The organism is Kitasatospora sp. NPDC091276 (assembly GCF_040684355.1).
In the GTDB taxonomy this organism is placed as follows: domain Bacteria; phylum Actinomycetota; class Actinomycetes; order Streptomycetales; family Streptomycetaceae; genus Kitasatospora.
Map to the genome: position 1 here is coordinate 358,245 of NZ_JBFBFU010000003.1, position 56,694 is coordinate 414,938.

The 56,694-nt window shown below is 73.2% G+C and carries 52 protein-coding genes (2 of these 52 running past the window's edge); 43 read left to right on the forward strand and 9 right to left on the reverse strand.

Features of this window, described 5'->3' with window-relative positions; translation table 11 throughout:
- The 14 genes from AB0O19_RS05675 to glmM form a co-directional block, all read left to right on the forward strand.
- Positions 1-374: the 3' portion of an adenylate kinase gene (locus AB0O19_RS05675; RefSeq protein ID WP_363617991.1), read on the forward strand. The gene continues 280 nt to the left of window position 1, outside the view; 374 of the gene's 654 nt are visible here — the last part of the coding sequence; the start codon falls outside the window, past its left edge; its stop codon occupies positions 372-374.
- Between the two features lie 108 nt (positions 375-482).
- The gene (map, locus tag AB0O19_RS05680; RefSeq protein WP_363580117.1) at positions 483-1,322 is read left to right on the forward strand and encodes a type I methionyl aminopeptidase; all 840 of its coding nucleotides are present in this window, start codon (positions 483-485) and stop codon (positions 1,320-1,322) included.
- A gap of 152 nt (positions 1,323-1,474) precedes the next feature.
- A complete protein-coding gene (gene mscL, locus AB0O19_RS05685) occupies positions 1,475-1,900 on the forward strand; it encodes a large conductance mechanosensitive channel protein MscL (RefSeq protein ID WP_363580119.1) in 426 nt (141 codons plus the stop codon).
- A gap of 195 nt (positions 1,901-2,095) precedes the next feature.
- Entirely contained in the window at positions 2,096-2,317 is a 222-nt protein-coding gene (infA, locus tag AB0O19_RS05690) for a translation initiation factor IF-1 (RefSeq protein WP_014047798.1), read from the forward strand.
- Between the two features lie 32 nt (positions 2,318-2,349).
- Positions 2,350-2,463, forward strand: coding sequence for a 50S ribosomal protein L36 (rpmJ, locus tag AB0O19_RS05695; protein WP_003956441.1), 114 nt, complete (start codon positions 2,350-2,352; stop codon positions 2,461-2,463).
- Between the two features lie 178 nt (positions 2,464-2,641).
- Positions 2,642-3,022, forward strand: a complete 381-nt coding sequence (rpsM, locus tag AB0O19_RS05700) for a 30S ribosomal protein S13 (RefSeq protein ID WP_030232510.1) — start codon at positions 2,642-2,644, stop codon at positions 3,020-3,022.
- Positions 3,023-3,094: 72 nt separating this feature from the next.
- The gene (gene rpsK / locus AB0O19_RS05705) at positions 3,095-3,502 is read left to right on the forward strand and encodes a 30S ribosomal protein S11 (RefSeq protein ID WP_030232513.1); all 408 of its coding nucleotides are present in this window, start codon (positions 3,095-3,097) and stop codon (positions 3,500-3,502) included.
- 146 nt (positions 3,503-3,648) lie between these two features.
- Positions 3,649-4,671, forward strand: coding sequence for a DNA-directed RNA polymerase subunit alpha (locus AB0O19_RS05710; RefSeq protein ID WP_030232516.1), 1,023 nt, complete (start codon positions 3,649-3,651; stop codon positions 4,669-4,671).
- 127 nt (positions 4,672-4,798) lie between these two features.
- Positions 4,799-5,284, forward strand: coding sequence for a 50S ribosomal protein L17 (rplQ, locus tag AB0O19_RS05715; RefSeq protein ID WP_350877122.1), 486 nt, complete (start codon positions 4,799-4,801; stop codon positions 5,282-5,284).
- Positions 5,285-5,360: 76 nt separating this feature from the next.
- Positions 5,361-6,272, forward strand: a complete 912-nt coding sequence (gene truA / locus AB0O19_RS05720; protein WP_363617993.1) for a tRNA pseudouridine(38-40) synthase TruA — start codon at positions 5,361-5,363, stop codon at positions 6,270-6,272.
- A 41-nt stretch (positions 6,273-6,313) separates the two neighbouring features.
- Positions 6,314-7,972 (forward strand): ATP-binding cassette domain-containing protein, encoded by a 1,659-nt coding sequence (locus tag AB0O19_RS05725; RefSeq protein WP_363617995.1) that lies wholly within the window; start codon positions 6,314-6,316, stop codon positions 7,970-7,972.
- 235 nt (positions 7,973-8,207) lie between these two features.
- Positions 8,208-8,651, forward strand: coding sequence for a 50S ribosomal protein L13 (gene rplM / locus AB0O19_RS05730; protein ID WP_030055846.1), 444 nt, complete (start codon positions 8,208-8,210; stop codon positions 8,649-8,651).
- A gap of 45 nt (positions 8,652-8,696) precedes the next feature.
- On the forward strand, positions 8,697-9,206 hold the full coding sequence (gene rpsI, locus AB0O19_RS05735) for a 30S ribosomal protein S9 (protein WP_363580124.1): 510 nt from the start codon (positions 8,697-8,699) through the stop codon (positions 9,204-9,206).
- A gap of 165 nt (positions 9,207-9,371) precedes the next feature.
- The gene (gene glmM / locus AB0O19_RS05740) at positions 9,372-10,736 is read left to right on the forward strand and encodes a phosphoglucosamine mutase (protein ID WP_363580126.1); all 1,365 of its coding nucleotides are present in this window, start codon (positions 9,372-9,374) and stop codon (positions 10,734-10,736) included.
- Positions 10,737-10,797: 61 nt separating this feature from the next.
- Here glmM and coaA read toward each other — a convergent pair whose 3' ends face one another.
- Positions 10,798-11,793 carry a type I pantothenate kinase gene (gene coaA, locus AB0O19_RS05745; RefSeq protein ID WP_063348983.1) on the reverse strand — a complete coding sequence of 332 codons (996 nt, stop codon included), beginning with the start codon at positions 11,791-11,793 and terminating at the stop codon, positions 10,798-10,800.
- Between the two features lie 99 nt (positions 11,794-11,892).
- Here coaA and glmS point away from each other — a divergent pair, with 99 nt between their 5' ends.
- Positions 11,893-13,749 (forward strand): glutamine--fructose-6-phosphate transaminase (isomerizing), encoded by a 1,857-nt coding sequence (glmS, locus tag AB0O19_RS05750; RefSeq protein ID WP_363580128.1) that lies wholly within the window; start codon positions 11,893-11,895, stop codon positions 13,747-13,749.
- Between the two features lie 33 nt (positions 13,750-13,782).
- Here the strand turns inward: glmS and AB0O19_RS05755 are convergent, their stop codons facing one another.
- Positions 13,783-14,340, reverse strand: coding sequence for a Uma2 family endonuclease (locus tag AB0O19_RS05755; RefSeq protein WP_363617997.1), 558 nt, complete (start codon positions 14,338-14,340; stop codon positions 13,783-13,785).
- Between the two features lie 171 nt (positions 14,341-14,511).
- Here AB0O19_RS05755 and AB0O19_RS05760 point away from each other — a divergent pair, with 171 nt between their 5' ends.
- From AB0O19_RS05760 to AB0O19_RS05780, 5 genes are all read left to right on the forward strand, one after another.
- Entirely contained in the window at positions 14,512-15,987 is a 1,476-nt protein-coding gene (locus tag AB0O19_RS05760) for an NAD(P)H-hydrate dehydratase (RefSeq protein WP_363617999.1), read from the forward strand.
- Positions 15,988-16,204: 217 nt separating this feature from the next.
- On the forward strand, positions 16,205-17,404 hold the full coding sequence (gene alr, locus AB0O19_RS05765; protein WP_363369294.1) for an alanine racemase: 1,200 nt from the start codon (positions 16,205-16,207) through the stop codon (positions 17,402-17,404).
- The gene (locus AB0O19_RS05770) at positions 17,401-18,600 is read left to right on the forward strand and encodes an alpha/beta hydrolase (RefSeq protein WP_363618001.1); all 1,200 of its coding nucleotides are present in this window, start codon (positions 17,401-17,403) and stop codon (positions 18,598-18,600) included. Before alr ends, AB0O19_RS05770 begins: the two co-directional genes overlap by 4 nt.
- Positions 18,601-18,696: 96 nt before the next feature.
- Positions 18,697-19,194, forward strand: a complete 498-nt coding sequence (tsaE, locus tag AB0O19_RS05775; RefSeq protein WP_363618003.1) for a tRNA (adenosine(37)-N6)-threonylcarbamoyltransferase complex ATPase subunit type 1 TsaE — start codon at positions 18,697-18,699, stop codon at positions 19,192-19,194.
- 117 nt (positions 19,195-19,311) lie between these two features.
- On the forward strand, positions 19,312-19,506 hold the full coding sequence (locus tag AB0O19_RS05780; RefSeq protein WP_063348989.1) for a hypothetical protein: 195 nt from the start codon (positions 19,312-19,314) through the stop codon (positions 19,504-19,506).
- Positions 19,507-19,522: 16 nt separating this feature from the next.
- Here the strand turns inward: AB0O19_RS05780 and AB0O19_RS05785 are convergent, their stop codons facing one another.
- Positions 19,523-20,092 carry a hypothetical protein gene (locus tag AB0O19_RS05785; protein WP_363618055.1) on the reverse strand — a complete coding sequence of 190 codons (570 nt, stop codon included), beginning with the start codon at positions 20,090-20,092 and terminating at the stop codon, positions 19,523-19,525.
- Positions 20,093-20,245: 153 nt separating this feature from the next.
- Here AB0O19_RS05785 and tsaB point away from each other — a divergent pair, with 153 nt between their 5' ends.
- The 5 genes from tsaB to AB0O19_RS05810 all read left to right on the forward strand — a co-directional run bounded on the left by tsaB (position 20,246) and on the right by AB0O19_RS05810 (position 23,774).
- Complete coding sequence (gene tsaB / locus AB0O19_RS05790) at positions 20,246-20,920, forward strand: tRNA (adenosine(37)-N6)-threonylcarbamoyltransferase complex dimerization subunit type 1 TsaB (protein ID WP_363618005.1); 675 nt, start codon at positions 20,246-20,248, stop codon at positions 20,918-20,920.
- A gap of 23 nt (positions 20,921-20,943) precedes the next feature.
- Positions 20,944-21,423 carry a ribosomal protein S18-alanine N-acetyltransferase gene (gene rimI, locus AB0O19_RS05795; RefSeq protein ID WP_363618057.1) on the forward strand — a complete coding sequence of 160 codons (480 nt, stop codon included), beginning with the start codon at positions 20,944-20,946 and terminating at the stop codon, positions 21,421-21,423.
- Positions 21,416-22,522 carry a tRNA (adenosine(37)-N6)-threonylcarbamoyltransferase complex transferase subunit TsaD gene (tsaD, locus tag AB0O19_RS05800; protein ID WP_350877149.1) on the forward strand — a complete coding sequence of 369 codons (1,107 nt, stop codon included), beginning with the start codon at positions 21,416-21,418 and terminating at the stop codon, positions 22,520-22,522. Before rimI ends, tsaD begins: the two co-directional genes overlap by 8 nt.
- 11 nt (positions 22,523-22,533) lie before the next feature.
- Positions 22,534-22,779, forward strand: a complete 246-nt coding sequence (locus tag AB0O19_RS05805) for a hypothetical protein (protein ID WP_363618007.1) — start codon at positions 22,534-22,536, stop codon at positions 22,777-22,779.
- Between the two features lie 80 nt (positions 22,780-22,859).
- A complete protein-coding gene (locus tag AB0O19_RS05810) occupies positions 22,860-23,774 on the forward strand; it encodes a polysaccharide deacetylase family protein (RefSeq protein WP_363618009.1) in 915 nt (304 codons plus the stop codon).
- A 25-nt stretch (positions 23,775-23,799) separates the two neighbouring features.
- Here the strand turns inward: AB0O19_RS05810 and AB0O19_RS05815 are convergent, their stop codons facing one another.
- A complete protein-coding gene (locus tag AB0O19_RS05815) occupies positions 23,800-24,996 on the reverse strand; it encodes a class I SAM-dependent methyltransferase (protein ID WP_363618011.1) in 1,197 nt (398 codons plus the stop codon).
- Positions 24,997-25,284: 288 nt separating this feature from the next.
- Here AB0O19_RS05815 and groES point away from each other — a divergent pair, with 288 nt between their 5' ends.
- From groES to AB0O19_RS05830, 3 genes are all read left to right on the forward strand, one after another.
- Entirely contained in the window at positions 25,285-25,590 is a 306-nt protein-coding gene (gene groES / locus AB0O19_RS05820; protein ID WP_014136232.1) for a co-chaperone GroES, read from the forward strand.
- A gap of 116 nt (positions 25,591-25,706) precedes the next feature.
- Entirely contained in the window at positions 25,707-27,332 is a 1,626-nt protein-coding gene (gene groL / locus AB0O19_RS05825) for a chaperonin GroEL (protein ID WP_063348995.1), read from the forward strand.
- A 131-nt stretch (positions 27,333-27,463) separates the two neighbouring features.
- Complete coding sequence (locus AB0O19_RS05830) at positions 27,464-28,459, forward strand: LysR family transcriptional regulator (protein ID WP_363580148.1); 996 nt, start codon at positions 27,464-27,466, stop codon at positions 28,457-28,459.
- A gap of 89 nt (positions 28,460-28,548) precedes the next feature.
- Here the strand turns inward: AB0O19_RS05830 and AB0O19_RS05835 are convergent, their stop codons facing one another.
- A complete protein-coding gene (locus tag AB0O19_RS05835; protein WP_063348997.1) occupies positions 28,549-28,875 on the reverse strand; it encodes a WhiB family transcriptional regulator in 327 nt (108 codons plus the stop codon).
- Between the two features lie 560 nt (positions 28,876-29,435).
- Between AB0O19_RS05835 and AB0O19_RS05840 the strand changes: the two genes are divergently transcribed.
- From AB0O19_RS05840 to AB0O19_RS05855, 4 genes are all read left to right on the forward strand, one after another.
- The gene (locus tag AB0O19_RS05840) at positions 29,436-30,047 is read left to right on the forward strand and encodes a response regulator transcription factor (RefSeq protein WP_014136228.1); all 612 of its coding nucleotides are present in this window, start codon (positions 29,436-29,438) and stop codon (positions 30,045-30,047) included.
- 338 nt (positions 30,048-30,385) lie between these two features.
- Positions 30,386-31,102, forward strand: a complete 717-nt coding sequence (shbA, locus tag AB0O19_RS05845) for an RNA polymerase sigma factor ShbA (RefSeq protein ID WP_079135824.1) — start codon at positions 30,386-30,388, stop codon at positions 31,100-31,102.
- A gap of 251 nt (positions 31,103-31,353) precedes the next feature.
- Positions 31,354-32,856: an IMP dehydrogenase gene (gene guaB, locus AB0O19_RS05850; protein ID WP_363618013.1), complete on the forward strand. Its 1,503-nt coding sequence runs from the start codon at positions 31,354-31,356 to the stop codon at positions 32,854-32,856.
- Positions 32,857-33,045: 189 nt separating this feature from the next.
- On the forward strand, positions 33,046-34,173 hold the full coding sequence (locus AB0O19_RS05855; protein ID WP_063348999.1) for a GuaB3 family IMP dehydrogenase-related protein: 1,128 nt from the start codon (positions 33,046-33,048) through the stop codon (positions 34,171-34,173).
- Positions 34,174-34,239: 66 nt separating this feature from the next.
- Here AB0O19_RS05855 and AB0O19_RS05860 read toward each other — a convergent pair whose 3' ends face one another.
- Positions 34,240-34,803, reverse strand: a complete 564-nt coding sequence (locus AB0O19_RS05860) for a hypothetical protein (RefSeq protein ID WP_363618015.1) — start codon at positions 34,801-34,803, stop codon at positions 34,240-34,242.
- 254 nt (positions 34,804-35,057) lie between these two features.
- On the opposite strand from AB0O19_RS05860, the gene AB0O19_RS05865 reads away from it, so the two are divergent.
- Positions 35,058-37,025 carry a protein kinase gene (locus tag AB0O19_RS05865; RefSeq protein WP_363618017.1) on the forward strand — a complete coding sequence of 656 codons (1,968 nt, stop codon included), beginning with the start codon at positions 35,058-35,060 and terminating at the stop codon, positions 37,023-37,025.
- Between the two features lie 24 nt (positions 37,026-37,049).
- Here AB0O19_RS05865 and AB0O19_RS05870 read toward each other — a convergent pair whose 3' ends face one another.
- Entirely contained in the window at positions 37,050-37,592 is a 543-nt protein-coding gene (locus AB0O19_RS05870) for an SHOCT domain-containing protein (protein WP_363618019.1), read from the reverse strand.
- A 78-nt stretch (positions 37,593-37,670) separates the two neighbouring features.
- Between AB0O19_RS05870 and AB0O19_RS05875 the strand changes: the two genes are divergently transcribed.
- The 7 genes from AB0O19_RS05875 (at position 37,671) to AB0O19_RS05905 (ending at position 50,272) form a co-directional block, all read left to right on the forward strand.
- Complete coding sequence (locus AB0O19_RS05875; protein WP_363618021.1) at positions 37,671-38,762, forward strand: protein kinase; 1,092 nt, start codon at positions 37,671-37,673, stop codon at positions 38,760-38,762.
- A gap of 160 nt (positions 38,763-38,922) precedes the next feature.
- Entirely contained in the window at positions 38,923-40,671 is a 1,749-nt protein-coding gene (locus tag AB0O19_RS05880; protein ID WP_363618023.1) for a serine/threonine-protein kinase, read from the forward strand.
- Between the two features lie 87 nt (positions 40,672-40,758).
- Positions 40,759-42,390, forward strand: a complete 1,632-nt coding sequence (locus tag AB0O19_RS05885; RefSeq protein ID WP_363618025.1) for a succinic semialdehyde dehydrogenase — start codon at positions 40,759-40,761, stop codon at positions 42,388-42,390.
- A gap of 224 nt (positions 42,391-42,614) precedes the next feature.
- Positions 42,615-44,420, forward strand: coding sequence for a GMC family oxidoreductase (locus AB0O19_RS05890; protein WP_363580162.1), 1,806 nt, complete (start codon positions 42,615-42,617; stop codon positions 44,418-44,420).
- Positions 44,421-44,638: 218 nt separating this feature from the next.
- Positions 44,639-46,351 (forward strand): hypothetical protein, encoded by a 1,713-nt coding sequence (locus AB0O19_RS05895; RefSeq protein WP_363618027.1) that lies wholly within the window; start codon positions 44,639-44,641, stop codon positions 46,349-46,351.
- A 1,094-nt stretch (positions 46,352-47,445) separates the two neighbouring features.
- Positions 47,446-49,041 (forward strand): glutamine-hydrolyzing GMP synthase, encoded by a 1,596-nt coding sequence (gene guaA / locus AB0O19_RS05900; protein ID WP_350877181.1) that lies wholly within the window; start codon positions 47,446-47,448, stop codon positions 49,039-49,041.
- Positions 49,042-49,234: 193 nt separating this feature from the next.
- Positions 49,235-50,272: a Rieske 2Fe-2S domain-containing protein gene (locus AB0O19_RS05905; protein WP_363618029.1), complete on the forward strand. Its 1,038-nt coding sequence runs from the start codon at positions 49,235-49,237 to the stop codon at positions 50,270-50,272.
- Between the two features lie 16 nt (positions 50,273-50,288).
- Here AB0O19_RS05905 and AB0O19_RS05910 read toward each other — a convergent pair whose 3' ends face one another.
- Both AB0O19_RS05910 and AB0O19_RS05915 read right to left on the reverse strand, forming a co-directional pair.
- The gene (locus AB0O19_RS05910) at positions 50,289-50,498 is read right to left on the reverse strand and encodes a hypothetical protein (protein WP_363580170.1); all 210 of its coding nucleotides are present in this window, start codon (positions 50,496-50,498) and stop codon (positions 50,289-50,291) included.
- Positions 50,495-51,931 carry a PspC domain-containing protein gene (locus AB0O19_RS05915; protein WP_363618031.1) on the reverse strand — a complete coding sequence of 479 codons (1,437 nt, stop codon included), beginning with the start codon at positions 51,929-51,931 and terminating at the stop codon, positions 50,495-50,497. The genes AB0O19_RS05910 and AB0O19_RS05915 overlap by 4 nt, the downstream gene beginning before the upstream one ends.
- 179 nt (positions 51,932-52,110) lie before the next feature.
- On the opposite strand from AB0O19_RS05915, the gene AB0O19_RS05920 reads away from it, so the two are divergent.
- From AB0O19_RS05920 to pcrA, 3 genes are all read left to right on the forward strand, one after another.
- A complete protein-coding gene (locus AB0O19_RS05920; protein ID WP_363618059.1) occupies positions 52,111-53,523 on the forward strand; it encodes a PspC domain-containing protein in 1,413 nt (470 codons plus the stop codon).
- Positions 53,516-54,193, forward strand: coding sequence for a response regulator transcription factor (locus AB0O19_RS05925; protein ID WP_350877187.1), 678 nt, complete (start codon positions 53,516-53,518; stop codon positions 54,191-54,193). Before AB0O19_RS05920 ends, AB0O19_RS05925 begins: the two co-directional genes overlap by 8 nt.
- 149 nt (positions 54,194-54,342) lie before the next feature.
- Positions 54,343-56,694 carry the 5' portion of a DNA helicase PcrA gene (gene pcrA / locus AB0O19_RS05930; protein WP_363618033.1) on the forward strand. It continues 285 nt past the right edge of the window, so only the first 2,352 of its 2,637 coding nucleotides appear in the window; the start codon lies at positions 54,343-54,345; its stop codon lies off the right edge, out of view.

A 56,694-nucleotide genomic window follows, 5' to 3' on the forward strand; every position in this document is an offset into this window, starting at 1 on the left:
AGGCGCTCGACGACTTCCTCGCCGAGCAGGGGATCAAGCTGGACGGCGTGCTGGACCTGGAGGTCCCCGAGGACGAGGTGGTCCGCCGGATCGCCGGCCGCCGCCTGTGCCGCAACGACGGGGGCCACGTCTTCCACGTGGACTACAACCCGCCGAAGGTCGAGGGCGTCTGCGACGAGTGCGGCGGCGAGCTGTACCAGCGCTCGGACGACACCGAGGACAAGGTGCGCACCCGGCTGGAGGTCTACCACACCGAGACCGAGCCGATCATCGACTACTACGCCCAGCAGGGCCTGGTGGCGACCATCTCGGCCCTCGGCAAGGTGGACGAGGTCACCCGCCGCGCGATCGAGGCACTGAAGCAGGACAACTGAGTTTCCCGGCGACGCCGTACGGCCGCGCTCCCCGATCCCGGGCGGCGCGGCCGTACGGCGTCGTACGGTGGTAGGCAGTGGCAAACAGAACGTGGAAGGCGTGACCAGATGGTGGAGATCAAGACCCCCGAGCAGATCGCGAAGATGCGAGCGGCCGGGCTGGTCGTCGCCGAGGCGCTGAAGGCCTGCCGGGAGGCGGTCGCCCCGGGGGTGACCACCCAGGAGCTCAACGACATCGCGGACAAGGTCATCACCGACCACGGTGCGACCTCCAACTTCCGCGCCGACCACGGCGGTCTGTGGTTCCCCGGCGTGATCTGCGCCTCGGTGAACAACGAGGTCGTGCACGGCATCCCCGGTGACCGGGTGCTCCAGGAGGGCGACGTCATCTCGATCGACTGCGGCGCCATCCTGGACGGCTGGCACGGCGACTCGGCGATCACCGTGGCGGTCGGCGAGGTCCGCCCCGAGGTCGAGATGCTGAGCCGGGTGACCGAGGGCTCGATGTGGGCCGGCATCGCCCAGATGAAGAAGAACAACCGCCTGGTCGACGTCTCCAAGGCGATCGAGGGCTTCATCCGCCGCCAGCCGCTGCCCCCCAAGGGCAAGTGGGGCATCACCGAGGGCTACGGCGGCCACGGCATCGGCACCGCGATGCACATGGAGCCGCACGTGCTGAACTACGTCGAGCGCGGCCGCGGCAAGGGCCCGAAGCTGATCCCCGGCACCGTGCTGGCGATCGAGCCGATGGTCTCGCTGGGCACCCCGCACACCGCCGTGCTGGAGGACGACTGGACGGTCGTCACCAACGACGGCACCTGGGCCTCGCACTGGGAGCACTCGGTGGCCGTCACCGAGCAGGGCCCGCTGGTCCTGACGGCCTTCGACGGCGGCAAGGCGGAGCTCGCGAAGCTGGGCATCACCGCCGCCCCGGACCCGCTCGGCTAGTCTCGCGACGGTCGGCTGAGCGGCCAACTTCCGCTGCTGACAAGGGATCAGGGCCCTGGGGGTTTGGACCTCCAGGGCTTTTGTCCTATTTTTATCGGCTGGCAGTGGCTTCAGTAGCGGCTTCAGCAGCTTCGATCGATCGGGAGAGTGCAGTGCTCAAGGGATTCCGCGACTTCATGATGCGCGGCAACGTCGTCGACATGGCGGTCGGTGTCGTCATCGGCGCCGCGTTCACCGGGGTGGTGACCGGCTTCGTGTCGGCCTTCCTCACCCCGCTGGTCGGCGTCGGGGTCGGCGCGGCCGGCGACTTCAGCTCGTACAAGGCGACGGTGGCCGGGGTCACGTTCCCGTACGGCCAGTTCCTCAACGTGCTGATCGCCTTCGTGATGACCGCGGCGGTGCTGTACTTCTGCGTCGTGCTGCCGGTCACCAAGGCGACAGCGCGGTACCTGCCGAAGAAGCCGAAGGCCCCCAAGCGGCCCTGCCCCGAGTGCCTGACCGAGATCCCCGCGGCCGCCCGCCGCTGCGCGGCCTGCACCGCCCACGTCGAGCCGCTGAAGGTCACCGCCGGGTTCTGACCCGCCGGAACGTCACGGTGGCTGCCTTCGGGGGACCTCGTTTTGGCCCACCGGACGCACTGGCGTAGGATGGACCGTCGGCTCACTCGTAGCGTGCTTCAGCACGCCCTCTTCCCTTCGGGGGCGGGGTGAACCCAGGTTCGCACGAGCGTGCCGCATACGGTAGCCGGTCCCGGAAGGTGGATCTCGCAGTTCATGGCTAAGAAGCAAGGCGCCATTGAGATCGAGGGCACCGTGATCGAGTCTCTTCCGAACGCGATGTTCAGGGTCGAGCTGCAGAACGGTCACAAGGTCCTCGCGCACATCAGTGGCAAGATGCGCATGCACTACATCCGCATCCTGCCGGACGACCGGGTCGTCGTGGAGCTCAGCCCCTACGACCTCACGCGCGGGCGGATCGTCTACCGCTACAAGTAAGAACGTCAGATCTAGACCCGGAGAACCTGAACATGAAGGTCAAGCCGAGCGTCAAGAAGATCTGCGACAAGTGCAAGGTGATCCGCCGCCACGGCCGGGTCATGGTGATCTGCGACAACCTGCGCCACAAGCAGCGCCAGGGCTGATCTCTCCCCAGCATTTCTCGTAGTACTTCGCGCGACGCGAAAACGTCATAAGCGGGCTACCCGATCCGTCCCCACGAAGGGACGGACTGCCACCCCCGGTCAGAGGCCGGGGCTCCATCGTCGAGAGGCGAAGGAGTAGGTAGCACGCAAGACCTCTGAAAAAGCACAGGAGCCTTGAATGGCACGCCTCGCCGGCGTTGATCTCCCCCGTGAGAAGCGGATCGAGATCGCCCTTACCTACGTGTACGGCATCGGCCGTACCCGCGCCCAGCAGACCCTGGCCGAGACCGGTGTCAACCCGGATGTCCGCGTTCGCGACATCTCCGAGGAAGACCTCGTGAAGCTGGGCCAGTACATCGACGCCAACTACACGGTCGAGGGTGACCTCCGCCGTGAGGTGGCCGCCGACATCCGCCGCAAGGTCGAGATCGGCTGCTACGAGGGTCTGCGTCACCGCCGCGGCCTGCCGGTCCGCGGTCAGCGCACCCACACCAACGCGCGTACCCGCAAGGGCCCGCGTCGCGCGATCGCCGGCAAGAAGAAGCCGGGCAAGAAGTAGTCCGTCCCGTAACCGGACATCCCTCCGGCCCGCGGGTCAGCGGACCGACCACCTCAGTAGGAGAACAGACTTATGCCCCCCAAGGGTCGTCAGGCTGCCGGCGCGAAGAAGATCCGCCGCAAGGAAAAGAAGAACGTCGCTCACGGCCACGCGCACATCAAGAGCACGTTCAACAACACCATCGTTTCGATCACCGACCCCGCGGGCAACGTGATCTCCTGGGCCTCCGCCGGTCACGTCGGCTTCAAGGGCTCGCGCAAGTCCACCCCGTTCGCCGCGCAGATGGCCGCCGAGGCCGCTGCCCGTCGCGCGCAGGAGCACGGCATGCGCAAGGTTGACGTCTTCGTCAAGGGTCCGGGCTCCGGCCGCGAGACCGCGATCCGCTCGCTCCAGGCCACCGGCCTGGAGGTCGGCTCGATCCAGGACGTCACCCCCACCCCGCACAACGGCTGCCGTCCGCCGAAGCGCCGCCGCGTCTGACGCAGCGCCTTCGGGCTCGCAGTACCTGCTTTGAACCTTCGTACGGGGTCCCACGCGGTGATTCGTCGCTGTTCGCGGGACCCCGTACGCTTGGTCCTGTCGGCATCAAATAGTGGGTGCCGAAGACAACTGGAGGAATACCCCCCATGCTTATCGCTCAGCGCCCCTCGCTGACCGAAGAGGTCGTCGACGAGTTCCGCTCGCGGTTCGTGATCGAGCCGCTGGAGCCGGGCTTCGGCTACACCCTCGGCAACTCCCTGCGCCGCACGCTCCTGTCGTCGATCCCGGGTGCCGCTGTCACCAGCATCCGCGTCGACGGCGTCCTGCACGAGTTCACCACCGTGCCGGGCGTCAAGGAGGACGTGACCGACCTCATCCTCAACATCAAGCAGCTGGTCGTCTCCTCGGAGCACGACGAGCCGGTCGTGATGTACCTGCGCAAGCAGGGCCCGGGTGTCGTCACCGCCGCCGACATCGCCCCGCCGGCGGGTGTCGAGGTGCACAACCCGGAGCTGGTCCTCGCCACGCTGAACGGCAAGGGCAAGCTGGAGATGGAGCTGACCGTCGAGCGCGGTCGCGGCTACGTCTCCGCCGTCCAGAACAAGGCCTCCGGCCAGGAGATCGGCCGCATCCCGGTCGACTCGATCTACAGCCCCGTGCTGAAGGTCACCTACAAGGTCGAGGCCACCCGTGTCGAGCAGCGGACCGACTTCGACAAGCTGATCGTCGACGTCGAGACCAAGCCCGCCATGCGTCCGCGTGACGCCATGGCCTCGGCCGGCAAGACCCTGGTGGAGCTGTTCGGTCTCGCCCGCGAGCTGAACATCGACGCCGAGGGCATCGACATGGGCCCGTCCCCGACGGACGCCGCCCTGGCCGCCGACCTGGCGCTGCCGATCGAGGAGCTGGAGCTCACCGTCCGCTCCTACAACTGCCTCAAGCGCGAGGGCATCCACACCGTGGGTGAGCTCGTCGCCCGCTCCGAGGCCGACCTGCTCGACATCCGCAACTTCGGTGCGAAGTCGATCGACGAGGTCAAGGCGAAGCTGGCCGGCATGGGCCTGGCCCTCAAGGACAGCCCGCCCGGGTTCGACCCGACCGCCGCCGCCGACGCCTTCGGCGCCGACGACCTGGACGACGCGGGTTACGCCGAGACCGAGCAGTACTAAGAGATTTGGCCGCGGGGGCGGTTCCACCGAACCGCCCCCGTCGTCGTGAAAGTCGTCCGGGCAACAGTGCCCGGACGCCCGCTGCGGTACCTGATACGGCCGTAGTCGGAGATTCAAGGAGTCATCCATGCCGCGTCCCACCAAGGGTGCCCGCCTCGGCGGCGGCCCGCACCACGAGCCGCTGCTGCTCGCCGGTCTGTGCCGGGAGCTGTTCCAGTACGGCCGCATCACCACGACCGAGGCCAAGGCCCGTCGGATGCGCCCGCTGGCGGAGAAGCTGATCACCAAGGCGAAGAAGGGCGACATCCACAACCGTCGCCTGGTGCGCAAGACGATCACCGACATCGCCGTGCTGCACACCCTCTTCACCGAGATCGCGCCGCGCTACGAGAACCGCCCGGGTGGTTACACCCGTATCACCAAGATCGGTCCCCGTCGTGGCGACAACGCCCCGATGGCCGTGATCGAGCTGGTCGAGGCGCTGACCGTCGCGCAGACCGCCGTCGGCGAGGCCGAGGGCGCCACCAAGCGCGCCGTCAAGGAGGCCGAGGCCAAGGTCGAGGCTCCGGCCGACGCCAAGGCCGACGAGGCCGTCGAGGCCGAGCAGGCCTGACACCGCTAGGTGTGGTCGCGGGCCCGCTCTCCCATCCGTGGGGGAGCGGGCCCGTTCCTTCTGTCTGGAGTGGATTGTGGTCAACGATTGCGCCGAGCAGCCGCCGGTGAAGGACGGCCCGGCCGACGGGTGCGTCCGGGTCCGGCTCGATCTCGCCTACCAGGGCGCCGAGTTCTCCGGCTGGGCCCGCCAGCGCGGCGGCCGCCGGACGGTCCAGGAGGAGATCGAGAGCGCGCTGCGGATCGTCACCCGCAGCCCCGAGCTGTTCCCGCTGACCGTGGCCGGGCGCACCGACGCCGGGGTGCACGCCCGCGGCCAGGTCGCGCACGTCGACCTGCCGGCCGAGCTCTGGGAGGCGCACCGCGAGAAGTTGCTGCGCCGGCTGGCCGGCCGGCTGCCCGGGGACATCCGGATCTACCGGGTCGGCGAGGCGCCGGCCGGGTTCGACGCCCGCTTCTCGGCGATCTGGCGCCGCTACGCCTACCGGGTCGCCGACCACCCCGGCGGGGTCGACCCGCTGCTGCGCGGGCACGTGCTCTGGCACGACCGCCCGCTGGACGTCGACCGGATGAACGAGGCCGCGAAGCTGCTGCTCGGCGAGCACGACTTCGCCGCGTACTGCAAGAAGCGCGAGGGCGCCACCACCATCCGCACCCTGCTGGAGCTGCACTGGGACCGCGTCCCGGTGGACTCCTACGCCGCCCAGGAGGGCTCGCTGGCGGTCGCCACCGTCCGCGCCGACGCGTTCTGCCACAACATGGTCCGGGCGCTGGTCGGGGCGATGCTGCTGGTCGGCGACGGGCACCGGCCGGTGGAGTTCCCCGGCGAGGTGCTGGCCGGCGGGGTCCGCAACTCGGCCGTCAACGTGATCCGGCCGTACGGGCTCACTCTTGAGGAAGTCGGCTACCCGGCGGACGACCAGCTCGCCGAGCGCAACCGCCAGGCCAGGCGGCTGCGCACACTGCCCGGTCAGCCGCCCGTCGGGTAATCCGTTTGGGCCGGGCGCGTCGGCTTGGGACAATCGTCCGCATGGGACACGTCGAGATTTCGCACCTTGAGTACTACCTGCCGGACGGGCGGGTGCTGTTCGACGACGCGTCCTTCCGGGTCGGCGAGGGCGCCGCGGTCGCCCTGGTCGGCGCCAACGGGGCCGGCAAGACCACCCTGCTGCGGATGATCGCGGGGGACCTCCAGCCGCACGGCGGCACGGTGACGATCAGCGGCGGGCTCGGCGTGATGCGCCAGTTCGTCGGCACCACCGGCCGCGAGGACGAGCGGGCCACCCCCGGCGCGCTGGCGCCGGACGCCTCGGTCCGCGACCTGCTGGTGTCCGTCGCCCCCGAGCGGATCGCCGTCGCCGCCCGCGCGGTGGACGCCGCCGAGCTGGCGATGATCGCCCAGGACGACGAGAAGACCCAGATGGCCTACGCCCAGGCGCTCTCCGACTGGGCCGACGTCGGCGGCTACGACTACGAGACCGACTGGGACGTCTGCACCATGGCGGCCCTCGGAATGCCCTTCGACAAGGCCCAGTGGCGCGGCCTGAACACCCTCTCGGGCGGTGAGCAGAAGCGGCTCGTCCTGGAGGCGCTGCTGCGCGGCCCCGAAGAGGTGCTGCTGCTCGACGAGCCCGACAACTACCTGGACGTCCCGGGCAAGCGCTGGCTGGAGGAGGCCCTCAAGGCCACCTCGAAGACCGTCCTGTTCATCTCGCACGACCGCGAGCTGCTCTCCGAGGCCGCCGACAAGATCATCGCCGTCGAGTCCGGCGCGGCCGGGAGCAGCGTCTGGGTGCACGGCGGCGGGTTCGACAGCTTCCACGAGGCCCGCAAGGACCGCTTCGCGCGCTTCGAGGAGCTGGGCCGGCGCTGGGACGAGGAACACGCCAAGCTCAAGAAGCTGGTCGTCACCCTGCGCCAGGCGGCCTCCGTCAGCCACGCGCTCGCCACCCGCTACGCCGCCGCCCAGACCCGGCTGAAGAAGTTCGAGGAGGCCGGCCGCCCGGAGGAGCCCCCGCGCGAGCAGAGCATCACCATGCGGCTCAAGGGCGGGCGCACCGGCGTGCGCTCCTTCACCGTGGAGCAACTGGAGCTCACCGGTCTGATGAAGCCCTTCGACCTGGAGGTGTTCTACGGCGAGCGGGTCGCCGTGCTCGGCTCCAACGGCTCCGGCAAGTCGCACTTCCTGCGGCTGCTGGCGGGCGACGAGAGCGTCGCGCACACCGGCACCTGGAAGCTCGGCGCCAGGGTCGTCCCCGGCCACTTCCGGCAGACCCACGCCCACCCGGAGCTGTTCGGCCGGACGGTGCGCTCGATCGTCGAGGAGGAGCACGCGCTCAGCCGCAGCGCCGCGATGGGCGCGCTGCGCCGCTACGAGCTGGACCGGCAGGAGGAGCAGAAGTTCGAGTCGCTGTCCGGTGGGCAGCAGGCCCGGCTGATGATCCTCAAGCTCGAACTCTCCGGCGTGACGGCCCTGTTGCTCGACGAGCCGACCGACAACCTGGACCTGGACAGCGCCGAGGCGCTGCAGGCCGGGCTGGAGGCCTTCGACGGCACCGTGCTGTGCGTCACCCACGACCGCTGGTTCGCCAGGACCTTCGACCGCTACCTGGTGTTCGGCGCCGACGGGCGGGTCTACGAGTCGCCCGAGCCGGTCTGGGACGTCAGCCGGGTGGAGCGCGAACGCTGAGTGACGGTGGGGGTGGGGGGAAGCCGATTTTTGACCCCCACCCGTGCGCCCGGTAACCTGGACGCTTGATGTGCGTATTGGCTCGCTCTATCTCACGTGAGAGGTCGGTACGCCGGAGACATCAGGTTCGACGACCAGCGGTCCCCCTTGAATTGCGTCCAAGGTTGGCCAGGCTGCTCTTCCGTCCCAGGTGCTCCTGTCAGGACTCACTCACTGAAAAGCGAAGGCTACGACCGTGCGTACGTACAGCCCCAAGCCCGGCGACGTCCAGCGTCAGTGGCACGTCATCGACGCGACCGACGTCGTGCTCGGCCGTCTGGCTTCCCAGGCCGCCAACCTCCTCCGGGGTAAGCACAAGGCGATCTACGCGCCGCACGTTGACACTGGTGACTTCGTCATCATCATCAACGCCGACAAGGTGCACCTGTCCGGTAACAAGAAGACCCAGAAGCTGGCCTACCGCCACTCTGGCTTCCCGGGCGGTCTGCGGTCGGTGCGCTACGACGACCTGCTGGCGAACAACCCGGAGAAGGCCGTCGAGAAGGCCATCAAGGGCATGATCCCCAAGAACAGCCTGGGCCGCCAGATGCTCTCGAAGCTGAAGGTCTACTCGGGCGACCAGCACCCGCACGCTGCCCAGCAGCCGGTGCCGTTCGAGATCACCCAGGTCGCGCAGTAATTCGGCCACCAAGCCCCCCAACACTGAAAAGAGCTGAGGAACACCGTGGCCGAGACCACTGAAACCCTTGAGGTCGACTTCGACGAGGCCGTTGAGGCCGTCGAGGGCGAGTACACCTCCGAGGAGAGCTACACCTCCGAGTCGCTGGCCGGCCGCTTCGGCGAGGCCATCCCGGGCGCCGGCCTCGGCCGTCGCAAGGAGGCGATCGCCCGCGTGCGCATCGTCCCCGGCACCGGCCAGTGGAAGATCAACGGTCGCACCCTGGAGAACTACTTCCCCAACAAGGTGCACCAGCAGACCGTGAACGAGCCCTTCAAGCTCCTCGAGCTTGACGGCCGTTACGACGTCGTCGCCCGCATCACCGGTGGCGGCGTCTCCGGCCAGGCCTACGCGCTGCGCCTCGGCGTGGCCCGTGCCCTGAACGAGGCCGACGTGGACAACAACCGCGGCGCGCTGAAGAAGGCCGGCTTCCTGACCCGTGACGCCCGCGCCGTCGAGCGCAAGAAGGCCGGTCTCAAGAAGGCCCGCAAGGCGCCGCAGTACAGCAAGCGCTAATCGCGTCCCTGGGGGTGCGGTCCGCCCTGGCGGCGCACCCCCTGGTTGCGCGAACCGTCGCCCCGGAGTACCACGTGTACTCCGGGGCGACGTGTTCCCCGGCTATCGTGCGGCGGCCGGGTGCCATCGGTTGGGTTCCGAGCAGTGGTGATGGAGGACGGGACAGTGGGACGACTCTTCGGTACGGACGGCGTGCGCGGGGTGGCCAACGAGGGCCTGACGGCCGAGCTCGCGCTCGGGCTGTCGGTCGCGGCGGCCCATGTGCTCGGCGAGGCCGGCGCCTTCGAGGGCCACCGGCCGGTCGCGGTGGTCGGCCGGGACCCGCGAGCCTCGGGCGAGTTCCTGGAGGCCGCTGTCATCGCCGGCCTGGCGAGCGCCGGCGTCGACGTGCTCCGGGTCGGCGTGCTGCCGACCCCGGCCGTGGCCTATCTCACCGGCGCGCTCGGCGCCGACTTCGGCGTGATGCTCTCCGCCAGCCACAACGCGATGCCCGACAACGGCATCAAGTTCCTCGCCCGCGGCGGCCACAAGCTGGACGACCGCATCGAGGACGCGATCGAGGCCCACTACCGCACGCACACGCTCGGCAGCGAGGACTGGAACCGCCCGACCGGCGCCGCCGTCGGCCGGGTGCGCGAGTACACCGAGGGCTTCGACAAGTACGTCGCCCACCTGATCGGCGTGCTGCCCAACCGCCTCGACGGCATCAAGGTCGTCATCGACGGCGCCCACGGCGCCGCCGCCTACGTCGCCCCCGAGGCCTTCGCCCGGGCCGGCGCCGAGGTCGTCCACACCCTGGGGGCGGAGCCCACCGGCCTCAACATCAACGACGGCGTCGGCTCCACCCACCTGGACCGGCTGCGGGCCGCCATGACGGAGTACCGCGCCGACCTCGGCATCGCCCTCGACGGCGACGCCGACCGCTGCCTGGCCGCCGACGCGGACGGCAACGAGGTGGACGGCGACCAGATCATCGCCATCCTGGCCGTCGCCATGAAGGATGCCGGCACCCTGCGCCGCAACACCGCGGTGGCCACCGTGATGTCCAACCTCGGCTTCAAGCTGGCGATGGAGCGCGAGGGCGTCGACCTGGTGGAGACCGCCGTCGGCGACCGCTACGTGCTGGAGGCGATGAAGGAGCACGGCTTCGCGCTGGGCGGCGAGCAGTCCGGCCACGTCATCCTGCTCGACCACGCCACCACCGGCGACGGCACCCTGACCGGCCTCATGCTGGGCGCCCGGCTGGCCGCCACCAAGCAGCCGCTGGCCGACCTGGCCGCCGTGATGACCCGTCTGCCGCAGCAGCTGATCAACGTCAAGGGCGTCGACAAGAGCCGGGTCCACACCAGCGTCGAGCTGGCCGCCGCGGTCGCCGAGGCCGAGGCCGAACTGGGCTCCACCGGCCGGGTGCTGCTGCGCTCGTCCGGAACCGAGCCGCTGGTCCGGGTCATGGTCGAGGCCGCCGACCCGGTGCAGGCCGAGTCCGTCGCGCAGCGGCTGGCCGAGGCGGTGCGGACGCACCTGGGCTGAGCGAGCCCGGCATGACGGAAGGGGCCCCGCCGCCGGCGGGGCCCCTTCCGTCGCATCGGTGTCAGAGCTTGCGCAGCAGCGCCCGGCGGACCTTGTGGTCCGCCCCCTTCTGGAGGATCAGGGTGGCCCGGCCGCGGGTCGGCAGCACGTTCTCCAGCAGGTTCGGCTTGTTGATGGTGCGCCAGACCTGCCGGCCGTACTCCATCGCCTCCTCCTCCGGCACCTCGGTGAAGCGGCGGAAGTAGGAGTTCGGGTCCTGGAAGGCGGTCTGCCGGAGCTTGCGGAAGCGGTCCAGGTACCAGTGCTCGATGTCGTCGGTGCGGGCGTCGACGTAGATCGAGAAGTCGAAGTAGTCGGCCACCGCCAGCCGGGTGCGCCCGTCGCTGCCGGGCAGGGCCGGCTGGAGCACGTTCAGGCCCTCGACGATCAGGATGTCCGGGCGCTCCACGGTGAGCCGCTCGCCCTGCACGATGTCGTACACCAGGTGCGAGTACACCGGCGCGGTGACGCGCTCCTTGCCCGCCTTCACGTCCGCGACGAAGCGCATCAGCGCCCGGCGGTCGTACGACTCCGGGAAGCCCTTGCGGGCCATCAGGCCGCGGCGGCGCAGCTCGGCGTTGGGCAGCAGGAAGCCGTCCGTGGTCACCAGCTCGACCCGCGGGTGCTCGGGCCAGCGGGCGAGCAGGGCCTGGAGCAGGCGGGCCGTCGTCGACTTGCCGACCGCGACCGAGCCGGCCACCCCGATGATGAACGGGGTGCGGGTGCGCTCGGTGTCCGGCGTGTCCAGGAAGGTGCCCAGCGTGCCGCGCAGCTCGTGCGTGGCGTGGATGTACAGGTTCAGCAGCCGGGACAGCGGCAGGTAGACGTCGCGGACCTCGTCCAGGTCGAGGGCGGTACCGAGGCCGCGTAGCCGTTCCACCTCCTCGGCGGTCAGCGGCAGCGGCGTACGCTCGCGCAGTGCGCTCCACTCGGCCCGACTGAGGTCCACGTAGGGGGACGGCGACGGGCCGGGCGTGGCGGCGCCCCGCGTACAGAGTTCGGTCAGCACATGCTCCATTGTGAGCCGTGGCGGCGTTCACCGTGGTTGTGGTGTCGGTCACGCACTGTTCGCGGGAATCGGGAAAAGGGCCCCAGAACCGCCCTTATGCTGGCACGCATGTGCGGAATTGTTGGATACGTGGGCGCGCAGTCCGCCCTCGACGTAGTAATCGCAGGCCTGCAGCGACTGGAGTACCGGGGCTACGACTCGGCCGGTGTCGCGGTGCAGGCGCAGGACTCCGACGGGCAGTGGAGTCTGGTCACCGACAAGCGGGCCGGCAAGCTCGCCAACCTGGAGAAGTCGCTCGCCGAGACCCCTCTGCCCGGCGGCACCACCGGCATCGGCCACACCCGCTGGGCCACCCACGGCGGCCCGACGGACGCCAACGCCCACCCCCACCTGGACGACCACCTCCGGGTGGCCGTGGTGCACAACGGCATCATCGAGAACTTCGCCCAGCTGCGGGCCGAGATCGCCGAGCGCGGCCACACCCTCCGCTCCGAGACCGACACCGAGGTCGTCGCGCACCTGCTCGGCGAGGCCTACGACGGCGACCTCGCGGAGGCCATGCGAGTGGTCTGCCGCCGCCTCGACGGCGCCTTCACCCTCGTCGCCGTGCACGCCGACGCGCCGGACGTGGTCGTCGGCGCCCGCCGCAACTCGCCGCTGGTGGTCGGGCGCGGCGAGGGCGAGAACTTCCTCGCCTCCGACGTCGCCGCGTTCATCGCGCACACCCGCGAGGCCGTCGAGCTGGGTCAGGACCAGGTCGTCGAGCTGCGCCGGGACGGCGTCACGGTGACCAACTTCGACGGCACCCCGGCCGACGTGCGCGAGTACCACGTCGACTGGGACGCCTCGGCCGCCGAGAAGGGCGGCTACGACTACTTCATGCTCAAGGAGATCGCCGAGCAGCCGAAGGCCGTCGCCGACACCCTCCTCGGCCGGATCGGCACCGACGGCCGGCTCATCCTCGACGAGCTGCGCATCTCCGACGCGGACCTGCGCTCGGTCGACAAGGTCGTCATCGTCGCCTGCGGCACCGCCTTCCACGCCGGCATGATCGCCAAGTACGCGATCGAGCACTGGACCCGCATCCCCTGCGAGGTCGAGGTCGCCTCCGAGTTCCGCTACCGCGACCCGATCATGGGCCCGGGCACGCTGGTCATCGCCATCTCCCAGTCCGGCGAGACCATGGACACCCTGATGGCCCTGCGGCACGCCCGGGAGCAGGGCGCCAAGGTGCTGGCGATCTGCAACACCAACGGCTCCACCATCCCGCGCGAGTCGGACGCGGTGCTGTACACCCACGCCGGCCCCGAGGTCGCCGTCGCCTCCACCAAGGCGTTCCTGACCCAGCTGGTCGCCTGCTACCTGGTCGCCCTCTACCTGGGCCAGGTGCGCGGCACCAAGTGGGGCGACGAGATCTTCGCCGTCATCAAGGAGCTCGGCGACGCGCCCAAGCAGGTCGAGCAGGTCCTGGAGACCATGGAGCCGGTGCGCGAGCTGGCCCGCTCGCTCGCCGACGCGCGCTCGGTGCTGTTCCTCGGCCGTCACGTCGGCTTCCCGGTGGCCCTGGAGGGCGCGCTCAAGCTCAAGGAGCTGGCGTACATGCACGCCGAGGGCTTCGCGGCGGGCGAGCTCAAGCACGGCCCGATCGCGCTGATCGAGGAGGGCCTGCCGGTCGTCGTGGTCGTCCCCTCGCCGCGCGGGCGGTCGATCCTGCACGACAAGATCGTCTCCAACATCCAGGAGATCCGGGCCCGTGGCGCCCGCACCATCGTGATCGCGGAGGAGGGCGACGAGGCGGTCGTCCCGTACGCGGACCACCTGATCCGCATCCCGGTCACCCCGACCCTGCTCCAGCCGCTGGTCTCCACCGTGCCGCTCCAGGTCTTCGCGTGCGAGCTGGCGACGGCCAAGGGCCACGAGGTCGACCAGCCTCGCAACCTGGCCAAGTCGGTCACCGTCGAGTAGTAGCGCTCACGGCGTCCCTGCGGTGGCTGTGCCCTACCGCAGGGGCGCCGTGTCGAGCGTGAAGGAGAAGGGGGCGGGCAGGTCGATCGGCTTGCCGAACTCGACCTGCGTGCGGGTGGTGTAGTCGTCGCCCTCGGGTTTGGTGAACAGCGTGACCATGCCCTCGCTGCGGTCGATCAGCAGGTAGCACGGGATGCCGGCGGCGGCGTAGCCGCGGCGCTTGGGTTCGCGGTCCTTGTGCGGGTTGGTCGAGGTGATCTCGAAGACCAGCAGGACTCCCGTGGCGGAGGCCCAGGAGTCGGCGTGCTCGAAATGGCCGACCGGGCTCAGGGTTCCGTCGGGGATGAACCGACCCTCGGGTGTGATCAGTCCCTTGTTGCCGGAGATGTCCAGCTCGATCTCGACCTTGCGCATGAACTGCCGGTTGAGTAGCGAGAACGCGGTTTCGTGGGCCCCGTCCGGTGGGGGCGTCACGACGATTTCCCCTTCGACGAGTTCTGCCTTGTAGCCGGGCGGGGTGTCCAACTCCAGGAACGCCTGGACGAGGTCGTCCCGGCCTCGCGGGCCCTCGACAGCTGGCATGGCGACCATGGCCCTTCTCCCTCCTGTGGGTCCGTGCCGAGCCACAAGGTAGGCGCGCGGACCGACGCCGGTGGGGGATCGAAGTGGGTGTCACCCGAAAGTGTCCCGCAGCTCGGCCTGCCGTGGGGCGGTGGCGCGGGCTAGCGTCGGCGGTACGTCGACCGCTGAAGGAGCCCTCTCATGCGTCATGCCCATCGGGTGGAAGTCGTCCGGGCCGCCGAGGCCGCGCTGATGGCGCGGCTGCCGGAGGGGACGCTGATGCAGCGGGCGGCCGCCGGGCTGGCGGCGACCTGTGCCCGGCTGCTGGCGGGGCGCCGGGGGCGGGTGTACGGGAGTCGGGTGGTGGTGCTGGCCGGCAGCGGGGACAACGGGGGTGACGCCCTGTACGCCGGGGCGGCGCTGGCCCGGCGGGGCGCGCGGGTGACGGCGGTGCTGCTCGCGCCGGAGCGTGCGCACGCGGGCGGGCTGGCCGCGCTGCGGGCTTCCGGCGGGCGGGTGGTGCTGGATCAGGAAGTCGGCCTGGCCGACTTCTCGCGCGCCGACCTGGTGCTGGACGGCATCGTCGGCATCGGCGGCCGGGGCGGGCTGCGGGACGGGGCCCGGCCGTACGCGCGGGCCGGGCGGCGCGGGGTCGTGGTGGCCGTGGACCTGCCCAGCGGGGTCGACGCCGACACCGGCGAGGTGCCGGGCGAGGCGCTGCGCGCGGACGTCACGGTCTGCTTCGGCACGTACAAGCCGGGCCTGCTGGTCGACCCGGGCGCCTCCTACGCGGGCGCCGTCCAGCTGGTCGGGATCGGACTGGAGCCGCCCGCGCCGGAGGTGACGGCCCTGCAGCACGCGGACGTGGCGGCGCTGCTGCCGCTGCCGGGCGCCGAGAGCGACAAGTACCGGCGGGGCGTGGTCGGGGTGGCGGCCGGTTCGGCGACGTACCCGGGCGCGGCGCTGCTGGCGGTCGCCGGGGCGCTGCACGGCGGCGCGGGCGCCGTCCGGTACGTCGGCACGGCGGCCGAGGAGGTGGTGCGGCGCTTCCCGGAGGTGCTGGTCACCGAGGGCGGGCCGGCCGGGGCCGGGAGGGTGCAGGCCTGGGTGGTCGGGCCGGGCGGCGGCGAGGGGGCGCGGCAGGCGCTGGCCGAGGCACTGTCGAGCGACGTCCCGGTCCTGGTGGACGCGGACGGGCTGACCGAGCTGGCCCGGCTCGGCCCGGACGCGCTGGCCGGCCGGACGGCCCCCACCCTGCTCACCCCGCACACCGGCGAGGCCGCCCGGCTGCTCGCGGGCGCAGACGGCACCGCGCCGCCGCCCGCCGACTCGCTGGCCGCCGCCCGGCTGGCCACCGCCCGCCGGCTGGCGGCCGCCTACCGGGCGACGGTCCTGCTCAAGGGCTCCACCACGGTGATCGCCGACCCGGGCGGCGCCGTCCGGGTCAACCCGACCGGCACGTCCTGGCTGGCCACCGCCGGCAGCGGCGACGTCCTGGCCGGCCTGGCGGGCTCCCTGCTGGCGGCCGGCCTGTCGCCGCTGGACGCCGCGTCGGTGGGCGCCTACCTGCACGGCCTGGCGGGCCGCCACGCGGCGGGCGACCCGGGCGCGCCGGTGACGGCGCCCGCGGTGGCGCAGGCGCTGCCCGCAGTGTGGCGGGCGGTGCGGGAGGCGTAGCCGGGGGCGTCGGTCGAGGGCGGGCGGGCGGTGCGGGAGGCGTAGGCCCGGGGCGGCGGGGCGGGCGGTGCGGAACCGATCGGTCCTCCGTGGGCGTCCGGAACAGGGTGACGAGCGGTGCGCCGCAGGTCGGCGCGGTGCCGGGGGCCCTGGCACCGGCCGCCGCACGGACGGGCCGTTCGGCGAGGACTCCGGGATGTCTGGGAGACTGACCCTGATGACAACTGCGAACACGACCGGCACGGCCACCCTGACCGACGGCGTACGGGCCGAGGCGACCATCGATCTGGCCGCCCTGCGCGGCAACCTTGCCGCGCTGCGCGAGCGCGTCGGCAGCTCGGCGGTGATGCTCGCGGTCAAGGCGGACGCCTACGGCCACGGCGCCGTCGAGTGCGCCCGCGAGGCGGTCGCGAACGGGGTCGGCTGGCTCGGCTGCGCGACGCCCGAGGAGGCGCTGGCACTGCGGGCCGCGGGCATCCGCCCGGAGCAGGCCCGCGTCCTGTGCTGGCTGTGGACGCCGGGCGGGCCGTGGCGGGAGGCGCTGCGCGCGGACATCGACATCTCGGTGAGCGGCCAGTGGGCGCTGGACGAGCTGCTGCCGGCCGTCCGGGAGACCGGTATCCCGGCCCGGGTGCACCTGAAGGCGGACACCGGTCTGGGCCGCAACGGCTGCCAGCCGCACGACTGGCCGCACCTGGTGGCCGCCGCCCGCCGCGCCGAGGCGGAGGGGCTGCTGACCGTGGTCGGCGTCTGGTCGCACTTCGCCGCCGCCGACGAGCCGGGCCACCCGTCGATCCAGGCCCAGCTGGACTCCTTCCACGCGGCGCTGGCCCGGGCCGAGGCCGCCGGGCTGCGCCCGGAGGTGCGGCACCTGGCGAACTCGCCGGCCACCCTGCTGCTCCCGCAGTCGCACTTCGACCTGGTCCGCACCGGCCTGGCCGCGTACGGGCTGTCGCCGGTGCCGGAGGTCGGGTCGCCGGCCGACTTCGGGCTGCGCCCGGTGATGGCGCTGACCGCGCGGCTGGCGCTGGTCAAGCACGTTCCGGGCGGGCACGGGGTCAGCTACGGCCACCACTACGTGACGCCGGGCCCGACCACGCTGGGCCTGGTCCCGGTCGGCTACGGCGACGGCATCCCGCGGCACGCCAGCGGCACCGGCCCGGTGCAGATCGGCGGCAAGTGGCGCACGATCGCCGGCCGGGTGGCGATGGACCAGTTCGTCGTGGACCTCGGCGGGGACACCCCCGCGATCGGCGACGAGGTGCTGCTGTTCGGCAACGGCGAGCAGGGCGAGCCGACCGCCGAGGACTGGGGCCGGGCCTGCGGCACCATCTCGTACGAGATCGTGACCCGGATCGGCGCCCGGGTCCCGCGCCGCTACCTGGGCGGCAGCCGCACCGAGGGCCCGGGCGCATGACGGAGGGACCGGCCGAGAGCGGCCCGGTCGCGGCGGTGGCCAAGGCGGCCGGCGCGGCCTCCGGGGTGAGCCGGGCCGGTGTGATCGGGATCTCGGTCGGCGTGCTGGCGGCCGGGGCGGCCGCCGGGGTGGCGATCGAGCGGCTGACCGTCGGCCGGGCGACCCGCCGCCGGGCCCGGGCCGAGCTGGACGCCGAAGCCCCGTACGGCTCGCTGCGCGGGCGCCCGCGGACGGTGGCCGCGCCGGACGGCACCGAGCTGTACGTCGAGCTGGACGGCACCGGCACCGGCCCCGAGCCGGACGGCGACACCTCCGGCCCCGAGCCGCTGACCGTGGTGTTCTGCCACGGCTACTGCCTCAACCAGGACAGCTGGCACTTCCAGCGGGCCGCGCTGCGCGAGGGACTGCGGCTGGTCTTCTGGGACCAGCGCAGCCACGGCCGCTCCGAGCGCTCCCGCTCCTACCTGGCCGGCGAGCCGGCCAGCATCGACCAGCTGGGCGGCGACCTCAAGGCGGTGATCGACGCCGTCGCGCCGACCGGGCCGCTGGTGCTGGTGGGCCACTCGATGGGCGGCATGACGGTGATGGCGCTGGCCGACCAGTACCCGGAGCTGTTCCGGGAGAGGGTCGCCGGGGTGGCACTGATCGGCACGCTGGCGGGGGACTGGAACGAGGTCAGCCTCGGGCTGCCGTCGGCCGGCGCGAAGCTGTTCAAGAAGGTCGCGCCCGGGATGATGCGGCTGCTGGGCCGACAGGTCGAGCTGGTGGAGGCGAGCCGGCGGCTCGGCGCGGACGTCGCCGCCGTCTTCTACCGGAGGTTCTCCTTCGGCGGCCGGGACGTCGACCCGGGCGTGGTGCGGTTCGCCGAGCAACTGCTGGACGCCACCCCGATCGACGTGGTCGCCGAGTTCTACCCGGTGTTCGGCACGCACGAGAAGTACGCGGCGCTCGCCGCCCTGAGCGGCCTGCCGACGCTGGTGCTGGCCGGTACGAAGGACCTGCTGACGCCGTCGGCGCACAGCGAGGCGATGGTCGCGCGGTTGCCCGGCGCGGAGCTGGTCCTGGTGGAGGGCGCCGGGCACCTGGTGATGCTGGAGCGCCCGGAGCTGGTCGACCACGAGCTGGTGGCGCTGCTGCGCCGGGCCGCCGACTTCGCCGCCGCCGCGCCGCCCCCGGCGGCCCTGGACGGCTCCTGACCCCTTCCCGGCGCGCGCCGGGCCGGCGATGTGGCACGGTAGCGGTGGCGGCCGGCGGTCGGCACGCCGGTACGGACCGAAGGGCAAGACACGCGCATGGGCTCGCACGCCACTCTCACCGTCCCCACCCCGGAGCGGATGGGCCGGCTCGGCCGGGAGCTGGCCGCGCTGCTGCGGCCCGGGGACCTGGTGCTGCTCTCCGGTGAACTGGGAGCGGGGAAGACCACGCTGACCCGGGGCCTGGGGGAGGGGCTGGGGGTCCGCGGGGCGGTGACCTCGCCGACCTTCGTGATCGCCCGGGTGCACCCGTCGCTGGTCGGCGGCCCGGCGCTGGTGCACGTGGACGCGTACCGGCTCGGCGGGGACCTGGACGAGATGGAGGACCTCGACCTGGACGTCTCGCTGCCGGAGTCGGTGGTCGTGGTCGAGTGGGGCGAGGGCAAGGTCGAGCGGCTGTCCGAGGACCGGCTGGAGGTGCGGATCGAGCGGGCCCTCGGCGACACCGCCGCCGAGGACGACCTGGACCCGCGCCGGGTGGTGCTGACCGGCCTCGGTCCGCGCTGGGCGGGCGTCGCGCTGGAGGCGCTCGGCTGAGGCCCGCACCCGGGTGTGCGCCGTTTTGCCGACGGGCTGTCGGGAAGTGTTGCGGGCGGGGTGCCGGGCGTGGTGGGATGGGTGCTGCGGTTAGGTCTGCCTAACTAGGGAGGCGCCATGTCGAGCACCACCCCCGCCCCGAAGCGCGCCGGGCACGGCGCCGGGGCCGGAGAGTCCGCCCGCCGCGTCCAGGGGGCGCCGATGCGGGCGCTGCTGGCCGCCTGTGCGGCCGCCGAGGCGGTGTCCACCCCGCCCGAGCCGGAGCCCCGGCGGGCCGAGGAGCCGGAGACGGGCACACCCCGCGCGGCCTGACTCACCTGGGCCGAGCTCAGGCGACCACGACCACCTTGGTGCCGTTCGGCGCGAAGTCCCAGAGCAGCTGGCCGTCCGGGCGGCCGCTGCGGATGCCGCCGGTCTTGGCGTTCGGCTCGGCGGTCGGGGTCGCGCCGTCCACGGCGGCGCTGAAGCCGAACACCACGCCGTTCTGCTGCGCGAAGCGCACCACGTGCTCGATCTGCTTGCCGTCCGTCCCGGTGGTCGTCGGGGTGCGGCTGTAGACCGAGTAGCTGCCCGGAGCCGGCTCGACCGAGCCCGGGGTGACCGGGAAGCCGGGTGCGACCTGCGGGTTCTTCTTCGGGTCGACCAGCCAGACGTAGTGGCTGCTGATCGAGTAGACCACCCTGGTGCCGCTGCCCGAGATGGTCGGCAGCGGCGGGGCCGTCGGGGTGGCCGAGGCGCTCGGCGTCGGGGAGGCGGCCGGCCCGCCGGACGTCGTGGTGCTGGCGGTCGGCTTGGCGCCGGCCGCCCGGTCCTGAGCACCGTTGGCCTGGAAGGCCAGCAGGCTCACCACCGCCAGGGCCCCCAGGGTCAGCCCCGTGACCACCACGCCAGGACCCATCTTCGCCACGTGCCGCTCCCGCCGCCGTCCCTTTACGTACCGCCCCATCGTGCCAGGTCCGTCCAGCCGGGGCGCGGCGCCCCGGATGTGTGTTCCCGGGCGGCACACCCGGTCGATCAGCCGGTCGGACCAACGTCGGTCTAACCTTGACCCGTGCTGCTGCTCGCGTTCGACACCGCTACCCCCGCCGTCACCGCCGCCGTCCACGACGGCACGGCCGTCCTCGCCGAGACCCACCAGGTCGACGCCCGGCGCCACGGCGAACTGCTCCTGCCCGCGATCGACCAGGTCCTGCGGGCGGCCGGCGTCGACAAGCACCGGCTCACCGGCATCGCGGTGGGCGTCGGCCCGGGCCCGTACACCGGCCTGCGGGTCGGCCTGGTGACCGCCGCCGCGCTCGGCCACGCCCTCGGGCTGCCGGTGCACGGCGTCTGCACCCTGGACGCGATCGCCCACCAGGCCCGCGCTGAGGGCCTGGCCGGGCAGCCGTTCACGGTGGCCACCGACGCGCGCCGCAAGGAGGTCTACTGGGCCTCCTACGACGCCGACGGCCGCCGTACCGAGGGCCCCGGCGTGGACCGCCCCGCCGAGCTGGCCCCGCGCCCGCGGTCGGTCGGTGCCGGCGCGCTGCTCTACCCCGAGACCTTCCCCGGCGCGCACGGCCCCGAGCACGTGTCGGCCGGCGCCCTGGCGGCCTTCGCCGCCGCCGAGCTGGCGGCCGGCCGCGAGCTGCTGCCGAACGTCCCGCTGTACCTGCGCCGCCCGGACGCCCAGGTGCCGGCCGCCTTCAAGAACGTTCTAGGGGGCAAGGCGGTGCTCCCGGCGTGAAACACGGCACCACCCTGCGCCCGATGCGCTGGTGGGACATCGCGCCGGTGATGGAGCTGGAGCTGCGACTCTTCCCCGAGGACGCCTGGTCCACCGGGATGTACTGGTCCGAGCTGGCCGAGACCCACCCCGGCGGCACCCGCCACTACACCGTCGCCACCAACGCGGACGGCGCCGTCGTCGGCTACGCCGGGCTGATGGCGATCGCCGGCGAGGGCGACGTCCAGACCATCGCCGTCGACCAGCGCCACCAGGGCGCCGGCCTCGGCGCGGCGCTGCTCACCGACCTGATCCGGGAGGCCGCCCGCCGCGGCTGCGCCGAACTGCTGCTGGAGGTGCGGGTGGACAACCCGCGCGCCCAGCGGCTGTACGAGCGCTTCGGCTTCCAGCCGGTGGGCATCCGGCGCGGCTACTACCAGCCCGCCAACGTCGACGCGCTGGTGATGCGCCTCGACCACCCCAGCACTGACCCGAAGGACCTTAAGGACACCCGCCATGGCTGACGAACCGCTCGTCCTCGGCATCGAGACCTCCTGCGACGAGACCGGCGTCGGCATCGTGCGCGGCACCACGCTGCTGGCCGACGCGGTCGCCTCCAGCGTCAACGACCACGCCCGCTTCGGCGGCGTCGTCCCGGAGATCGCCAGCCGCGCCCACCTGGAGGCGATGGTCCCGACCATCCAGCGCGCCCTGGACACCGCCGGCGTCAAGGCGAGCGACCTGGACGGCATCGCGGTCACCGCAGGCCCCGGCCTGGCCGGGGCGCTGCTGGTCGGTGTCAGCGCCGCCAAGGCGTACGCCTGGGCGCTGGACAAGCCGCTGTACGGGGTCAACCACCTCGCCTCGCACATCTGCGTCGACCAGCTGGAGCACGGCCGGCTGCCGTCGCCGACGATGGCGCTGCTGGTCTCCGGCGGGCACTCCTCGCTGCTGCTCAGCGAGGACATCACCAGCGACGTCCGCCCGCTCGGCGCGACCATCGACGACGCGGCCGGCGAGGCCTTCGACAAGGTCGCCCGGGTGCTCGGCCTGGGCTTCCCGGGCGGCCCGGTGGTCGACCGCACCGCCCGGGAGGGCGACCCCAAGGCGATCGCCTTCCCGCGCGGCCTGAGCGGCCGCAACGACCCCGCGTACGACTTCTCCTTCTCCGGCCTGAAGACCGCCGTCGCCCGCTGGGTGGAGGCCAAGCGCCGGGCCGGCGAGGAGGTGCCGATCGCCGACGTGGCGGCGTCCTTCCAGGAGGCCGTCACCGACGTGCTCACCCGCAAGGCCGTCAAGGCGTGCCGGGACAACGGCGTCGACCACCTGATGATCGGCGGCGGGGTGGCCGCCAACTCGCGGCTGCGCGAGATGGCCCAGCAGCGCTGCGACCGGGCCGGCATCCGGCTGCGGGTGCCCCGGCCGGGCCTGTGCACCGACAACGGCGCGATGGTGGCCGCGCTGGGCTCCGAGATGGTGTGGCGCGACCGCACGCCGTCCGCGCTCGACCTGTCCGCCGACTCCTCGCTGCCGGTGACCGAGGCGCACGTGCCGGCCGCGGACGTCCGGCACGGCGACGTCCACGGCCAGGCGTACCAGGCCCTCACCGGCGGCGCCGAGTGACCGTCGCCGCGATGTGGGAGGCCCGCGCCGCCGCCGGCCGCGGGGCCGAACTCGCCTCCTGGGCACGGGAGGTGGCGCTGCCGTCGGTGCGCGGCTCGGCCGGGCTGGTCCGCACCGAGCTGCTCGGCGCGCCCGGCGAACGCGTGCTGCTGATCACCTGGTGGACCGGCGAGCCGGTGCCGGTCGCCGACCCGCCGGCCGACCTGCTCGGCCGCCCGGTGCACCGCTGGTCCTTCACCAGCGAGCACGTCGAATAGGCCCCGTCCGGGAACCGCCGCCCCGACCGCTACCGTGCATAGCTGAGAAGAAGCTGGACGGGAACCGGGAGCGCGCTGCGGTGAACAGGGACGGTCGGAGCAGGACCAGGACGTACGCGGTGGGGGCGCTGGCCCTGCTGGCCCTGGCCACCGGATGCGGCGACAACGGGGGCGCCGCCGCCCCGGCGGCGGCCGGCGGCAGCTCGGCGGCCACGCCCCAGCCCACCGGCGGAGGCGCGGTGCCGACCAGCCCGGCCGGCACGCCCACCACCCCGGCCCCGGCCGGCGGGGACCCGGCGGCCTGGGCGAAGTGGAACCTCAAGCCGCTGGCGCCGGCCCCCGCACCGCCCGCGGACAAGCCCATCAAGCTCGAACGGACCGGCCCCGTACCGGTGTTCAGCGAGGTGAAGACGAGCGACAAGGTCGTCTTCATCACCATCGACGACGGTGCCGAGAAGGACCCGAAGTTCGTCGAGATGCTGACCGAGCTCAAGGTGCCGATCTCGATGTTCCTGACCCGGGACATCGTCAAGAACGACTACGGCTACTTCAAGCCGCTCCAGGCGCTCGGCAACCACATCCAGAACCACACCGTGGACCACCCGGTGATGAGCAAGATCCCGGCGGAGAAGCAGAAGTCCGAGATCTGCGACGCGCAGTCCGCGCTCACCCAGCAGTACGGCACCGCCCCGCTGCTGTTCCGCCCGCCGTTCGGGGACGGCGCCAACACCCCCACCCTGAACAACTCGGTCCAGCAGTGCGGCCCGCGCGCGATGGTGCTCTGGCGCGAGTCGATGCAGATCCACGACATGCAGTACCAGGCGGCGGACAAGAAGCTGAAGTCCGGCGACATCATCCTGGCGCACTTCCGCGGCCCGAAGGAGCTCAAGGGCGCCACGATGACCCAGATGTTCGGCGACCTGCTGGCCCGGATCCAGGAGCAGGGCTTCTCGGTGGCCCGGCTGGAGGACTACATCCAGGCGCCCGCCGCGTAGTCCGGGCGCCCGCCGCGCGGCCGCCTCAGGCGGGCCGGCCGAGCATCATCAGCGGCCCGTTGTCGGTGCGGCTGAGGATCACCGTGACGGCGTTCGGCCCGGAGGGCTTGAGCTGGCGGCGCAGCTCCTCCGGGGTGATCGCCATCCCGCGCTTCTTGATCACCACCGTGCCGACCCCGCGCTCGCGCAGCAGCGCCTTCAGCCGCTTGATGTGGAACGGCAGCACGTCGGTGAGCTCGAAGGCGTGCGCGTACGGGGTGGCCACCAGCCGGTCCGAGGTCAGGTAGGCGATCTTCGGGTCGATCAGCCGGCCGCCCACCTGCTCGGCGACCTCGGCCACCAGGTGGGCCCGGATCACCGCGCCGTCCGGCTCGTACAGGTAGCGCCCGACCGGGCCGGCCGGCGGGTCGGGCAGGTCGCCGCCGGTGAGGCTGGCGGCCTGCGGCAGCAGGGTGGCGCGGTGCGGGCGGGCGGCCCCGGTGCCGAACCAGAGCACCGCCTCCTTCACGTCGCCGTGGTCGGAGACCCACTCCGCCTCGGCGTCGGCCGGGACGGCCTCGTGCGGGATGCCCGGGGCCACCTTCAGCGCGCCGATCGGGGTCCGGCGGCCGGCCTCGATCGCCCAGGAGAGCGGCGGGGCGTACGCCTCCGGGTCGAACACCCGGCCGCGCGCCGTCCGCCGCGCCGGGTCGGTGAACACCGCGTCGTAGCCGGTGACGTCCACCTCGGCGACGTCCGCGCAGCGCACCCGGACCAGGTCGGCCAGGCCCAGCGCGGCCGCGTTGGCGGCGGTGGCGGCGCAGGCCGCCGGGTCCTTGTCGACGGCCAGCACCTCGATCCCGGCCCTGGCCAGCGCCAGCACGTCCCCGCCGATGCCGCAGCACAGGTCGGCCAGCCGGCGGACGCCCAGCTCGGCGAAGCGGCGCGCCCGCCACTCGGCCACGCTGCGCCGGGTGGACTGCTCGACGCCGTTGGGCGTGAAGTACATCAGGTCGGCGTCCGCCCCGAACTTCGCCCGCGCCCGCTGCCGCAGCCGGGCCTGCCCGAAGGCCGCCGACACCAGCTCGGCCGGGTGCTCCCGCCGCAGCCTGGTGGCCAGCGCCAGCTCCTCCTCGGGCGTGAACTCGCGCAGTTCGGCGAGCAGGGCCTGGCCCTCGGGGGCCAGCAGGGGCTGGAGGTTCTCGGTGTCCACGGGGCCATTCTGGCGGGTTGGCGGCCCCACCGGCTCCGACGGCCGGCGCGGTGGGCGGGGTCGCGGCTCGCGGCGGGAGTCCGCCCGGGGGCGGGGTGGTCGCACAGGAGTACGGCTCCGCGCCCGCGGTTCGGGATGCCCGGGCGCGCCGTTGGCACTCTGGTTGACTGAGTGCTAACACCGGCCTATGGTCGTCCTTGGCACTCCCCACTGGGGGAGTGCTAACGCGAAGACGTGTGCCTGACCCCCGCGACGGCAGGCCCACAGGTTCGCTCCTACCCGTTAGAAACCCCGTAATCTCCGAAGGGGAGCTCGGACGTGACCACCAGCAGCAAGGTTGCCATCAAGCCGCTTGAGGACCGCATCGTGGTCCAGCCGCTCGACGCCGAGACCACCACGGCCTCCGGCCTGGTTATCCCGGACACCGCCAAGGAGAAGCCCCAGGAGGGCGTCGTCCTGGCCGTCGGCCCGGGCCGCTTCGAGGACGGCCAGCGTCTGCCGCTCGACGTCGCCGTCGGTGACATCGTCCTGTACTCGAAGTACGGCGGCACCGAGGTGAAGTACCAGGGCGAGGAGTACCTGGTTCTCTCCGCTCGCGACGTTCTCGCCATCATCGAGAAGTAAGTCGTTCCGACCCGCCCCGGATCCGTGTCCCAAGTGACAGGGGCCCGGGGCGTGGTTGTTGGTTCACGTAGTCCGGCGGCCGGTGGGCCGGCCGAAGCCCCGAGGGAATAGGGAACATGGCGAAGATCCTGCAGTTCAACGAGGACGCCCGCCGCTCGCTGGAGCGCGGTGTCAACAAGCTGGCCGACACCGTCAAGGTGACCATCGGCCCCAAGGGCCGCAACGTCGTCATCGACAAGAAGTTCGGCGCCCCGACCATCACCAACGACGGTGTCACCATCGCCCGTGAGGTCGAGCTGGACGACCCGTACGAGAACCTTGGCGCGCAGCTCGTCAAGGAGGTCGCCACCAAGACCAACGACGTCGCGGGTGACGGCACCACCACCGCCACCGTGCTGGCCCAGGCCCTGGTCAACGAGGGTCTGCGCAACGTCGCCGCCGGTGCCGGCCCGGCCGCCCTGAAGAAGGGCATCGACAAGGCCGTCGCCGCCGTCTCCGAGCACCTGCTCTCGGTGGCCCGCGAGATCGAGGGCAAGGACGACGTCGCCGCCGTCGCGTCCCTCTCCGCCCAGGACACCCAGGTCGGCGAGCTGATCGCCGAGGCGATCGACAAGGTCGGCAAGGACGGTGTCATCACCGTCGAGGAGTCGAACACCTTCGGCGTGGAGCTGGACTTCACCGAGGGCATGCAGTTCGACAAGGGCTACCTGTCGCCGTACTTCGTCACCGACGCGGAGCGGCAGGAGGCGGTCCTGGAGGACCCGTACATCCTGATCAACCAGGGCAAGATCTCCTCCATCCAGGAGCTGCTGCCGCTGCTGGAGAAGATCCTCCAGGGCGGTGCCTCCCGGCCGCTGCTGATCATCGCCGAGGACGTCGACGGCGAGGCGCTGTCCACCCTCGTGGTGAACAAGATCCGCGGCACCTTCAACGCGGTCGCCGTCAAGGCCCCGGGCTTCGGCGACCGCCGCAAGGCGATCCTCGGCGACCTGGCCACCCTGACCGGCGGCACGGTCATCTCCGAGGAGGTCGGCCTCAAGCTCGACCAGGTCGGCGTGGACGTGCTGGGCACCGCCCGCCGCGTGACCATCACCAAGGACGAGACCACCGTCGTCGACGGCGCCGGTGACACCGAGGCCGTGGCCGGCCGCGTCGCCCAGATCAAGGGTGAGATCGCCGCCACCGACTCCGACTGGGACCGCGAGAAGCTGCAGGAGCGCCTGGCCAAGCTGGCCGGCGGCGTCTGCGTCATCAAGGTCGGCGCCGCCACCGAGGTGGAGCTGAAGGAGCGCAAGCACCGCCTGGAGGACGCCATCTCGGCGACCCGTGCCGCGGTCGAGGAGGGCATCGTCGCCGGTGGCGGCGCCTCCCTGGTGCACGCCGCCAAGGTGCTGGACGGCGGCCTGGGCCTGTCGGGCGACGAGGCGACCGGTGTCGCGGTGGTCCGCAAGGCGCTGCACGAGCCGCTGCGCTGGATCGCCCAGAACGCCGGCCTGGAGGGCTACGTCATCACCTCCAAGGTCGCCGAGCTGGAGATCGGCCAGGGCTACAACGCGGCCACCGGCGAGTACGGCGACCTGGTGAAGGCCGGCGTCATCGACCCGGTCAAGGTCACCCGCTCCGCCCTGGAGAACGCGGCCTCGATCGCCTCCCTGCTGCTCACCACCGAGACCCTCGTGGTGGAGAAGAAGGAAGAGGAGGCCGAGGCGGGCCACGGCCACGGTCACGGCCACTCGCACTGACGCCTGACGGTCGACCGGAGGCCCGGTCCGCGCCCCTCGGGGTGCGGCCGGGCCTCCGGCGTGTCCGGCGTTTGAGGCTTCAATCATCAGCATAATTTTGCCATTGGCAAAGATTGCCTTATAACTGAGGCATGATCGAGGCCCGTCACCTGCGCGTTCTGCGTGCCGTCGCCCGCACCGGCTCCTTCTCCGCCGCCGCCCGCGAGCTGGGCTGTACGCAGCCCGCCATCAGCCAGCAGATGAAGGCCCTGGAGAAGTCGGTGGACACCCCGCTGGTGGTCCGCTCCGGCCGGGGCATGCAGCTCAGCGAGGCGGGGCGGGTGCTGCTCAAGCACGCCACCGGGATCCTGGCCGGGCTCTCCGCGGCCGAGGAGGAGATCGCCGCGATCGCCGGGCTGCGGGCCGGGCGGGTGCGGCTGGTCTCCTTCCCGACCGCGAGCTCCACCCTGGTGCCGCCCGCGGTCGCCCGGCTGCGGGACAGCCATCCGGGGGTGCGCGTGTCGCTGGTCGAGGCGGAGCCGCCGGAGTCGCTGGCGATGCTGCGCGGCGGCGAGTGCGAGATCGCGCTGGCCTTCCGCTACCCGCAGTCCGACGGTGGCGCCGCGCTGCCGGCGCCCGCGCACGGGACGCCGCGCGAGGCGCGGGCCGAGGCCAACCTGGAGGCACAGCAGCTGAGCGCCGGCTCCGACTGGTCCGATCTGGTGGTCACCCCGCTGCTGGACGACCCGCTGGTGGGCCTGCTGCCCGCCGCGCACCGGCTGGCGGGGCGCGGCAGGCCGGTGGAGCTGGCCGAGCTGGCGGGGGAGCAGTGGATCGCGGGTTGCCCGCAGTGCCGGGGGCACCTGGTGGAGCTGTGCGCGGGGGCGGGCTTCGAGCCCCGGATCGACTTCGCGACCGACGACTATCCGGCGGTGGTCGGCCTGGTGGCGGCCGGGCTGGGGGTGGCGGTGCTGCCCCGGCTGGCGCTGGAGTCGGTGCGCCCGGACGGGGTGTCGACGGTGCCGGTGCGGACGGCCGCGGGGGCGCCGGCGGTGCGGCAGGTGGTCGCGCTGACCCTGCCGGATCTGGCCGAGGTGCCGGCCGTGGCGCTGATGCTGGAGCGGCTGGCGGGGTCGGCCGGGCGCTGACCTCTGGGGCCTGAGCGTTCTGGGCTGGGCTTGAACAGGCCGGGACGCCGAGAGGAAACGTTTCTTCACGGCGCGCCGTGGAGGCGGGGCTAGCGCCGGGCGATCGCCGGCGGGGTCAGCGGGACCTCCACCAGCCGGTGCCGCGAACGCCCCAGCATCTCCTCGCGCTCGTCCTCGGTCATCCCGCCCCAGACGCCGTACGGTTCGCGGACCGCCAGCGCGTGCGCCGCGCACTCGGTGATCACCGGGCAGCGCATGCAGACCTCCTTGGCGCTGGCCTCGCGCGAACTCCGCGCGGCCCCGCGTTCGCCCTCGGGGTGGAAGAAGAGCGAACTGTCCACGCCACGGCAGGCTGCGGAGAGCTGCCAGTCCCAGAGGTCCGCGTTGGGACCTGGGAGGCGGGAGAAATCTGCCATGGCTCATTCCCTTCAGAGGCTCGTCGGCCGTGGGCCGGCGCTCAGCGGGCTGCTGCTGGGCGGCACGGCGGGCGTCGATGCACTGGTGTGGACACCTGGAAATATGACTTACGGCAACTCCATGGACAAGTCACCCACAGAGTGGCACAACAGTCAATGACCATACGAAAGCTATAAAAACGGGCAAAGTGGGCAAGGGGTTCGGCGGGCGCGGGCGTGGCATTCGGGTGGCCGACGGGCGCGCGACACTCCGCACCGGTGTGCGGGTCGTGCGCCCACCGCGCGCGAGCTGGGGAAAAGTGCGGCGTGTGCACCGCGATGCGGCTGATCGGTAATGGGTTGGCCACGTACAGTGGTGGAGATGGCCCCGAAGGCCGTAACTCATTCGAGTGACGGTCGTTGGAAGTGCGGAGGCGGTTAGCGGGCGCCGGACGTCGGGAACGATCGCGCGGAATTCGAGGCGATCAGCACGGACTCTGTCGCCGATCGGCCGTGTCGGAGAGGTTCGTACCAGCCAGGAGGCTCAACGTGACGCGGATCAGCTGCGGAGGACGACGGTCATGACTTCCGTTCTCGTTTGCGACGATTCCCCGCTCGCCCGCGAGGCGCTTCGCCGCGCGGTCGCGACCGTACCCGGTGTGGACCGGGTCACCACCGCGACGAACGGGGAGGAGGTCCTCCGCCGCTGGGTGGCCGACCGCTCCGATCTCGTTCTGATGGACGTCCGGATGCCCGGCCTCGGCGGGGTCGAGACGGTCCGGCGGCTGCTGTCCGCCGATCCGGGCGCGCGGATCATCATGCTCACCGTCGCCGAGGACCTCGACGGGGTCGCGCTCGCGGTGGCCGCGGGCGCCCGCGGGTACCTGCACAAGGACGCCTCGCGCGCCGAGCTGCGGGCCACCGTCACCCAGGCCCTCGCCGACCCGACCTGGCGGCTCGCCCCGCGCCGGCTGCGCAGCCCCGACATGGGCGCGGCGCCCACGTTGACGGCGCGTGAGATCCAGGTGCTGGAGGGCATGAGCCACGGCCGCAGCAACGCCGAGATCGGCCGCGAGCTGTTCCTGTCCGAGGACACCGTCAAGACCCACGCCCGACGGCTGTTCAAGAAGCTCGGGGCCTCGGACCGCGCGCACGCGGTGGCGCTGGGTTTCCGCTGGGGCCTGGTCCGCTGACCGCCGGTGGCGCCGCCGGCTGCGGCGCGCCGCCGACGGTTCCCGGGACGGACGTCGTCCGGGCGTGTGACGTTACGGTCCCGAGGTTGCACCATGGAGGAGTGGAGCACCTCGGGGACCAGCGGACAGGCACTGCGGCGAACCACACGGCCGCGGGACATGCGGCGGACGGCGCGAAGGACGGGACCACCGACGGCGGCGGGGCGGGAGGCGGTACGGTGCAGGAGGGGCCGGTGGTGCGCGGCGGCACGCCGTACGGCGCCGCAGCGCATAACGTTCCGGTGCACAACTCCGGACGCGGTGCCGCGTTTTCCCGCTCGACCAGGCACCATGGACCGATGCGTGACGACGTCGCCGGTGCGGCCGGCCAGGCGGACCCGGTGGAGGCCGAGCCCTCCGGCCCGGGTGGCGATCCGTCGTACGCCGACCCCGGCGGCCCCGGCGCGGTGCCCGGCCCCGGTCGACCGCCGGTGCTCGGCGCGGGCGGCTCCCCGCTGGTGGGCGAGCTCGTCGCGGCCGCCGTCCGCGGTGAGGGCCCGGCCATCGACGCCCTGCTCGCCTACGTCCATCCGCTGGCGCTGCGCTACTGCCGCGGCCGGCTGGTCCGGCTGCCCGGCGGCGCCCGGCACCACGTGGACGACGTCGCGCAGGAGGTCTGCGTCGCGGTGTTGTGCGCGCTGCCCCGGTACAAGGACCAGGGGCGACCGTTCGAGGCCTTCGTCTACGGCATCGCCGCGCACAAGATCGCCGATCTGCAGCGGGCCGCGATGCGCGGGCCCGGCTCGACGGTCGTTCCGCAGGACGACCTGCCGGAGGTGCCGGACGAGGCGCTCGGCCCGGAGGAGCAGGCGCTGCTGAGCAGCGACGCGGCCTGGGCCAAGGAACTGCTCTCCAACCTGCCGGCCCGTCAGCGCGAACTGGTGCTGCTGCGGGTGGCCGCCGGGCTGTCGGCGGAGGAGACCGGCGAGGTGCTGGGGATGTCCCCGGGCGCCGTCCGGGTGGCGCAGCACCGGGCGCTCAGCCGGCTGCGGGCGCTGGCGGAGGAGTCCTCCTGAAGCCCTGACCGGCCGGAATGAGCCACGGGGGGCCGGTGTTGTCAAGGGCACACGAGGACACATTCGCGGTGCCAGTACCATGGGGTATCGGCGCCTGGGCGGGTTGCCAAAGTTTCGCGGGTGCGCGCGGGGTTCCCCTGGAGGTTCCTCCAAAACCACCCGGCTTCGGCGGTCTGCTGCGAGTGAGCGATGAACGCGCCCCACCCTCAGGGCGTGAGCGGAATAGGCCGGCCACGGAAGGTACCCCCCAAATGTCTTACAACGCCGCAGGCGTACCCGAGAAGTTCGCCATGCTCGGGCTCACGTTCGATGACGTCCTGCTGCTGCCCGGGGCCTCCGCGGTGCTGCCGAACCAGGTCGACACCTCCTCGCGGGTCTCCCGGAACGTGCGCGTGAACATCCCGCTGCTCTCCGCCGCGATGGACAAGGTCACCGAGGCGCGGATGGCGATCTCGATGGCCCGCCAGGGCGGCGTCGGCGTGCTGCACCGCAACCTGTCGGTCGAGGACCAGGCCAACCAGGTCGACCTGGTGAAGCGCTCCGAGTCCGGCATGGTCACCGACCCGATCACGGTCGGCCCGGACACCACGCTGGCCGAGGCCGACGCGCTGTGCGCCAAGTTCCGCATCTCCGGCGTGCCGATCGCGGACGAGGCCGGCAAGCTGCTCGGCATCGTCACCAACCGTGACATGGCCTTCGAGTCCGACCGCAGCCGCCAGGTCCGCGAGATCATGACCCCGATGCCGCTGATCACCGGCAAGGTCGGCATCTCCGGGGTGGACGCGATGGCGCTGCTGCGCCGCCACAAGATCGAGAAGCTGCCGCTGGTCGACGACGAGGGCCGGATCAAGGGCCTGATCACCGTCAAGGACTTCGTCAAGGCCGAGCAGTACCCGAACGCCGCCAAGGACGCCGAGGGCCGTCTGCTGGTCGGTGCCGCCGTCGGTGCCAGCGCCGAGGCGTTCGACCGGGCCCAGGCCCTGGTCGAGGCCGGTGCGGACTTCCTGGTCGTGGACACCTCGCACGGCCACAGCCACAACGCGCTGGCCTGGATCGGCAAGATCAAGTCGGCCGTCGGGATCGACGTGGTCGGCGGCAACGTGGCCACCCGCGACGGCGCCCAGGCGCTGATCGACGCCGGCGTGGACGGCGTCAAGGTCGGCGTCGGCCCCGGCTCCATCTGCACCACCCGCGTGGTCGCCGGCATCGGCGTCCCGCAGATCACCGCCATCTACGAGGCCGCGGTGGCCTGTCAGGCGGCCGGCGTGCCGGTCATCGGCGACGGCGGTCTCCAGTACTCCGGCGACATCGGCAAGGCGCTGGCCGCCGGCGCCGACACCGTGATGCTGGGCTCGCTGCTGGCCGGCTGCGAGGAGTCCCCGGGTGAGCTGATGTTCATCAACGGCAAGCAGTTCAAGTCCTACCGCGGCATGGGATCGCTGGGCGCGATGCAGTCCCGCGGCCAGGGCCGCTCGTACTCCAAGGACCGCTACTTCCAGGCCGAGGTGGCCTCGGACGACAAGCTCGTCCCCGAGGGCATCGAGGGCCAGGTGCCCTACCGCGGCCCGCTGTCGGCCGTGCTGCACCAGCTGGTCGGCGGCCTGCGCCAGACCATGGGCTACGTCGGCGCCGCCACCATCGCCGAGATGGAGAGCAAGGGCCGCTTCGTCCGGATCACCTCGGCGGGCCTCAAGGAGAGCCACCCGCACGACATCCAGATGACCGTCGAGGCGCCGAACTACTCCAACCGCTGAGTCCGCGGACATCGAGGGCCCGTCGCCGCACCCCGGCGCCGGGCCCTTCGGCGCGCCCGGGGGCGGGGGCGGGCCGCCGGGGTGGGCCCCGCGCCCCGGAGGCGAGCGCGCGAGGCAACCGGGGTGCGGGATACTGGGGGCGGCCGGGGTGACCCGGCGGGCATGAGCAACAAACCAGAAGGGCTCGAAGTGACTGAGATCGAGATCGGGCGAGGCAAGCGCGGCCGACGGGCGTACTCCTTCGACGACATCGCCGTCGTCCCCAGCCGCCGTACCCGGGACCCGAAGGAGGTCTCGATCGCCTGGCAGATCGACGCCTACCGCTTCGAGCTGCCGTTCCTGGCCGCCCCGATGGACAGCGTGGTCTCGCCGCAGCAGGCCATCGCCATCGGTCGCCTCGGCGGCCTCGGCGTGCTGAACCTGGAAGGCCTCTGGACCCGCTACGAGGACCCGCAGCCGCTGCTCGACGAGATCGCCACGATCACCGACGAGGCCGCCGCGACCCGCCGCCTCCAGGAGATCTACGCCGCGCCGATCCGCGCCGAGCTGATCAAGCAGCGGATCCAGGAGGTCCGCGACTCCGGTGTGGTCACCGCCGCCGCGCTCTCGCCGCAGCGCACCGCCGAGTTCTCCAAGGCCGTCGTGGATGCCGGCGTCGACGTCTTCGTCATCCGCGGCACCACCGTCTCGGCCGAGCACGTGTCCAGCGGCGCGGAGCCGCTCAACCTCAAGCAGTTCATCTACGAGCTGGACGTCCCGGTGATCGTCGGCGGCTGCGCCACGTACACCGCGGCCCTGCACCTGATGCGCACCGGCGCGGCCGGCGTGCTGGTCGGCTTCGGCGGCGGCGCCGCCCACACCACCCGGGGCGTCCTCGGCATCCAGGTGCCGATGGCCACCGCCGTCGCCGACGTGGCCGCGGCCCGCCGGGACTACATGGACGAGTCCGGCGGCCGCTACGTGCACGTGATCGCGGACGGCGGCGTCGGCTACAGCGGCGACATCCCGAAGGCCGTCGCCTGCGGCGCCGACGCGGTGATGATCGGTGCCGCGCTGGCCCGCGCCACCGACGCGCCCGGCAAGGGCTTCCACTGGGGCATGGAGGCCGTCCACGAGGAGCTGCCGCGCGGCAAGCGGGTGGACCTCGGCACGGTCGGCACCACCGAGGAGATCCTGACCGGTCCCTCGCACACCCCCGACGGCACCATGAACCTGTTCGGCGCGCTGCGCCGCGCGATGGCCACCACCGGCTACACCGAGCTCAAGGAGTTCCAGCGGGTCGAGGTGACCGTCAACCCGGCGCTCAACCACCGCTGAGACGCGTCGTGGTGAAGGCCCCCGTCGGTTCCGGCCGGCGGGGGCCTCGGGCTGTCCGGACCGGAGTCAGCCGCGGTTGGCGGTGCGGCGGGTGAGGAGGAAGCCGCCGACCAGGGCGATGCCGTAGAAGGCGAGGTCGAGCGCGCGCAGCTCGGCGCGCCAGTGCGCCAGGGCGTCGTGCGGCAGGCCGCGCGGGCCGGGGCCGGCCGCGTGCACCCGGCGGAGCTGGCCGGTCAGCTGGCCGAGCAGCAGCGCGCAGGCCGCGAGCAGCGCGCCGAGCAGCGGCAGCACCCGGCTGCGGCCGCCGAGCCGGCCGAGCGGTAAGGCGACCAGGGCGGCGAGGGCGATGGCCAGCCAGCCGAGGCTGTCCGCGGCCCGGGCCGGCGCGCAGCCGTAGGCCAGGCCGCCGAGCAGCATGGCGAGGAGGGCGAGGGCGACCGCCAGGGCGGTGCGGCGGCGCGGGCCCGTCCGGTGGGAGCGGACGGCGGGGACGTATCCGGCCACCGGGACACCGGGCATACCGGGCGCGACGTAGCCCTCGGGGGAATCCAGGGTGGGTGTGACCGAGTAGTGCTGGGCGGTGCGCGGCCGGCCCGACTGGCCGTCAGCGCCCGGTGCGGGTGCGGTCATGGGCGTCGGATCCCCCCGGAAAGACGATGAGCTGCCGAACGGTAGCAGCGCCCCGGCCAGATCTTGGCGAGTTTTCGATCACAGATCGGGCACGGAGCGCCGAGCCCGATCCGGCACGCCCCGGATCGGGTGCGGGGGCCGGGTGGTCCCGGCCCCCGGGGACAGGGGATGATGGAGACTTGGGCGTTCGGGCCTGAGGCCGGGCCGACACGCCGTCACCACGACCGCCAGCAGCACATGGGGGAACGTTCCGAATGACCCAGGCGCAGGGTTCCACCGGCCGCCTCCTGGCCGGCCGCTACCGGCTGAACGGCGTGCTCGGGCGCGGCGGCATGGGCACCGTCTGGCGCGCCGAGGACGAGATGCTGGGGCGGACCGTCGCGGTCAAGGAACTGCGGATGAACGCCAGCGTCGAGGAGGAGGAGAAGCACCGGCTGATCGTCCGGACGCTGCGCGAGGCCAAGGCCACCGCACGGATCCGGCACAACTCGGCGGTCACCGTCTTCGACGTGGTCGACGAGGACGACCGGCCGTGGATCGTCATGGAGCTGGTCGAGTCCCGCTCGCTGGCCGACGTCATCCGGGAGGACGGGCCGCTGGCCCCCGCCCGGGCCGCCGAGATCGCGCTCGACGTGCTCGGCGTGCTGAGCGCCGCGCACGCGCTGGGCATCCTGCACCGGGACGTCAAGCCGTCCAACGTGCTGATCGGCGACGACGGCCGGGTCGTGCTCACCGACTTCGGCATCGCCAGCGTGGAGGGCGACGCCTCGGTCACCTCCACCGGCATGCTGGTCGGCGCGCCCTCGTACATATCCCCGGAGCGGGCCCGCGGGCAGAAGCCCGGGCCGCCGGCCGACCTGTGGTCGCTGGGCGGCACGCTGTACGCGATGGTCGAGGGCCGGCCGCCGTACGACCGGGGCTCGGCGCTGGCCACCCTGACGGCGGTGATGACGGAGGAGCTGACCGCTCCGGTGAACGCCGGGGCGTTGCAGCCGGTGATCGAGGGGCTGCTCGCCAAGGACCCGGCCGAGCGGCTGGACGCCTCGCAGACCCGGTCGATGCTGAAGCGGGTCGTCGCGGAGGCCACCTCGAAGGCCGAGTCGACCACCGTGCACGCGCTGCCGGTCGAGCGGCCGGCCGTCGCGGTGGAGCCGGAGGAGGCCCCGGCGGAGGCCGAGGAGGGCCGCAAGCGGTCCATCGGCGGGCTGCTGGGGACGGTCCGGGTGGGCAGCCGGGCCAAGGACGAGGAGCCCGCCGCCGCGGCGGAGCCCGTCGTGGAGCCGGCGCCCGAGCCCGCTTCGCCGTCCTCGGAGGTGGCGTCGGGCTCGGCGTCGGGTTCGGCTCCGGCGGCCGAGCCGATCCGGCCGGTGACCAGTGAGTGGACCCTGGGCGCCACGCAGGCGGCCGGTGCCGACCCGCGCAACGGGCGGCGGCGGCTGGCCGTCGTCACCGTGGTGCTGGTCCTGCTGCTGATCGCCGGGGTGGTCGCGGTGCTCCAGGCCGTCGGCAACGGGGACGACTCGTCGGCGAACGGCGCGGGCGCCACCTCGTCGGTCTCGGCCGGCCCCGAGACCGGGCCGAGCGGGACCCAGGCCGCGTCCGTTCCGCCCGCGGAGCCGGAGCCGGGCACCGACAAGCCCGCCCCGGAGAAGCCGGCCACCGACACGCCGGCCCCCGACAAGCCGGCCGACACGCCCGGCCCCTCCGCGGCGAACCCGCCGGCCGCCGGCTCGCCCGCCACCACCCCCGCGCAGAGCCCGACCCCTCCGGGGACCGCCGTGCCGGCCGGTTACCACGAGTACAAGGACCCGACCGGCTTCTCGGTCGTCCTGCCGGACTGGCTCCAGCCGGCCGGTTCGGAGGGCGTCCGCCGGATCTTCAAGGGCAACGGCAGTACCCTGACCATCGAGTGGACCACCACCCCCGGTCCCAGCGCCGTCGCCGACTGGCAGGAGTCCGAGCCGGGCCTGCGTTCGAAGGTCACCAACTACCAGCGGGTCAACCTGGCCGCGATCAACTACCGGCAGTGGAGCAACGCGGCCGACTGGGAGTGGATCAGCGGCACGCCGCGCACGCACTCGCTCAACCGGGGCTTCGTCACCGGGAACCCGGCCAAGTACGGCTACGCGATCTACTGGATCACCCCGGACGCGGACTGGGGTGCCCCGGCCAACTCCCAGGCCCGGGACACGGCCTTCGCCACTTTCCAGCCCGCGCCGTAGATCCTGGCCCCGGCCGGGCAGGGCCTAGCCGATCAGGCGGGCCTTGGCCCGGGTGAACTCCTCGTCGGTGAGCGCGCCGGAGGCGTGCAGGGCGGCCAACCGCTCCAGCTGGCCGAGGAGTTGGTCGCCCGCGCTGAGGTCGGCGGGGGCGGTGTCGGCCGCCGGGCGGGCGGCCGAAGCGGCTTTGCGGGCGAGCCGGGCGGCCTCCCGGAGCTGCTCGGCGAAGACGTCGGCCTTGGCCACGTCCTCGAACCGGTGCGAGCCGGTCAGCGCGACGACGGTGAGCACGTCGCCGTTGAGCTTGGTCCTGGCCACGGCCGCGTCCGTGACCGCCGTAAGCGGAACCGGGACCGGCGGTTTACCGTCCTTGAGAAAGAGCAGTCGGTGGGTCGTGAGGACGAGCACGCCCTTGCGGAAGTGGTCGGGATGGCGCCCGGCCGTCGAGGCGACCGGATTCTCGCCGTCGATGACGGCCGCCTCCACGGTGCGCACGGCCTCGGCCTGATTGGCTTGGCTGTTGTTTCCCGCCACCTTGAAGGCGGTGTCGATCAGATCGGTCCAGTCCATGGGACCGAGCGTAAAGGAGCCGCTCAGTAGGCTGCTCGGTGAGCGAGAGGAACTGGCATGCGAGGCGGCCCGGGGCAATTGCTGGCGGGACGGTACCGGCTGACGGACCGTCCCGAACTCCTGCGGGCCCTGGCGGTGGACGACCGCACCGGGGAGTCCGTGCTGCTGCGCGCCCTGGAGCTGCCCGCGCTGCTGACCACCGGTCAGGACCTGGACGGCGAGGTGCCCGCGCACGCCGACCGGCTGGTCCGCCGGGTGGCGGCGGTCGGCTCGTCCGCGCCGACCGGGCACCCCCGGCTGCTGCGCGGGCTCGGTGCCTTCGTCGAGGGCGAACTGCTGTGGACGGTGGAGGAGCGGTCGGGCGCCATGACGCTGGCGGACCTGGTGGCGGCCGGACCGGTGCCGCCCTACCGGGCGGCCGAGCTGGCGGCGGACCTGGCCGGCGCGCTGCGGGCGCTGCACGAGGACGGACTCGTCCACGGGAACCTGACCCCCGAGTCCGTGCTGGTCTGCGAGGACGGCGCGGCGATGCTCGGCGGGCTGCTGTCCGGGGTGGCGCAGGAGGCGCTGGCCGAGGACCTCGGCGGCCCGGGCGGGCGCCGCCGGTACGACGTGCGGGCCACCCTGGTCGGCCCGGTGGCGGAGCGCTGGCCGCTGGACGGCGGCCCGGCGGGCGACTGCTGGGCGCTCGGGGTGCTGGTGCAGCGGCTGGTCACCGGCCGCTCGCCGTTCCCGGACGGCGGCGTGCCGGAGCTGGTGTCGGCGGTCCGGGACGGGCGGCGGGAGCCCGCCGCGGCCTGCGGGCCGCTGGCGCCGCTGGTCGAGCGGCTGCTGCAGCCCGACCCCTCGCTGCGGCCGACCGCCGAGGAGGCCCGCCGGGAGCTGGCGGCGCTGCTCGCGGGCGCGCCGGAGCCGGTCGACGAGGAGTGGGCGGCGCGGGCGCTGGTGCTGAGACCGGAGGCCCCGCTGGTGCGGCGTCGGCGCGGGCGGGGTGGTGGACGGGGGCGGCCGGAGGTCGTCGTGGGCGCGGACGTCGGGGTGGGCGCCGGGCGGCCGGACGAGGTGCGGTCGCCGCGGATACCTCCGGCGCTGCTCGGCCCGCTGCTGGTCGGGGGCGTGTTCCTGCTGCTGGTGCTGGGAGTGACCGCGGTGGTGCTGTTCGCAGGCTGACGGCCCCGGACTGTCCCGGGCCGTCGGTCCGACGGGTGAGCGTGATTACCGGGGCTGGCAAGGTGCGCCTAATGTGTGCGTGGGATTTGTTCGAACAGTGGTCTGCACCAGGCCCTCCGTCGCTGTGACGGCAGACGGATGTGAGGGGGAGTGGTCGCCGATGGGCGTGCAGGACCGGCCGGAGACGGCCGAGACGGAGCGGCTGCTGGCCGGGCGGTACGAGCTGGGCGACCGGCTCGGCCGCGGCGGGATGGGGACCGTCTGGCGGGCCTGGGACCGGATGCTGAACCGCGAGGTCGCGGTCAAGGAACTGACCGTCAACCACCTGCCCGAGGACGAGCTGCAGATCCTGCACGCCCGGATGAAGCGGGAGGCCAGCGCGGCCGCCCGGATCAAGCACCCCGGCGTGATCACGGTGCACGACGTGCTGGAGCAGGACGGCCGGCCGTGGATCGTCATGGAGCTGGTGGACGGCCGCTCGCTGGCCGACGTGATCAGCCAGGACGGCACCCTGCAGCCGCGCGCCGTCGCCGAGGTCGGCAGCCAGGTGCTCGCCGCGCTGCACCGCGGCCACCAGCTCGGCGTCCTGCACCGCGACGTGAAGCCGGCCAACGTGCTGCTGGAGCGCGGCACCGGGCGGGTGGTGCTGCTGGACTTCGGCATCGCGACGTACGAGGGCTCGGCCGAGCTGACCCGGCCGGGCGACCTGGTCGGCTCGCCGGACTACCTGGCGCCGGAGCTCGCCCAGGGCGAGCGGCCGGGGCCGGCCTCCGACCTGTGGGGCCTCGGGGCGACGCTGTACGCCGCGGTGGAGGGCCAGTCGCCGTTCCGCCGGACCTCGCCGATCACCACGCTGGCCGCCGTGGTGGGCGAGCCGCTGCCGGAGCCGCTCCGGGCCGGGCCGCTGGGCCCGGTGCTGGCCGCGCTGATGGCCAAGGACCCGGCCGAGCGGCCGAACGCGGACGAGGCCGCCCGGATGCTGGCCGAGGTGAAGGCCGGGCACACGATCGGCCTGAAGTCGGTCGCGCCGCTGCGCGCGCCCACCCAGTCGGTGCCCGTGGTGGACCGCAGCGAGCGCCCGGCGGCGGCGGAGGACCACGCGGAGGAGGCCGCGCCGGGGACGACGGTGGAGGCCGAGGAGCCGACCGGGGTGCGCTCGGGGGCCGTTCCGGACACCACCGGGGGCGCGGCCGACGAGGCGGCGGCGCTCACCGCAGCGGTCGCGCCGGTGGCGCACCCCGTCACGCCCGCGCGCGGGCCGGCCAAGCGCCGCAGCACCCTGAAGATCGTCGTGATCGCGGTGGCCGTCGGCCTGCTGGCGGCCGGCGCGACCTTCCTCGCCACCCGGCACACCACCACCGGGCACGTCGCCGCCTCCACGGCCGACGAGCCCGTCCCGACCGCCTCCGTCAGCCCGGACCCCACCAGTGGCGCCAGCCCGGGGCCGGCGGCGCCCAACGGCTACCACTGGGTCGACGACCCGGCCGGCTTCCGCTTCCCGCTGCCCTCGGTCAGCCCGGCCTGGCAGCGCAGTGCCACACCCGACAACCAGGTCTACTACAGCCCCGACAACAAGGTGCACTACCTGCAGTTCGCGGTCACCGTCGGCCAGTCGGTCAAGCCACTGGACCACCTGCGGCAGATGGAGGCCACCGTCTCCAAGAACCTGAAGGAGTACAAGCAGCACAAGATGACCGGCGTCGCGGTGAACGGCCACGAGGCGGCCGTCTGGGAGTTCAGCTACCTCGCCAAGGAGGGCGGCCGGCGCCGGGCGGTCGAGGCCGAGTTCATCGACGACGACGGCACCAGCTACGCGATCTACTCGTCCAGCCCGGACCGGGGCAACGAGTGGAACGAGGCGGAGCAGCGCTTCAACGCCGTGCTGCACTACTTCGCGCCGACCCGCTGACCGGGGGGAGCCCGCTCCACCCGGCCGCGGCAGATTCTTGTTACCGACGGGTACCGGACCGGCCGTCGAGCGCCTAGGCTGCGCCGTATGTCGGACCTCACAGCAGGCGCAGCGGCCACCGAACACCCCGCGACCGGGAACCCGCCCGCCCCCGGCGGGGGCCGGACCGTCGCGGCGGCCGTCCCGCCGTCCCTGGTCGCCCGGCTGGCCGCCGGCGTCACCGCCACCGGCGAGCCCAGCCTGGTGGAGACCGTCGCCCCGCTGACCGGCGAGCGGCTGGCGAGCCTGCCGCGGTCCACCCCGGCCGACGTCGAGGTCGCCTTCGAACTGGCCCGCCGCGCCCAGACGGCCTGGGCCGTGCTGCCGGTGCGCCGCCGCGCGGCCGTCCTGCTGCGCTTCCACGACCTGCTGCTCAAGCGGCAGGACGAGGTGCTGGACCTCGTCCAGGCCGAGACCGGCAAGGCCCGGCTGCACGCCTTCGAGGAGGTGCTGGCCGTCGCCATGGCCGCCAGGCACTACGGGCGGGCCGCGCACGGCTACCTCCGGGACAAGCGGCGAGGCGGGGCGCTGCCGGTGCTCACCCACGCGGTCGAGGCCCGTCGGCCCAAGGGCGTGGTCGGCCACATCTCGCCCTGGAACTACCCGCTGGAGCTGTCCGTCGGCGACGTCCTGCCCGCCTTCGCGGCCGGCAACGCCGTGGTCAACAAGCCGGACACGCAGACCGCGCTGACCGCGCTGTGGGCCCGCGAGCTGCTGATCGAGGCCGGGCTGCCGGCCGACCTGTGGCAGGTCGTGATCGGCGACGGCCCGGTGATCGGTCCCGCCGTGGTGGAGCACGCCGACTACGTCTCGTTCACCGGCTCGACCCGCACCGGCCGGGAGGTCGCCCAGCGCGCCGCCGCCCGGCTGGTCGGCGCCTCGCTCGAACTCGGCGGCAAGAACGCCATGCTGGTCCTCTCCGACGCCGACCTCGACCGGGCCGCCGCGGGCGCCGTGCGGGCCTGCTTCTCCTCCGCCGGGCAACTGTGCATCTCGATCGAGCGGCTGCTGGTGCACCGCTCGGTGGCCGACGACTTCCTGGAGCGCTTCGCCGCCCGCACCCGGGCGCTGCGCCTCGGCGGCGGCCTGGCCTACGGCGCCGACATGGGCTCGCTGGTCTCCGTCCGCCAGCTGGAGACCACCACCCGGCACGTGGAGGAGGCGGTCAAGGCGGGCGCCACCGTGCTGGCCGGCGGCCGGGCCCGGCCCGACCTCGGCCCGTACTTCTTCGAGCCGACCATCCTCGACGGGGTCACCCCGGACATGGCGGTCTGCGGCGAGGAGACCTTCGGCCCGGTCGTCTCCGTCTACCGCTTCGACACCGACGACGAGGCGGTGGCCGCCGCCAACTCCACGCCGTACGGCCTGAACTCCAGCGTCTGGACCAGGGACACCCGGCGCGGCCGGGCGGTCGGGGCCCGGCTGCGCACCGGCACGGTCAACGTCAACGAGGCCTACGCGGCCGCGTACGGCTCGATCGGCTCGCCGATGGGCGGCATGGGCGACTCCGGGCTCGGCCGCCGCCACGGTGCCGAGGGCATCCTGCGCTTCACCGAGGCGCAGACCGTCGCGACCCAGCGGCTGATGCCGATCGCGCCCTCGTTCGGGCTGGACGACCGGCAGTTCGCCGCGGTGATGACCGGCGGGCTGCGGGTGCTGAAGGCGCTGCGGTTCAAGTAGCCGTCCCGGGCCGAAGGTTCAAGTAGCCGTACCGGCCCGGCGGTTCGTCCCCGTGGGTCGGAGTCGGCCCGGCCGGTGGTCCGGTCCGACCGTCCGGCAGCCAGGTTCCGTCCGGCAGTCAGGTTCCGTCCGGCAGTCAGGTTCCGTCCGGCAGCCAGGTTCCGTCCCGCAGTCAGGTTCGCCCGTCCCGTAGTCAGGTTCGCGTCCCGAAGGAGCAGTGGCAGATGGTGGAGTCCGGCGGTGCGGCGGAGTTCGACTACGACGTGGTCGTGGTCGGCTCCGGCTTCGGTGGTTCGGTCGCCGCGCTGCGGCTGACCGAGAAGGGCTACCGGGTCGCCGTCCTGGAGGCCGGTCGGCGCTTCGAGCGGGACGAACTGCCCAGGAACTCCTGGGACCTGCCGAACTACCTGTGGGCGCCGAAACTCGGCCTCTACGGCATCCAGCGGATCCACCTGCTGGCCAACGTGCTGATCCTGGCCGGCGCCGGGGTCGGCGGCGGCTCGCTGAACTACGCCAACACCCTGTACGTGCCGCCGAAGGCCTTCTTCGAGGACCGCCAGTGGCGCCACATCACCGACTGGCAGGAGGAGTTGGCGCCGTTCTACGACCAGGCGCAGCGGATGCTCGGGGTCCGGCTCAACCCGACCGTCACCCCCTCCGACGTGCACCTCAAGGCCGCCGCCGAGCAGATGGGGGTGGGCGACACCTTCCACATGGCGCCGGTCGGGGTCTTCTTCGGGGACGGCCGGGACGCCGGCGGCAGGGCCAAGGCGGCGCCCGGGGACGAGGTCGCCGACCCGTACTTCGGCGGCGCCGGGCCGGCCCGCAAGGCCTGCGTGGAGTGCGGCGAGTGCATGACGGGCTGCCGGCACGGGGCCAAGAACATGCTCACCGAGAACTACCTGCACCTGGCCGAGCGGGGCGGCGCCGAGATCCACCCGCTCACCACGGTGGCCCGGATCCGGGAGCTCCCCGGAGCCGACGGGAGCCACGGCTACGCGGTGGACGTGCGCCGGACCGACTCCCGTTCCCGCACCGACCGGGTGAAGGCGGGCGCGCGGACCATCACCGCCGCCCGGGTGGTGGTCGCGGCCGGGACGTACGGCACCCAGTCGCTGCTGCACCGGATGCGTGACGGGGGGCACCTGCCCCGGATCTCCGCCCGGCTCGGCGAGCTGACCCGCACCAACTCCGAGGCGCTGGTGGGCGCGCAGACCACCGACCGGCGCTACGGCAGCCGGGTGGACTTCACCAAGGGCGTGGCGATCACCTCCTCGATCCACCCGGACGCCAGCACCCACATCGAGCCGGTCCGCTACGGCAAGGGCTCCAACGCGATGGGCGCGCTGTCGATAGCCCAGGTCAAGGGCGGCGGGCGGGCCCCGCGCTGGCTGCGCTACCTGGGCGGGTCGGTGCGCCACCCGGTGACCTTCGCCCGCTCGATGAACCAGCACCGCTGGTCCGAGAAGACGATCATCGGCCTGGTGATGCAGTCGCTGGACAACTCGATCACCGTCTCGCTGAAGAAGGACCTGCTCGGCAAGAGCCGGCTCACCTCCGCCCAGGGCCACGGCGCCCCCAATCCGACCTGGATCCCGGCCGCCGAACAGGGCGCCCAGGCGCTGGCCGAGCAGATCAACGGCTTCGCGGGCAGCAGCGCCGGCGAGATCTTCGACATCCCGATGACCGCCCACTTCCTCGGCGGCTGCCCGATCGGCGACGCTCCCGAGACCGGCGTGGTCGACCCCTACCACCGGCTGTACGGCCACCCCGGGATCAGCGTGGTCGACGGCGCGGCCGTCTCCGCCAACCTCGGGGTGAACCCCTCGCTGACCATCACCGCGCAGGCCGAGCGCGCCATGTCGATGTGGCCCAACAAGGGCGAGGCGGACCGCCGTCCGGCCCAGGGCGAGGCCTACCGGCGGGTCGCCCCGGTGGCGCCGTCCCGGCCGGCCGTCCCGGAGGACGCGTTCGGCGCGCTCCGACTGCCGCTGCTGCCCGTCCCGGAGGTCCCGAAGAAGCGCGGCTGAGCAGGCCTCGACGGGCCAACCCGCCCGGCTCGGTGCCCGGTTGACATTCGTTCGGATCCGATGGGATAAACGGGCTTTCTGGGGGACCAGGAACTCGTCGAGCGGGGGGAAACCGGTCCATGGCCATCTGCGCATCGTGCGGCGCGGCATCGGTGGAAGGGGCGTCCGCGTGCGTCTCGTGCGGGCGGCCGCTGACGCCGCCCCCGCCGACGGCCGCCATGCCCGCGGTACCTCCCGTCGTTCCGCCTCCCGTACCGCCGGCCGTACCGCCCCTGCCGGCGTACGGTCCGCCGTCCGCCGCGCCCGGGTACCCGCCGCCGCCTCCGCCGCCCGGGTACGGCCCGCCGCCCGGCTACGGCCCGGGCCACCCGCAGCCCGCCGGGCCGCCCACGCTGGGCAGCTGGGGCGCCGGGCAGCCGTACGACCCGCGGGCCGGGCGGCCGACCGTGCTGAGCCAGCTGCTCGGCGCGGACTGGCGCCCGGCGCTCCTGGTCGCCGCCGCCCCGACCGCCGTGCTGCTGCTGGCGGCGCTGATCGTGGCGATCCCGAGCGACTACCAGTACGCCTACCTGGTCCGGGCGCCCGGGTTCGGCGAGCGCTTCGGCGCCGCCCTGTCGATGGCGCTGAGCGCGCTCGGCGCGCCGTTCAAGCTCGGGTACACCAGCGCGTTGCGGCGCGGCGACGCGGAGGGCATGGACGCGCTGTTCCGGGCGGTGCCGCTGACGGTCACCGTGCTGTGGGCGCTGGCGCTCTGGCTCGGCCTGCGGACCGCGGCGCGCCGCCGCCGGGCCGCCGGCCTCCAGCTCACCCGGGCCCAGGCCGCGGGCGAGGCGCTGCGCACCGCGGTGGTCCTGGCGGCGGTGACCGCGCTGCTCGGGCTGGCCGGCGGGACGTCCTGGCAGCCGCAGCGCACCGGCCTCGTCGGCCGCGCCCTCGGGGTGACGTACACCGTGGACTCCGGCTGGCCGGAGGCGGTCGGCTGGACCGCCCTGCTCGCCGCGCTGACGGCCTTCGCCGTCCACGGCACCGACGCGCTGCGCTGGGCCGCCTGGCGCAGCCGGGCGGTGCGCGGCTGGGCGGTCGCCGCGCTCACGGCCGGCCGGGCGCTGGCACTGTCACTGGGCCTGGCCTCGGTGACGGGCTTCGTGCTGGTCGCCGTCAACAGCGACGGGGGCTGGCAGACCCCGGTCTCGGCGGCCTTCCTGCCCAACCTCGGCCTGGGCCTGCTCGGCCTGGGCTCCGGGGCGACCTTGCAGGCGTTCAGCGGGGCGAGCGGCGGGGCGAGCGACGCGGCGGCCGCGATCGGCGGCGGCCGGCAGGACACCCCCGACAGGGGGGAATTCTCCTTCTTCGACCTGCACGACCAGACCGCCGACTGGCGCTGGACCGGCCTGCTGGCCCTCGCCACGGCGGGCGTCCTCGGCTGGTCGGCGTACCGGCGGCGGCTGGACGCGGCCGACCGGCTCCGGCTGGCGTCCGTCCACGCCGTGGCGCTCACCGCGCTGATGGCGGTGGGCGGTGCGCTGATGACGACCTCGACGTCCTCGGCGACCCCGGGGTGGAACACCTTCGCGAACCAGACGGTGCTGTCCCGGGACACCTCGATCAGCCTGGGCTTCGCCGGCGTGCTGGTGGCCAACCTGGTCTGGGCGGCGATCGGCGCGCTGCTGGTGCCGCCGCTGCTGGCGGCCGTCCGCGGCCGGGGTGCGGTGGCCCGCGAGGACGCCTACGGCGCGCCCCCGTACGGCGCGGTGCCGTCGCCGGGGGCGCCGTACGAGGCCGGTCCTGAGCCGCAGCCGTACGCCTCCGGGGCGGCGGTGGGCGACGTGGTCGGCTCGGACGACGCGCCGCTGGTGCCGCCGCCCGGCTCGCCGGCCGAGGAGCCGGCCGAGGAGCCGGTCGATCCGAGCGTCTGGCGCAAGCAGCCCTGAGCCGGGCAGCCGCGAGCGGAGCAGCCGTGGGCGGAGCGTCCCGTGGGCGGAGCGGCCCGGACAGGGCAAAGGGCCCCGCGGGGGAACGGGGCCCTTTGTCGCTCAGCACGCGGCGTCAGGGCTGCGCCGGTGCTGGGGGTGACGGCGCCGGGGGAGGGGCGCCGTCGGGTCGGTCGGCTCAGGGGTCGCGCCGTCGCGGGCCGGCGTGGGTGGCCGGTGGCGCGGGGCGCGCACGCTCGCGGTGCGGCGGGTCGGCGCGCAGGTCTGCGCCGGGCCTTCGCTCACGGAGCGTGAGGTGACGTACGGGGCTGTCGCCCAGTGCGGCGGCAGCGGTCGGGGTCTCCGCGGGGAGCCTGCCGGCCGCCGGGAGAACCGCTTCCACGCAGCATCGTGCTGGACGAAGGGCTTGCTCTGCAACCGATTCGGCACAGTTCGGCCCAGCGCATTTGGTACGGGTGCCGACTCCCTGGTGTGGCCCGGGCGCGGGTGCGGGCCTCGCCCCGCCCCGCCGGGCGGTTGCGGGCAGGTGCCGACGCGAGGCGTCGATGATCACGGTGCGTAGTGGTGTGGGTGGCTGCGGCGCACGGGGACGCGCGTAGCGGCGCGGGACGGGGAAGGGTGTGCGCCCGGGTGTGCCCGGCTCGCGGCGGGGGGTGCGACGACCGGCCCGGGCGTCCCCGGGACCGGCCGTCCCACCTCTCGGTCCAGTCGCGGCCGGGGTCGCTGTCCCCTGCTGTCCGGCCGCGGCACCCGCGCACGGTCCCACGGCACCGCGCTCCCGGCGGGGCCGGGGCGGCGGTGCCACATGCGCCGGTGGACTGGGATGAAGCTCCACGCGTGGTCCTGCAGTCCGTACGGCGGCGCCCCTGGCCGGGGCGAAGGCGGCGCGTCTGGCGGGCGCGGCGCGGTCGTACGGTCGTCTGAAGCAACGAAAGGCGGCCCCGCCCGGTCACGGTCGTTCGGACGGGCAGACGAGTGAAACCGGACAGCCCGGTAGAATCGGTGTCCAGACACCCCCACCCGTCGCCGCCGCGGCCCCCGCCGGGGAAGCGGTTCGGTGTGACACCTCTCGTACCGCTGCCGGAAGGCCGTCTGTGTCCTCTGCAATTCCCGTCCAGTCCGCGCCGGACAACGACACCGTCCTGGTGGTCGACTTCGGCGCCCAGTACGCCCAGCTCATCGCCCGTCGGGTGCGTGAGGCGCGGGTCTACAGCGAGATCGTGCCGAGCAGCATGCCGGTCGCCGAGATGCTCGCCAAGAACCCCAAGGCGATCATCCTCTCCGGCGGTCCGTCGTCGGTCTACGAAGAGGGCGCGCCGCAGCTCGACCGCGCGATCTTCGAGGCCGGGGTCCCGGTCTTCGGCATGTGCTACGGCTTCCAGCTGATGGCCAAGACCCTCGGCGGCACGGTCGACAACACCGGCGCCCGCGAGTACGGCCGCACCCCGCTGACCGTCAGCCGCACCGGCTCCACCCTGTTCGAGGGCGTTCCGGCGGAGCACTCGGTGTGGATGTCGCACGGCGACGCCTGCTCCGCCGCCCCGGAGGGCTTCACCGTCACCGCGTCCACCGCGGTGGTCCCGGTCGCGGCCTTCGAGAACGACGAGGCCCGCCTCTACGGCGTCCAGTACCACCCCGAGGTGCTGCACTCCGACCACGGCCAGCAGATCCTGGAGCACTTTCTCTACCGCGGCGCCGGTATCGCCCCGACCTGGACCACCGGCAGCGTGGTCGAGGAGCAGGTCGCGCTGATCCGCGCCCAGGTCGGCGAGAAGCGCGCGATCTGCGGCCTCTCCGGCGGCGTGGACTCCGCGGTCGCGGCGGCCCTGGTCAACAAGGCCATCGGCTCCAAGCTGACCTGCGTGTACGTCGACCACGGCCTGATGCGCAAGGGCGAGACCGAGCAGGTCGAGAAGGACTTCGTGGCGGCCACCGGCGTGCAGCTGAAGGTGGTCGACGCCGCGGAGCGCTTCCTGAACGCGCTGAAGGGGGTCACCGACCCCGAGGAGAAGCGCAAGATCATCGGCCGGGAGTTCATCCGGGTCTTCGAGCAGGCCCAGGCCGAGATCGTCGCCGAGGCCGGCGAGCACGGCGAGTCGGTCGACTTCCTGGTCCAGGGCACCCTGTACCCGGACGTGGTGGAGTCCGGCGGCGGCACCGGCACCGCCAACATCAAGTCCCACCACAACGTCGGCGGCCTGCCGGAGGACCTCCAGTTCCAGCTGGTCGAGCCGCTGCGCAAGCTGTTCAAGGACGAGGTCCGGATGGTCGGCCAGGAGCTGGGCCTGCCGGAGGAGATCGTCCAGCGCCAGCCGTTCCCGGGCCCGGGCCTGGGCATCCGGATCGTCGGCGAGGTCACCCAGGAGCGGCTGGACCTGCTCCGCGACGCCGACGCGATCGCCCGCGAGGAGCTGACCGCGGCCGGCCTGGACCGTGAGATCTGGCAGTGCCCGGTCGTGCTGCTCGCCGACGTGCGCAGCGTGGGCGTGCAGGGCGACGGCCGCACCTACGGTCACCCGATCGTGCTGCGCCCGGTCTCGTCCGAGGACGCCATGACCGCCGACTGGTCGCGCCTGCCGTACGACGTGCTGGCCAAGATCTCCACCCGGATCACCAACGAGGTCCGCGACGTGAACCGCGTCGTCGTCGACGTCACCAGCAAGCCGCCGGGCACCATCGAGTGGGAGTGAGCACTCCCGCCGGCCGCTGAGCCGCTGCTGAACGGCCGTGCCGTCGTTCCCGTACCAGGGAGCGGCGGCGCGGCCGTTCGCGGTGGGGCGGTCGCCGCCGGGGTGGGGACCTCCCACCGAAAGCGATCGGGAGCGGGCAGAATGCGGACCGGACCTGTCAGGGAGTGGCGGGCCGCGAGGGAAGGTGTGAGCGATGTCGGAGGCTGGCAACTCCGTGGCTGGTGACGGGGAAGCGGGCGACGGGGGAGCGGCCGGTCCGGCCGACCGGGCGGCGCAGTGGCGGGCGTCCGCGTCCCGGTACGCGCTGCTGCCGCTGCGGCTCTTCCTCGGCGTCACCTTCGTGTACGCCGCCCTCGACAAACTGTCCGACGCGCACTACCTGGCCGGGGCGGCCGACCCGGCGTCGTTCGTCTCGCAGACCCAGGCGGCCAAGGGCGGCAGCCCGATCTCCTTCCTGCTCGGCGCCGCCCTGGACGCGCCCACCCTGTTCGCGCTCGCCGTCGCCTTCGGTGAGCTGGCGGTCGGCCTCGGCACCCTGCTCGGCCTCTGGGGCCGGATCGCGGCGCTCGGCGGCGCGCTGATCAACCTCAGCCTCTGGCTGTCCGTCAGCTGGAACGTCTCGCCCTACTACCTGGGCAACGACCTCGGCTACCTGATGGCCTGGACGCCGCTGCTGCTGGCCGGCACCCCGGACCTGTCGGTGGACGGCTACCTCGCCCGGCGGGCCGGCCGGGACCGGGGGCGCGGGCTGGGCGAGGACCGCGTCAGGCGCCGGGCGCTGGTGGACGGCGGGATCGCCGCCGTCGCGATCGGCGGCGCCGGGCTGCTCACCGGCTCGCTCACCCGGACCTTCGGCCGGGCCAAGCACTCCGCGCCCAAGCAGTCCGCGGCCCCGGCCACCACCCCGGCGCAGTCCGGACCGGCCCCCTCGGTGGCCGCCGCGAGCGTGCCGGTCGGCGGCTCGGCCCAGGTCAAGGACCCGGCCACCGGGGACGCCGTCTACATCGTGCAGCCCAAGGCGGGCCAGTACTGCGGCCTGTCCGCGGTGTGCACCCACTCCGGCTGCGCGGTCGACGCCCCGAAGAACGGCCAGCTGTACTGCCCCTGCCACGGTTCCCGGTTCGACGCCGCGACCGGTGCGGTGGTCAACGGGCCGGCGGTCAAGCCGCTGCCGAAGTACACCGTCACCCAGGACGGCGACAAGCTGAACCTCGGGCCGCTGCAGAGCTGAGCCTGATCGGGCGGGTTCAGTCCCGGCGGTCGGTGCGGCCGCGCCGGGCGACCGCCGCGACCGCGCCGGCCAGGCCGCCGAGGCCGAGCACGATGAAGGTGACCGGGATGACGATCCGGCCGTTCACCGCCTGGTCGTTGAGCGCCGCGACCAGGTAGACCACCGCGATCGTGCTGAACAGCGCCCCCGCGATCAGCGAGAACAGGTCGAGCCGGTGCTTCCTCACTGCTGGACCACCTTGATGTTGCCGATCCCGACCGCGAGTTCGAGGTCGAATGTGCCCTTGGACGGATGGCCGCTGCCGGGTGGCAGCAGGTAGGTGTGGCGGCCGGTGCCGTTGTTGCGCTCACCGGGGGTGGAGACGTCGCCGAGGCCCACCCGGGCCACCAGGTTCACCGTCACGTCCGGCGGCAGGACGACGGTCAGCTCGCCGGCGCCGAGTTCGACCTTGCTGGTGAGGGTGGCCCCGGCCGGGTCGAGCCCGCTCAGGTCCAGCTGGAGCCGGCCGGCCCCCAGGGCGTACCGGGGCTGGAGTTCGGCCGAGGCGACGACGGTGAAGTCGCGCTGGCCGACGGCGTTGCGCATGGAGTCCGGGGAGTGGCCGACGAAGACCAGCGCCAGGGTGAGCAGCAGGCCCGTCACCGCGAGCTTGCGGGCCCGGCCGAACTTCGCGCCGAGCAGCAGCGTCAGGCCGATCACCAGCAGCGCGGTGGCCAGCACGGTCGCGCTCAGCACGGTGACGTCGGTGTGGCCGGCCGAGGCGGACCAGACCGCGGCACCCGCGCCGATCGCCAGCAGCAGGCCGAAGAAGCCGAGCGCGGACCGCTCCCGGGGGTGCCGGACGGCGGCGGGCCGGGGCCGGCCGGGCGGGCCGTCCTTGCGCAGCGGGTCGCCCGCGGGCAGGTCGACGCGCTGCCACCAGGGCTGGGCCGGGCCGCCCGCCGGCGGCACCGGGGTGCCGAACGGCGGGGTGGGGCCGGCGCCGTACGGGTTGCGCTCGGGGTGGCGCGGGTCCCACAGGTAGCCGGTCGGGCCGGGGGCCGGGGAGTCGGCGGGCACCGTTCCGGCGGCGCGCTCGGCCGCGTGCCGGGCGCGGGCGGCCTCGTCGTCCTCCGGCCCGGACCACGGGTACGGGCCGTACTGGTCCCCGTCGGGGTAGTGGCGGTCGTACGGGCCGCCGCGGCGGCGCCGGCGCACCCGGCCGCGGCGGCGGTCCGGGTCGTAGCGCACCGCCAGGAAGACCAGGCCGGCGAGCAGCAGCAGCGGGAACAGCTGGTCGTCCTGGCCCATCGAGGAGAAGAACACCCCGGTACCGATCACGGCCAGCAGCACCGCGCCGACCGACTGGCCGTCCACCCGGCCGGTGAGCACCCGCTGGAGTTCGGTGCGCCCGTGCCGGGTGCCGCCCCGGCCGTCCGGCACCGGCTCGGTGGGGACGATCAGCCAGGCCAGGCCGTACAGGAACAGCCCGAGGCCGCCGGAGAGGCAGAGCACCACGGTGACCACCCGGAAGACCACCGGGTCGATGTCCAGGTGCCGCCCGAGGCCGCCGCAGACGCCGGCCACCACGCGGTGGTGCTCGGTCCTGGTCAGCGGGGGGCGGTCCGGTTCCGGCGGGGCGGCGGGCCCGGTCTCCTGGATGCGGTGGTCGTCGGTCATGGGCACCATCCTCCCGGCTGCCCCGGTCCGGCCCAACCGGTGCGAGCCCTGCCCGGACCCTGACTTGTCCCTGAGAAGGGGTCAGGGGCACACCCTGATGCGTCCGCGTGCGCGGGCGTGGAACCATCGGTGGCGTGGCAGCACCCGGTTCCGACCCCCGATCCCTCGCCCCCGACGCCGTGCCGGCGGGCGGCACCGACCCGACCGCGCCCGACGGCGGACGGCCGCCGTACCGCCGGCTCTACCGCAGCCCGCAGCGGCGGATGCTCGGCGGCGTCGCGCAGGGGCTCGCGGTGCACCTCGGGCTCCCGGTGCGGTGGGTGCGGCTCGCGTTCGTGCTGCTGTTCTTCGCACAGGGGATCGGCACCCTGCTGTACGCGGCGTTCTGGTTCGTGGTGCCGATCGGCATCGGCGAGCCCGCGCAGCGCGGCGCCGCCCACTGGGTGTACGTCAACGGCGCCTTCGTCCCGACCGGTTCGGGGCAGCAGCCGGGCGGCGCGCTGAGCAAGGGCCGCGGCGGCTGGCTCGGCCGGCTGCGCGAACTGCTCCAGCACGCCCTCCAGGGCGAGCCGGCCGCGGCCCCCGCGGAGGGGGAGGACGGCGCGGGCGGCAAGACCGGGCAGGGCGGCCTCGGCCAGCTCGCGGCCCTGGTGATGATGGTGATCGGCATCACCGCCCTGCTCAACGCGCTCGGCCTGCAGACCGCCAAGCCGTACACCTGGCCGCTGCTGGCGATCGGCGTCGGCGTCGCGCTGGTCTGGCGGCAGGCCGACGACTCGCGCTGGCAGCGCTGGTTCGGCCTGGAGGAGAGCGACAAGCGGCGCGGCGCCTACACCCGGGTCGGTGCCGGCGTGCTGCTCGTGGTGGCCGGCACCATCGCCTTCCTCGCCATGCAGGGCAGCGGCTCGACGCTCGGCTCGGTGGTCGAGGCCTCGCTCGCGGTACTCGCGGGGGTGCTGGTGCTGCTCGGCCCGTACGGGCTGCGCCTGTGGCAGGACCTCGGTGCCGAGCGCACCGCGCGCATCCGCGCCCAGGAGCGGGCCGAGATCGCCGCGCACGTCCACGACTCGGTGCTGCACACCCTGACCCTGATCCAGCGCCGGGCCGAGGACCCCAAGGAGGTGCTGCGGCTGGCCCGTGCCCAGGAGCGCGAGCTGCGGCTGTGGCTGTACCGCCCGGAGGCCGCCGCCGAGGCCGCGCCCGACACCATGGCGGAGAGCCTGCGCGCCGTCGTCGCCGAGGTCGAGGACCGGCACGGCGTCCCGGTCGAGGTCGTGATCGTCGGCGACTGCCCGATGGACGAGCGGATCGCGGCCCAGATGCAGGCCGCGAGGGAGGCGACCGTCAACGCGGCCAAGTACGGTGGCGGGGGACCGGTCCAGGTCTACGCCGAGGTGGAGGGGAAGACGGTGTCGGTGTTCGTCCGCGACCACGGTCCCGGCTTCGACCCCGACACGGTGCCCGAGGACCGGATGGGCGTACGGGAGTCGATCATCGGCCGCATGAAGCGCAACGGCGGCACCGCACGGGTGCGGCCCGCGCCGGACGGCGGGACCGAGGTCGAGCTGGAGATGGAGAGAACGAATGACTGAGGCAGCGCCGGAGCGCACCGCGAGAGTCGTCCTGGTGGACGACCACCGGATGTTCCGCACCGGGGTCCGGGCCGAGATCGGCCGCACCGAGGCGACCGGCATCGACGTGGTCGGCGAGGCCGACGACGTCGAGTCGGCGGTCCGGGTCGTCGCCGAGACCCGGCCGGACGTGGTGCTGCTGGACGTCCACCTGCCCGGCGGCGGCGGTGTCGAGGTGCTGCGCCGCTCGGCCGGGGTGATGGGCGAGCAGGGCGGGGTCAAGTTCCTCGCCCTGTCGGTGTCGGACGCCGCCGACGACGTGATCGGCGTCATCCGCGGCGGCGCGCGCGGCTACGTCACCAAGACCATCACCGGCACCGACCTGGTCAACGCGATCTTCCGGATCGCCGACGGCGACGCGGTGTTCTCGCCCCGGCTGGCCGGCTTCGTCCTGGACGCCTTCGCCGCCACCGACACCCCGCCGGTCGACGAGGACCTGGACCGCCTCACCCAGCGCGAGCGCGAGGTGCTCCGCCTGATCGCGCGCGGCTACGCGTACAAGGAGATCGCCAAGCAGCTCTTCATCTCGGTGAAGACGGTCGAGAGCCACGTCTCCGCCGTCCTGCGCAAGCTCCAGCTGAGCAACCGGCACGAACTGACCCGCTGGGCCACCGCCCGCCGTCTGGTCTGAACCCCGGCCTGGGCGGCCGAGCCGGTGCGCCGCTGAGCCGGTGCCTCGCTGAGCCCATGCGCCGCTGAGCCCCCGGTCGCGAGCCCGCCCGGTCCGGTTCCTCCGGGCCGGGCGGGCTTGTCGGTGGGTGGCCATAGACTCGGAGTGCCATGAGTAGCCTCTTTGACGACCTCCCGCTCCCCGGTTTCGAGGCACCCGCCGCCGGGTCGAAGCAGCCCGCCGTGCCCCTCGACGAGGAGCCCCCGCCGTACGAGGACGACGCCCCGTACGAGGCCTACGAGGAGGCCATCCCGGAGGGGCTGTTCCAGACCGACCACGCCGCCGAGACCGCGCGGGACGCCTGGTACCGCAACGGCGCCGCCCGCACGGTGGTGGATCCGGCGCAGCTGCTGGAGGGCATGAACGACCCGCAGCGCGAGGCGGTGCTGCACGCGGGCTCGCCGCTGCTCATCGTGGCCGGCGCCGGTTCCGGCAAGACCCGGGTGCTGACCCACCGGATCGCCCACCTGCTGGGCGCCCGCGGCGTGCAGCCGGGCGAGATCCTGGCGATCACCTTCACCAACAAGGCCGCCGGCGAGATGCGCGAGCGCGTCGAGGCGCTGGTCGGCCCGCGGGCCCGGGCGATGTGGGTGTCCACCTTCCACAGCGCGTGCGTGCGGATCCTGCGCCGCGAGTCCAAGGTGCTGGGCTTCACCTCCAGCTTCTCGATCTACGACTCGGCCGACTCGCAGCGGCTGATGTCGCTGGTCTGCCGCGACCTCGACCTGGACCCGAAGCAGTTCCCGCCGAAGTCCTTCACCGCGAAGATCAGCAACCTGAAGAACGAGCTGATCGACGAGGAGACCTTCGCCGACCAGGCCGCCAACCCGATGGAGAAGAAGCTCGCCGAGGCGTACACGCTCTACCAGCGGCGCCTGCGCGAGGCCAACGCGCTGGACTTCGACGACATCATCATGACGACGGTGAACCTGCTCCAGGCCTTCCCCGACGTCGCGGAGCACTACCGGCGCCGGTTCCGGCACATCCTGGTCGACGAGTACCAGGACACCAACCACGCCCAGTACATGCTCGTCCGCGAGCTGAGCGGCGGATCCGTCGCGGCCATGCCGAAGCGCACCGTGGACGGGGAGTTCGTGAACCCGGCCGCCGGGCGCCTGTCCGAGGTGCCGCCGGCCGAGCTGTGCGTCGTCGGTGACGCGGACCAGTCGATCTACGCCTTCCGCGGCGCGACGATCCGCAACATCCTCCAGTTCGAGGAGGACTACCCGAACGCGACCACGATCCTGCTGGAGCAGAACTACCGCTCCACGCAGACCATCCTGAGCGCCGCCAACGCCGTCATCGAGCGCAACGCCAACCGGCGCGAGAAGAAGCTCTGGACGGCCGGCGAGCACGGCGAGAAGGTCGTCGGCTACGTCGCGGACGACGAGCACGGCGAGGCCCAGTTCATCGCCGACGAGATCGACCGGCTCACCGACGCGGGCGACGCCAAGCCCGGCGACGTCGCGATCTTCTACCGGACGAACGCCCAGTCCCGCGTGTTCGAGGAGGTGTTCATCCGGGTCGGCCTGCCGTACAAGGTGGTCGGCGGGGTGCGCTTCTACGAGCGCAAGGAGGTCCGGGACGTCCTGGCGTACCTGCGGGTGCTCTCCAACCCGGAGGACACCGTGCCGCTGCGCCGGATCCTCAACGTGCCCAAGCGCGGCATCGGCGAGCGGGCCGAGGCGATGGTCGACGCGCTGGCCGCGCGGGAGCGGATCTCCTTCGCCCAGGCGCTGCTGCGCGTCGACGAGGCGTACGGGATGGCCGCGCGCTCGGCCAACGCGGTGAAGAAGTTCAACGTCCTGATGGCCGGGCTGCGGCAGGTCGTCGAGTCGGGCGCGGGCCCGGCCGCGGTGCTGGAGGCCGTCCTGGAGGAGACCGGCTACCTGGCCGAACTCCAGGCCTCCACCGACCCGCAGGACGAGACCCGGGTGGAGAACCTCCAGGAACTCGCCTCCGTCGCCCTGGAGTACGAGCAGGACCCGGGCGAACGGCCCGACGCCGACGAGGAGGGCACCCCGCCGGTCGGCTCGCTCCCCGACTTCCTGGAGCGGGTCGCGCTCGTCGCCGACTCCGACCAGATCCCGGACGACGAGGAGGGCCGGGGCGTCATCACGATGATGACCCTGCACACCGCCAAGGGCCTGGAGTTCCCGGTGGTCTTCCTGACCGGCATGGAGGACGGGATCTTCCCGCACATGCGGGCGCTCAACCAGGTCAAGGAGCTGGAGGAGGAGCGGCGGCTCGCCTACGTGGGGCTCACCCGGGCGCGGCAGCGGCTCTACCTGACCCGCTCGGTGCTGCGCAGCGCCTGGGGGCAGCCCGCGTACAACCCGGCCTCGCGGTTCCTGGAGGAGATCCCGGAGAACCTGGTGGAGTGGAAGCGGACGGGGGCGGCGCAGGCGCCGGCCGCGCGCGGCTTCTCCTCGGGGTCGTCCTGGGGCAAGTCCTCGTCGGGG

Bases quoted from the DNA above. Each gene is read 5' to 3' on its own strand.
- map (WP_363580117.1), top strand. From the start codon at position 483: ATGGTGGAGATCAAGACCCCCGAGCAGATCGCGAAGATGCGAGCGGCC.
- infA (WP_014047798.1), top strand. From the start codon at position 2,096: ATGGCTAAGAAGCAAGGCGCCATTGAGATCGAGGGCACCGTGATCGAG.
- rpmJ (WP_003956441.1), top strand. From the start codon at position 2,350: ATGAAGGTCAAGCCGAGCGTCAAGAAGATCTGCGACAAGTGCAAGGTG.
- rpsM (WP_030232510.1), top strand. From the start codon at position 2,642: ATGGCACGCCTCGCCGGCGTTGATCTCCCCCGTGAGAAGCGGATCGAG.
- rpsK (WP_030232513.1), top strand. From the start codon at position 3,095: ATGCCCCCCAAGGGTCGTCAGGCTGCCGGCGCGAAGAAGATCCGCCGC.
- AB0O19_RS05710 (WP_030232516.1), top strand. From the start codon at position 3,649: ATGCTTATCGCTCAGCGCCCCTCGCTGACCGAAGAGGTCGTCGACGAG.
- rplQ (WP_350877122.1), top strand. From the start codon at position 4,799: ATGCCGCGTCCCACCAAGGGTGCCCGCCTCGGCGGCGGCCCGCACCAC.
- AB0O19_RS05725 (WP_363617995.1), top strand. From the start codon at position 6,314: ATGGGACACGTCGAGATTTCGCACCTTGAGTACTACCTGCCGGACGGG.
- coaA (WP_063348983.1), bottom strand. From the start codon at position 11,793: ATGGAGCATGTGCTGACCGAACTCTGTACGCGGGGCGCCGCCACGCCC.
- glmS (WP_363580128.1), top strand. From the start codon at position 11,893: ATGTGCGGAATTGTTGGATACGTGGGCGCGCAGTCCGCCCTCGACGTA.
- AB0O19_RS05755 (WP_363617997.1), bottom strand. From the start codon at position 14,340: ATGGTCGCCATGCCAGCTGTCGAGGGCCCGCGAGGCCGGGACGACCTC.
- AB0O19_RS05760 (WP_363617999.1), top strand. From the start codon at position 14,512: ATGCGTCATGCCCATCGGGTGGAAGTCGTCCGGGCCGCCGAGGCCGCG.
- alr (WP_363369294.1), top strand. From the start codon at position 16,205: ATGACAACTGCGAACACGACCGGCACGGCCACCCTGACCGACGGCGTA.
- AB0O19_RS05770 (WP_363618001.1), top strand. From the start codon at position 17,401: ATGACGGAGGGACCGGCCGAGAGCGGCCCGGTCGCGGCGGTGGCCAAG.
- tsaE (WP_363618003.1), top strand. From the start codon at position 18,697: ATGGGCTCGCACGCCACTCTCACCGTCCCCACCCCGGAGCGGATGGGC.
- AB0O19_RS05780 (WP_063348989.1), top strand. From the start codon at position 19,312: ATGTCGAGCACCACCCCCGCCCCGAAGCGCGCCGGGCACGGCGCCGGG.
- AB0O19_RS05785 (WP_363618055.1), bottom strand. From the start codon at position 20,092: ATGGGTCCTGGCGTGGTGGTCACGGGGCTGACCCTGGGGGCCCTGGCG.
- rimI (WP_363618057.1), top strand. From the start codon at position 20,944: ATGCGCTGGTGGGACATCGCGCCGGTGATGGAGCTGGAGCTGCGACTC.
- tsaD (WP_350877149.1), top strand. From the start codon at position 21,416: ATGGCTGACGAACCGCTCGTCCTCGGCATCGAGACCTCCTGCGACGAG.
- AB0O19_RS05805 (WP_363618007.1), top strand. From the start codon at position 22,534: ATGTGGGAGGCCCGCGCCGCCGCCGGCCGCGGGGCCGAACTCGCCTCC.
- groL (WP_063348995.1), top strand. From the start codon at position 25,707: ATGGCGAAGATCCTGCAGTTCAACGAGGACGCCCGCCGCTCGCTGGAG.
- AB0O19_RS05830 (WP_363580148.1), top strand. From the start codon at position 27,464: ATGATCGAGGCCCGTCACCTGCGCGTTCTGCGTGCCGTCGCCCGCACC.
- AB0O19_RS05835 (WP_063348997.1), bottom strand. From the start codon at position 28,875: ATGGCAGATTTCTCCCGCCTCCCAGGTCCCAACGCGGACCTCTGGGAC.
- AB0O19_RS05840 (WP_014136228.1), top strand. From the start codon at position 29,436: ATGACTTCCGTTCTCGTTTGCGACGATTCCCCGCTCGCCCGCGAGGCG.
- shbA (WP_079135824.1), top strand. From the start codon at position 30,386: ATGCGTGACGACGTCGCCGGTGCGGCCGGCCAGGCGGACCCGGTGGAG.
- guaB (WP_363618013.1), top strand. From the start codon at position 31,354: ATGTCTTACAACGCCGCAGGCGTACCCGAGAAGTTCGCCATGCTCGGG.
- AB0O19_RS05860 (WP_363618015.1), bottom strand. From the start codon at position 34,803: ATGACCGCACCCGCACCGGGCGCTGACGGCCAGTCGGGCCGGCCGCGC.
- AB0O19_RS05865 (WP_363618017.1), top strand. From the start codon at position 35,058: ATGACCCAGGCGCAGGGTTCCACCGGCCGCCTCCTGGCCGGCCGCTAC.
- AB0O19_RS05870 (WP_363618019.1), bottom strand. From the start codon at position 37,592: ATGGACTGGACCGATCTGATCGACACCGCCTTCAAGGTGGCGGGAAAC.
- AB0O19_RS05880 (WP_363618023.1), top strand. From the start codon at position 38,923: ATGGGCGTGCAGGACCGGCCGGAGACGGCCGAGACGGAGCGGCTGCTG.
- AB0O19_RS05885 (WP_363618025.1), top strand. From the start codon at position 40,759: ATGTCGGACCTCACAGCAGGCGCAGCGGCCACCGAACACCCCGCGACC.
- AB0O19_RS05890 (WP_363580162.1), top strand. From the start codon at position 42,615: ATGGTGGAGTCCGGCGGTGCGGCGGAGTTCGACTACGACGTGGTCGTG.
- AB0O19_RS05895 (WP_363618027.1), top strand. From the start codon at position 44,639: ATGCCCGCGGTACCTCCCGTCGTTCCGCCTCCCGTACCGCCGGCCGTA.
- AB0O19_RS05905 (WP_363618029.1), top strand. From the start codon at position 49,235: ATGTCGGAGGCTGGCAACTCCGTGGCTGGTGACGGGGAAGCGGGCGAC.
- AB0O19_RS05915 (WP_363618031.1), bottom strand. From the start codon at position 51,931: ATGACCGACGACCACCGCATCCAGGAGACCGGGCCCGCCGCCCCGCCG.
- AB0O19_RS05925 (WP_350877187.1), top strand. From the start codon at position 53,516: ATGACTGAGGCAGCGCCGGAGCGCACCGCGAGAGTCGTCCTGGTGGAC.